Genomic DNA, 57,520 nt, shown 5'->3' on the forward strand with positions numbered 1-57,520 from the left:
CTGGTGCCCGACACCCCGCCGAGCGCGTTCGGGCGGCCCGCCCATGACGGGGTACGGATCGTTCACCCCGAGTCCCGGGAGACCTGCGCCCGCGCCGTCCTGGACGAGCACGGCCGGATCGCCAACCCCGAGGACGCGGTCGGCGAGATCGTCGACGTCGACGGCGCCGCCCGGTTCGAGGGCTACTACAAGAACCCCGAGGCAGACGCCGAGCGCGTCCGGCACGGGTGGTACTGGACCGGCGACCTCGGCTATCTCGACGAGGCCGGGTTCCTCTACTTCGCGGGACGGTCCGGCGACTGGATCCGGGTCGACTCCGAGAACATCTCCGCGCTGCTCACCCAGGACGTCCTGCGCCGCCACCCCAAGGTCCTGGACGCCGCCGCGTTCGGCGTACCGGACCCCAGGTCGGGCGACCAGGTGATGGCCGCCATGGAGATCCCCGAGGACGTCGCGTTCGACGAGCTCGGCCTGCCGGCCTTCCTCGCGGGCCAGGAGGACCTGGGCACCAAGGGCGCTCCCCGCTACGTCCGGGTGTCGCACGGACTGCCCACCACCGGCTCCGGCAAGCTCAGCAAGAAGCAGTTGCAGCTGAACGGCTGGCGTACCGAGGACCCCGTGTACCGCTGGGTAGGCCGGGGCGCCCCCGAGTACACGCTGATGACCGAGGACGACAAGGCGGCGCTGCGCGAGGAGTTCGCCACCAACGGCCGCCTGCGGTTCTTGCCATGAGCGCGCCTGCCATGACTGTGCTTGCCGTGAACGAGGGTCTCAGTCAGCACGGGCCGCGGTGGCCCATGCCTGATTCCCACGCCTCCCCGCTGGAAAAGAGAGAGGGCCTCCATGGATTTGCGTGAGTCCGCCGCGCACCGCGATCTGCGCGCGGAGCTGCGGGCCTATTTCGCGGGCCTGCTGCCTCCGGACGTCCGACGCCGCGTCGGTGAGCAGGGCGTGGGCGGTGACCGGTTCCGCGAGGTCGTCAAGATGCTCGGCGACGACGGCTGGCTCGGCTACGGCTGGCCGGTCGAGTTCGGCGGGCAGGGCCGTTCGATGGCCGACCAGTACGTGTTCTTCGACGAGGTGCAGCGGGCGGGCCTGCCGTTCCCGTTCGTCACCGTCAACACGGTCGGCCCGACGCTGATGAAGTACGGGACCGAGGAGCAGAAGCAGCGGTTCCTGCCGGGCATGCTGGCCGGCGACATCGTCTTCGCGATCGGCTACACCGAGCCCGCCGCCGGCACCGACCTGGCCTCGCTGCGGACCCGCGCGGTCCGGGACGGCGACCACTACGTCATCGACGGCAGCAAGATCTTCACCAGCGGCGCCAACACCGCCGACCACATCTGGCTGGCCTGCCGCACCGATCCGGACGCGCCCAAGCACAAGGGCATCTCGATCATCACGGTGCCGACCGACGCGCCGGGCTTCTCCTGGAGCCCGATCCCGACGGTCGGCGGGATGATCGTCACCTCCACGTACTACAGCGGCGTCCGGGTCCCCGCGGCCAACGTCATCGGCGACGTCGACGGCGGCTGGGGGCTGATCACCACCCAGCTGAACCACGAGCGGATCGGGCTGGCCGCGCTCGGCGGCCGGATGATCCGGCTGTGGGAGGACGTCGCGGCCTGGGCCCGCGAGAACGGCGTCATCGACCTGCCGTGGGTCCGGCAGGACCTGGCCCGTACCCACGCCAAGCTCGAGGCGATGCGGCTGCTGAACTGGCAGATGACCGCCGCCGTCGAGGCCGGGAACCTGTCCGGCGCGCAGGCGGGCGCCACCAAGACCTACGGCACCGAGACCCACATCGAGGTGCAGCGCGCTCTGACCGGCATCCTCGGCGCGGCCGGGCGGATCCGTCCCGAGTCGCCGGGCGCGGTGCTGTACGGGCAGATCGAGCAGCTGTCCCGGCAGGGCATCGTCAACACCTTCGGCGGCGGAGTCAACGAGGTGCTGCGCGACATGGTCGCCACCCAGGGCCTGGGCATGCCGCGATCGAGGCGCTCATGAGCACCCCCGAAGCCACCGCGGCGAGCATGGCCGGTTGGAACGAGGGTTCTGGAGCCGGTGACTACGAGAGCAGGCTGAAGGCCTTCGAGGGCCGCGAGCTCGTCGCGCCGCGTCCCGGCCAGGACCCGGTGAACGTGCCGATGATCCGGCACTGGGTCGAGGCGATGGACGACGGCAACCCCGTCTACCTGGACGACGAGGCGGCGCGGGCCACCGGCCGTGACGGCGTCGTGGCGCCCGCCTCGATGGTCCAGGCCTGGACCATGCGCGGGTACGCGGCGTCCGTCCGCCCCCAGGCCCCGCAGCCAGAGCCGAGCCAGCCGGGCCAGGCAGGGCAGTCGGGCCAGGCAGTGCAGTCGGGCCAGCCAGGGCAGGGCACGGGCGGCGGCGGGTTCGACGAGCTGGTCGCGCTGCTGGACGAGGGCGGCTACACCTCGGTCGTGGCCACGGACTCCGAGCTGGAGTTCCACCGGGAGCTCGTCCCGGGGGACCACATCAGCGTCCAGGAGGTCGTGGAGTCGATCTCCCCGGAGAAGAAGACCGGGCTGGGCACCGGGCGCTTCGTCACCACGGTGAAGACGTACCGCGACCAGGACGGCGAGATCGTCGCCACCCAGCACTGGCGCACGCTGCGCTTCCGTCCCAAGGAGGAGCCGAAGCCCAAGGCGCTGCGGCCGCGGCCGGCGATCAACCAGGACAACGCGTTCTGGTTCGAGGCGGCGCGCGAGCACCGCCTGGTGATCCAGCGCTGCACGGCGTGCGAGACGCCGCGGCACCCGCCGGGCCCCGCCTGCCCGCACTGCGGATCGTTCGAGTGGTACGCCGCCGAGTCCGGCGGCCACGGCCACGTCTACACGTACGTGGTCAACCACCATCCCCGCCATCCGGCCTTCGACTTCCCGCATGTCGTCGCGGTGGTCGAGCTGGCCGAAGGCACCCGCCTCATCACCAACCTGACCGGCATCAGGCCCGAGGAGGTCGAGATCGGCATGCCCGTCGTCCTGGACTGGCTGGACGCCGACCCCGAACTGTCCCTTCCGGTGTTCCGGCCGGCGACCCCGCAAGAGGAGCGCTGATGGACTTCACCCTTGGCGAGGAGCTGGAGGCGGTCCGCGACCTGGCCCGGCAGATCTTCACCGACCACACCGCCGCGACGCGGCTGCGCGAGGTGGAGCAGAGCCCGGACCGGGTCGACGAGACCCTGTGGCGCGACCTGGCCTCGGCCGGGCTGCTCGGCGTGGCGCTGCCGGAGGAGGCGGGCGGCTCGGGCCTCGGCGTCCCCGCGCTCGGCGTCCTGCTGGAGGAGCAGGGCCGCCATGTCGCGCCCGTACCGCTCTGGCCGACGCTCGTCGGCGCGCTGGCGCTGACCTCGTACGGTACGCCGCAGCAGCGCGAGGCCCTGCTGCCCGCGCTCGTGGACGGCTCGTCCCGGATCACCGTGGCGCTGGAGGAGTTCGGCCTGCAGGACCCGGATGAGCCCCACTGTGTTGCCAGACCAGACAGCGTTGCCAGACCAGAGAGCGTTGCCAGACCAGAGAGCGTTGCCAGACCAGAGAGCGTTGCCAGAGCAGAGAGCGTGGCCAAGCCTGACGGCGACGGCTGGCGGCTGACCGGCACCAAGGCCGCCGTCCCGACCCCGGCGGGGGCCGCGTACGTCCTGGTCTCCGCAAGCACCGAGTCTTCGACCACGGAATCCTCGGCCGCCGGAGCCGGCCGTCGGCTCTTCCTGGTGGAGGCCGGCGCCGAGGGCGTGAGCTGGGAGCGTACGGAGACCACCAGCCGCGACATGGCCGGCAACCTCACGCTCGAGAACGCGCCCGCCCAGGCGCTGCCCGGGGACGGAGCGCTCGCCGGAACGCTCGACCTGGCCCGGATGGCCCTGTCCGCCGTCCAGATCGGCGTGGCCGACGGAGCGTTGCAGCTGTCGGCCTCCTACCTGCGCGAGCGCGAGCAGTTCGGCCGCCCGCTGGGCTCGTTCCAGGCCGTCCTGCACCAGCTGGCCGACTGCTACATCGAGATCGAGGCCCTGAAGGTCTGCGTGTGGCGGGCGATCTCGTCCGTCGAGGCGGACGGATCGGCCGACTCCTCGGCCGTACTGGTCGCCAAGTGGTGGTCCGGCGAGGGCGGGCTGAACGTCGTCCACCGCGCCCAGCACCTGCACGGCGGCATCGGCGTGGACGTCGACTACCCGGTGCACCGCTTCTTCCTGTGGGGCAAGCAGATCTCCGGCACGCTCGGCGGCGCCTCGTCCGACCTCACCCGGCTGGGCGACCGGCTCGCGGAAGGGAAGGCCGCGTCATGACCCGCCCGGCCACCGCCCCCGCGGCCGTGTCTCCGGCCGCAGCCCCCGCGACCACGGTCGCCCCGACGCTCGCGTACGAGGACGTGAAGGTGGGGCAGGAGCTGCCCGAACTGAGCATCCCGCTGACCCGTACCCTCATCGTGGCCACGGCCCTGGCGAGCCGCGACTTCCAGGACGTCCACCACGATCCCGCGCTGGCCGGCGAGCGCGGCTCCAAGGACGTCTTCATGAACATCCTGACCACCAACGGGCTGGTCGACCGGTACGTCACCGGCTGGGCCGGGCCCGCCGCCGTGATCAAGAAGATCAAGATCCGGCTCGGCGCGCCCAACTACCCCGGCGACACGATGGTGCTGACCGGGACCGTCACCGCCACGGACGACGCCGGCCGCCGGGTCGAGATCGCGGTACGCGGCGTCAACGCGCTCGGCCCGCACGTGACCGGAACCGTGACCGTGCTCCTTCCGAGTGCACGGCATCCGCAAGAGGGGGAACTGTGAGCGGCGTGCTCCCAGGCGCCGCGGCGATCGCCGGCATCGGCGCCACCGAGTTCTCCAAGGAGTCCGGCCGCAGCGAGCTGCGGCTGGCCTGCGAGGCGGTCCTGGCCGCCATCACCGACGCCGGCCTCGAGCCGTCCGACGTGGACGGCATGGTGACGTTCACCGCCGACAGCAGCTCCGAGATCCACATCGCCCGCAACCTGGGCATCGGCGAGCTGAAGTTCTTCTCCCGGATCGGGCACGGCGGCGGCGCCGCCTGCGGCACCGTCCAGCAGGCCGCGATGGCCGTCGCCACCGGCATCGCCGACGTGGTCGTCTGCTACCGGGCGTTCAACGAGCGCTCGGGCACCCGGTACGGGCTCGGCCAGGCGGACCGGCCGATGGACGTCAGCGCCGACCGCGCCGCGTACTCCTGGATGACCCCGTACGGGCTGTCCACGCCCGCGCAGTGGGTGGGGATGTTCGCCCAGCGGTACCTGCACGAGTACAAGGCGACCACCGAGGACTTCGGACGGGTCGCCGTCGTGGACCGCAAGCACGCCGCGACCAACCCCGCCGCCTGGTTCTACCAGCGGCCGATCACGCTGGAAGAGCACCAGGCGTCCCGCTGGATCGCCGAGCCGCTGCGGCTGCTGGACTGCTGCCAGGAGAGCGACGGCGGCCAGGCCATCGTCGTGGTCTCCGCCGAGCGGGCCCGCGACCTGCCGCACCCGCCCGCGGTGATCTGGGGCGCGGCGCAGGGATCCGGCAACGACCAGCACATGATGACCAGCTACTACCGGTCGGAGATCAGCGGCATCCCCGAGATGGGGCTGGTCGGCAAGCAGTTGTACGCGCAGAGCGGCCTCACCCCGGCCGACATCGGCGCGGCCATCCTGTACGACCACTTCACCCCGCTGGTCCTTCCGCAGCTGGAAGAGCTGGGCTTCTGCGCCCGCGGCGAGGCGAAGGACTTCATCGCCGACGGGCATCTGGAGATCGGCGGGCGGCTGCCGTTCAACACCCACGGCGGCCAGCTCGGCGAGGCGTACATCCACGGCATGAACGGCGTCGCCGAGGGTGTCCGGCTGGTCCGCGGTACCTCGGTCAACCAGCCCGGCCAGATCGGGAGCGTGCTGGTCACCGCCGGTACGGGCGTGCCCACCAGCGGCCTCGTCCTGGGAGTCGACCGATGACCGACGCGAGCACGGGAACTCAGGCGAACACGGGGACTCAAGCGAACACGGGGGCCGAGGCGAGCATGGGGAACGCGGAGAGCGCGGGGGACTGGCGGGGCCGGGAGCTCGGCAGCCGGGCCGCCGGCTACGAGGACCGCGACGCGATCCTGTACGCGCTGGCGGTCGGGGCCAAGGCGGCCGACCTGGACCTGGTCTTCGAGGAGCGGCTGCGGGTCCTGCCCACCTTCGCCCTCACCCTGGCCCAGTGGGCCCCCGACGCCCTCGGCTCGGCGGGCGCGTTCGACATCACCACCGCCGTACACGGGTCCCAACGGCTGCGCGTGCGCAAGCCGCTGCCGATCGCGGGCGAGCTGGAGCTGTCGGCGAAGGTGTCGGAGGTCTGGGACAAGGGCCGTGCGGCGGTCTTCGAGGTCGCGGTCGAGTGCGAGTACTTCGAGGCCGTCTGGTCGCTGTTCGCCCCTGGCAGCGGCGGCTTCGGCGGTGACCGGGGCCCGTCGTCGCAGAAGCGTCCCGAGCGCGCGCCCGACCACTCGTTCACCGTGGAGACCTCGCCCGACCAGGCGGCCCTGTACCGGCTGCTGGGCGACCGCCACCACATGCACATCGATCCGGACGCCGCCAAGGCCGCCGGGATGCCCCGCCCGTTCATGCACGGGCTGTGCACACTGGCCGCGATCACGCTGCCGCTGGCGCGGGAGCTGGGCGCGCACCCGGCCGACCTGGTGGAGCTGGACGGCCGGTTCGCCTCCCCAGTCTTCCCGGGCGACCGGCTTGCCGTCACCGCATGGAACGACACGTCGTCGGGAGAAGGTGCGGATTCAGGAGAAGGCGCGGTCCTGTTCGAGGCCGCCACCGGAGACACCACGGTGATCTCCGGCGGCCGCGCTCGCTTCGCAGGCTGATCGGTACGGCCTGGCCGGCCGGGCTTGTGTCACGCACGGCCTGACCGGCCGGGCCTGTGTCACGCGGGGCCTGATCAGTCGCGGGTGACCATGTAGCGGGCCGGGATCTCGCCGCCTCCGTGGACGGCGAGGTCCGCGCCCGTCACGTACGACGACAGGTCGCCGGCCAGGAAGAGGCAGGCGTTCGCCACGTCCTGCGGGTCGGCCATCCGGTCCATCGGGATCAGGCCGGCGATCGTCGCGCCGCCGTCCTCCCCGTAGTTGTGGGCGGCGGCCTCGGTCAGGACCAGCCCGGTGGTGATGTGGTTGATCCGCACCTTGGGCGACCACTCCAGCGCCAGCGCCTTCGTGAATGCCAGCAGGCCTGCCTTGGCCGCGGTGTACGCGGCGGTGCCGGGCTGCGGGTCGACGGCCGAGACGCTGCCGATGTTGATGATCGACCCGCCCTCCGGCTGGGCCTGCATGATCTTGTTGGCGGGCTGCGCCACGTAGAACGGCGCCAGCAGGTTCAGCTGGACGATCCGCTCCACGAAGCGCGGCGAGACCGTCGCGGCGTCCGCGTCGGGCGAGCCGCCGGCGTTGTTGACCAGGACGTCCAGCCGGCCGCCCATCAGCTCCGCCGCCCCGTTCACCAGCTCGACCGCGGCGTTCGCGTCCCGGATGTCGGCGGACAGGAAACGCGCCGTACGGCCGTCCGCGCTCGGCGGCTTCTCCGGCTCGTTGCGGCCGCACACCACCACGTCGGCGCCGGCCCGCAGGAACGTCTCGGCGATCACCGCCCCGATGCCCTTGGTACCGCCGGTGACCAGCACCGCCCGTCCACTGAGGTCCACCACCGTGCTCAATTCTTCCCCTTCGATGACCGCGCAGGCCCGTACGGACACAGGCCTGTATGAATCACGGGCCCATGCGAACCACAGGCTCGCGCTAACCACAGGCCAGGCAATGTACGAACCACAACGCCGTACAGGATTACAGGTGGGCGGAGACCAGGGCTTGTTTCAGGTGCCTTGGCCACCGCGCAGATCGCGAAGCACAGGTTAGGACGGTACGCGCCGTTCCAGGCCTCGGGTACCGGTGACCGGGACGGGTCTTCCGGATGGCGGCGCGGGGGGCCACCATGGGGTGCCATGAGCGAGCAGGAGCTGACGATCCCGCGGGTGCTGGCCCGCGCCGCCGACGCCCGTCCGGACGCGGAGGCCGTCGTGGACGGCGACGTCCGGGTGACGTACGCGCAGCTGCGCGAGCGCGTGCGCGAGGTGGTCGCGGCGTTCACCGCCGCGGGGGTCGGGCCAGGTGACCGCATCGCGATCTGGGCGCCCAACGGCCTGGCGTGGATCGTGACCGCGATCGGCGCGGTGAGCGCCGGTGCGGCGCTGGTCCCGCTCAACACGCGCTACAAGGGCGAGGAGGCCCGCCGGCCGCTCACCAAGGCGCAGGCCAAGATCCTGTTCGTGGCGGACGGCTTCCTCGGCATCGACTATCCCGGGATGCTCGGGCTGGACGCCGGTACGGGCGCCGTCCCGGATCTGCCCGACCTCCAGGCCATCGTCACGTTCAACGGCGATGAGCGTCCTGGCGTGACGTCCTGGAAGAACTTCGTCGGCGCGGGCGCCGGTGTCTCGCGGGACGACACGGACGCCCGGATGGACGCCGTGGCCCCGGGCGACATCGCCGACATCCTGTTCACCTCGGGCAGTACGGGAGTCCCCAAGGGCGTCCTGTGCACGCACGAGCAGAACATCCGTACGTTCCTCGCCTGGGCCGGACGCACCGGGCTCGCCCAGGACGACCGGTACCTGATCGTCAATCCGATGTTCCACAGCTTCGGCTACAAGGCCGGCGTGCTGGCCTGCCTGCTGAAGGGCGCCACGATGGTGCTGCAGGACGTGTTCCAGGCCGACGAGACGCTGCGGCTGATCGAGGCCGAGAAGATCAACGTGCTGCCCGGCCCGCCGACGATCTACACCACGCTGCTGGAGGCCCCGAGCCGTACCGAGCGCGATCTGTCCTCGCTGCGGCTGGCGGTGACCGGCGCGGCCGACGTACCGATCGCGCTGGTCCGGCGGATGCGCGCGGAGCTGTTCCCGCAGGTCGTCACCGCGTACGGGCTGACCGAGGCGTCCGGCACGGTCACCGTCTGCGCCGTGGACGACGATGACGAGGTCATCTCCGGTACGTCCGGCCACGCCATCGACGACGTGGAGGTCGTGGTCGTGGACGGCAAGGGCGAGCCCGTCCCGGCGGGCACCGACGGCGAGATCCACGTACGCGGCTACAACGTGATGCGCGGCTACCTGGACGACCCGGCGGCCACCGCGGAGGCGCTCCGCGACGGCTGGCTGGTCACCGGCGACCGGGGCCGCCTGGACGAGCACGGCAACCTGACCATCACGGGCCGTACCAAGGAGATGTACGTCGTCGGCGGGTTCAACGTGTACCCGGCCGAGATCGAGGACGTCCTCGCCCGGCACGACGCCGTCGTGGAATCGGGCGTGACCGGGGTTCCGGACGAGCGGATGGGCGAGGTCGGCCGCGCGTACGTCCGCGTCCGCGCCGGCCGGCAGGTCACCGCCGACGAGCTGGTCGCCCACTGCCGGGAACGGCTGGCCAACTTCAAGGTCCCCCGGGAGATCGTCTTCGTGGACGACCTCCCGAAGAGCGCCGCAGGCAAGATCCGCCGAGCCGACCTGAAGAACCTCGCCTAAACGGTCGACGCCCGAACGATCGACGCCCGAACGGTTGACTCGTGGCGTGTTCGCCCTTGCAGAGGCCTGCAGGGGCGAACTCGCCACGAGTCAACGGAGTCCGGGGGCTAGGGCCTGTCTCACAGTGGCCTCAGCCACCGCGCGAGCGCGCTATCTGGCCGGTGAGGCAAAGCCGAAGGCGAGCCTCACCGGGCAGATCGCGAAGCGATGCCGCGCTCGCCCAAGAACCGGTCACGGTGCGAGCCGCTAGGCGAGCACCGTGGGCCGGGTCTTTAGAAACACCGCCTAGAGCGCGGCGATGACTCGGGCGCGGTGGTCGGCGGGGGAGCCCCACGCCGAGTGCAGCACCCGGGCCTTGCGGATCCACAGGGACGGGTCGTACTCGTCGGTGTAGCCGATCGCGCCGTGGACCTGCAGCGCGACCTTCGCGGTGGCGTACGAGGCGGCCGACGCCGCGACCTTGGCGGCCGACACGTCCCGGCGGAACTCGGGCGTCCCGTACGCGAGGGCGGCGCCGAACAGCAGCGGCCGGGCGAACTCCAGCTCCACCATCGCGCCCGCGAGATGGTGCTTGATCGCCTGGAACTCGCCGATCGGCCGGCCGAACTGCTTGCGCGTCTTGGCGTACTCGACCGAGACGTCCAGCAGCGCGCGGCCGAGGCCGGCCTGCTGGGCGGCGCACATCAGCACGCCGAGGTCGTACGCCGCGTCGATCGCCGCGCGAGCGTCGTCCCCGTCCGCCAGCGTCTTGCCCGGGGCCACCCGGAACAGCCGGCGTGCGGGGTCGAGCGAGTCGCAGACCGGCCGCTCGTCCGCGGCGGCCTCCTGTACGCCGCCGCCGCTCGCGATCAGCACCAGGTCGGCGGCGTCGCCGTCCAGCGCGTACGGGACGGACGGCGGCAGCGCGAGCGAGACCAGGGCCTCACCCTCGGCGATCTTGGGCAGCCAGCCGGCGGCAGCCGCGCCCCCGGCCCGTCCGAGCAGTTCGGCGGCGGCGAGCGTCTCCACGATCGGCCCGGGAACGGCGTGCCGCCCGAGCACCTCCATCGCGGTGACCAGCTCCACCGGCAGCGGACCGGCCCCGCCGTGCTCCTCCGGTACGGCCAGCGCGAACACCCCGGCCTCGGCGATCGACGACCACAGCGCCCGCCCGGGTGCCGTTTCGCCGCCGCCCCAGACGCGTACCGCCTCGGCGGTACCGGCCTCGGCCAGCAGCTTGTGCAGGGTCTCGCCGAACATCCGCTGCTCGGCGTCCAGAACGAACTTCACCGCGATCCCCTCGGCAGGCCGAGCAGCCGCTCGGCGATCACATTGAGCTGGATCTCGTTGGTGCCCGCGTAGATCGGGCCGGCCAGCGAGAAGACGTACCCCTCGAGCCAGGACGAGTCCAGTTCCCCGTCCGGGCCGAGCAGGTCCAGCGCGGTCTCGTGCAGCGACACGTCCAGCTCCGACCAGAACACCTTGTTGAGGCTGGCCTCGGCGCCGATGTCGTCGGTACGGGAGATGGTCTCGAAGCCCTTGAGCCGGTACGCGCGGGACTTGATCCAGGCGTCGGCGACCCGGTCGCGCAGGGCCGTGTCGGACGATTCTGTGTTGGAGAGAGCGGCGCGTTCGCGCCACAGGTCCACGAGCCGTTCGGTCGCCGCCGTGAAGCGGCCCGGGCTGCGCAACGTGAGGCCGCGCTCGTTGCCCGCCGTGGCCATCGCGACCCGCCAGCCCTGGCCGGCCTCGCCGATCACGTCGATGTCCGGGACGAACACGTCGTCCAGGAACAGCTCGGCGAACGCGGGCTTGCCGTCCAGCCGCCCGATCGGGCGTACGGTCACGCCGTCGGCGTTCAGCGGGAACATCAGGTACGTCAGGCCCTTGTGCCGTTCCGACGCCGGGTCCGAACGGAAGAGGCCGAAGCCGCGGTCGGCGAACGCCGCCCGGGAGCTCCAGGTCTTCTGGCCGTTCAGCAGCCAGCCGCCGTCGGTACGGGTCGCGGTCGCGCGCAGCGCCGCCAGGTCGCTGCCCGCGCCCGGCTCCGACCACGCCTGCGCCCAGATGACCTCACCGGCCGCCATCGGCGGCAGGATGCGTTCGAGCTGCTCGGGAGTGCCGTGCTCGAGCAGCGTCGGGGCCAGCAGGTTGATGCCGTTCTGGCTGACCCGCCCGGGGGCCTCGGCGGCGTAGTACTCCTCCTCGAAGACCAGCCACTGCAGCGGGGACGCGCCGCGCCCGCCGTACTGCTCCGGCCACGACACCACCGAAAGCCGGGCCTCGCCCAGCGCCCGCTCCCAGTCCCGGTGCGCCGCGAAGCCCTCTTCGGTCTCCAGCGACGGCAGCGGCTCGGCGGGCACATGCTCGCGCAGCCACGCCCGTACCTCGGCGCGCAGCTCCTGCTCCGCCGCCCCGAACTCAAGATCCATCATCTGCCGCCTTCTCGTGTGCCGCTTTCCCGGTATCGCTTTTCCCAGGTGCCGCTGTTCTCGGTGCTGCCGTCTCCGTGCTGGCTTTACCCGTGGGCTTCTCGGTACCGGCCTTCTCCGTGCTGGCCGTCTCCGTGCTGGACTTCGCTGTGCTGGTTTTCTCGGTGCTGGTTTTCTTGGTCATGGCCTTCTCGGCCGCGGCCTTCATCGACTTGGGGCCGAGCCCGGCCAGCGCGTCGGCGCCCACCTCGGCGTTGTGGGCGTGCGCGACATGATGCAGTCCGAACACCGAGTCCATGCCCGCGTGCATGCCCTGCAGATCCTCGGCCTGGTTGACGGCCTTCTTGGTGAGTGCGAGGCCGAGGCGGGGCATCGCGGCGATCCGTTCGGCCATGGCCAGGGTCTCCGCCTCCAGCGACTCGCGCGGAACGACCCGGTTGACCCACCCCAGCTCGTACGCGCGGGAGGCGGCCATCCGGTCCCCGGTGTAGAGGAACTCCTTGGCGATGCGCGGCGGCATCACCCACGGGTGCGCGAAGTACTCGACGCCCGGGATGCCCATCCGTACGACCGGATCGGCGAAGAACGCGTCCTCGGACGCCACGATCAGGTCGCAGACCCAGGCGAGCATCAGCCCGCCCGCGATGCACGCGCCCTGGACCGAGGCCACCATCGGCTTGGGGATCTCCCGCCAGCGGCGGCACATCCCGAGGTAGACCTCCGACTCGCGCGCGAACCGGCTCTCGGCGCCCGTCTTGCCGACGTGGTCCCACCACAGCCCGGCCTTGCGGGGGAAGGTGCGGTCGGCGTCTCGTTCGGGAGTCCCGATGTCGTGCCCGGCGGAGAAGTGCTCGCCCGCCCCGGCGAGCACGATCACCTTGACCTCGTCGTCCTCGGCGGCCTGGTAGAACGCCTCGTCGAGGGCATAGGTCATCGCGGAGTTCTGCGCGTTGCGGTAGTCGGGCCGGTTCATCGTGACCACCGCGACGGGTCCCCGCCGCTCGTAGCGGACGACCATGCGATCTCCCTTCTTTCTAACAACTGTTTGGTAGAGTAACCGAGCCGGCCCGATGCCGGACCGATCGGGTCCCGCCCACCGGACCCCGACCGCCCACCGGACTTGAACGTCCACTGGACTTGAACGCCTACCGGGTGCCAAGCCCCACCGGACACCCGCGCCCACGGAACACCACAGCCCCTCCGGACCCTGGACCCATCGGACACCGCGGCCCCACCAGGCCCCACCAGGCTTCACCGCCTCTCGGGCGTGACCGTCCCGCCGGGCGCCGGCGCATCGCGGGCCGTCCGACATCGGCCCGCTTTCCCGGCCAGTGGGATTGGATGCGGCGGCTCGGGCGGAGGCTCCGTAGCGTCGTGGGCATGCTGACCGAGGAACGGCGCCGAGAAGCCGCCGACCGTCTGTGGGCCGCGGAGCTGGAGCGGCGGCCGATCTCCCCGCTCATCGAGAGCTACCCGGGCATCGACGTCGTCGACGCGTACGAGATCCAGCTGCTCAACATCCGGCGCAGGCTGGCCGCGGGCGGCGCGGTCAAGGGCCACAAGGTCGGGCTGTCGTCCAAGGCCATGCAGCAGATGATGGGCGTGGACGAACCCGACTACGGCCACCTGCTCGCCGACATGGAGCTGAGCGAGGACGAGCCGGTGCTCGCGAGCGCCTACTGCCGGCCCCGGGTCGAAGTCGAGGTCGGCTTCGTGCTGGGCGCCGACCTGCCGGGCGAGGAGTGCACCGAGGCCGATGTCCTGGCCGCCACCGAACGGGTCGTACCGTCGCTGGAACTGATCGACAGCCGGATCGCCGACTGGCGGATCAAGCTGGCGGACACGATCGCCGACAACGCGTCGTCGGCCGGGTTCGTGATCGGCGCGGGCGTCCCGCCCGCCGGACTCGATCTCACCGCGATCGACGCCACGCTCTACCGCGGCGGCGAGACCGTGGTCTCCGGCCGATCCGACGCGGTCCTGGGCGACCCCGTCATCGCCGTCGCCTGGCTGGCCCGCAAGGTCGCCTCGTTCGGTGTCCGGCTGCGCGCCGGGAACGTGGTGCTGCCGGGCTCGTGCACCCGCGCGATCGACGTGGCGGCCGGGGAGACCTACACCGCCGAGTTCACCGGCCTCGGCTCGGTCTCTCTGTCGTTCAAGTAGCACCGTCGTTCAAGTAGCACTGTCGATCGAGTAGCGCTGCGCTGTCGTTCAAGTAGCACCCGTGCTTCAAGTGGCGCTGCCTTAGAGCAAGCTCCTGACCTCAAGTGAATCCCTGGGAGTGACCATGGCGGTGACCGCCGCGATCGTCGGGCCGGGCAACATCGGCACCGACCTGCTGTACAAGCTGATGCGCAGCGAACGCATCGAACCCCGCTACATGGTGGGCGTGGACCCCGAGAGCGAGGGCCTCGCCCGTGCCGCCGGGCTCGGCCTGGAGGTCAGCCACGAGGGCATCGACTGGCTGCTGTCGCGTCCCGAGAAGCCGGACCTCGTGTTCGAGGCCACCTCGGCGTACGTGCACCGCGCCGCCGCGCCCCGCTACCGCGAGGCAGGCATCCGGGCGATCGACCTGACCCCGGCCGCCGTCGGCCCCGCCGTGGTGCCGCCCGCCAACCTGCGCGAGCACCTGGACGCCGACAACGTCAACCTCATCACCTGCGGCGGCCAGGCCACGATCCCGATGGTGTACGCGGTCTCGCGGGTCGTCCCGGTCCAGTACGCCGAGATCGTCGCGTCCGTCGCCTCGGACTCCGCCGGACCCGGTACGCGTGCCAACATCGACGAGTTCACCCGTACCACCGCCAAGGGCATCGAGACCATCGGCGGGGCCACGCGCGGCAAGGCCATCATCATCCTGAACCCGGCCGACCCGCCCGTGATCATGAAGGACACGGTGTTCTGCTCCATTCCGGAGGACGCCGACCAGGACAAGATCCTGCAGTCGATCAAGGACGTGACCGCCGACGTCGCCGGCTACGTGCCCGGCTACCGGCTGCGCGCCGAGCCGCAGTTCGAGGAGGCCTCCGCCGTCAACGGCGGGATGGCCAGGGTCGCCATCTTCCTGGAGGTCGAGGGAGCGGGCGACTTCCTGCCCCCGTACTCCGGGAACCTCGACATCATGACCGCCGCCGCCACCAGGGTCGGCGAAGTCCTCGCCGAGCGGATCGAGCAGGGGGAAAGCTGACATGACCGACATTCAGAAGCCGTACGCCGAGAAGCCGTACTCCGACACGCTCGACATCCGCGTCACCGACTCCTCGCTCCGCGACGGCTCGCACGCCAAGCGCCACCAGTTCACGCTGGACCACGTCACCTCCGTCGTGGCCGCGCTGGACGATGCCGGGGTCCCGGTCATCGAGGTCACCCACGGCGACGGCCTGGGCGGCTCCTCGTTCACCTACGGGTTCTCGCACACCGACGAGCAGGAGCTGATCAAGGCCGCGGTCAAGACCGCCACCCGGGCCAAGATCGCGTTCCTGATGCTGCCCGGCGTCGGGGTCAAGGACGACATCCGCGAGGCCGCCGACAACGGCGCGTCCGTCTGCCGGATCGCCACCCACTGCACCGAGGCCGACGTCTCGATCCAGCACTTCGGCCTGGCCCGCGAGCTGGGCCTGGAGACCGTGGGCTTCCTGATGATGTCCCACTCCCAGCCGCCCGAGGCCCTCGCCAAGCAGGCCCGGATCATGGCCGACGCCGGCTGCCAGTGCGTGTACGTCGTCGACTCGGCCGGCGCGCTGATCCTGGAGGACACCTCCGACCGCATCTCCGCCCTGGTCACCGAACTGGGCGACGACGCGCAGGTCGGCTTCCACGGCCACGAGAACCTCGGCCTCGGCATCGCCAACAGCATCGCCGCCGTCCGCGCGGGCGCCCTCCAGATCGACGGCTCCGTCCGTCGCCTGGGCGCCGGCGCGGGCAACACCCCGGTCGAGGCGTTCGTCGCGGTCTGCGACAAGCTCGGCATCCGTACCGGCGTGGACGTCTTCAAGATCGTCGATGCCGCCGAGGACGTGGTCCGCCCGGTGATGGACACCGAGTGCCTGCTCGGCCGGATGGAGATCATGATGGGGTACGCCGGGGTCTACTCCAGCTTCCTCAAGCACGCCGCCCGCCACGCCGAGCGCTACGGCGTCTCCGGAGCGGAGATCCTCGTCCGCGCCGGCGAGCGCAAGCTCATCGGCGGCCAGGAGGACCAGCTCATCGACATCGCCCTGGAACTCGCCGCCGGCAAGTAACCCGCCACAGGCGGGTGACTCGCTTCAGGCGAGAGACTCGCTGACCGTCCGGTACGACCCGTCCTCCCAGAGGGCGGGTCGTACCGGCGTTATGGGCCCAAGTCGTCACCATGGGGGCAGCGCGATTATTCGCGTAGGCCGTACGTTCACCGATGCAGGGGCGTTCTTCAGCACGGTGTTCTTCAGCAGGACGTTCTTCAGCCAGGGCTGTACCGGTCGTCCTTGATACGGCTGGCCAGGACCTTCCAGCCCGCGGCGGGAAGGAGCAGCACGGGACCGTCCGGATCCTTCGAGTCCCGTACCCCCACCCCAACAACGAACCCGGCCACCTCGACGCAGTCGCCGCCCTCTGCTCCACTGTGGCTGCTCTTGCGTCACCGCGTGGTGGGGTCGTCCGTCATCGTTCCTCCAGCACCGACTCGATGAGCTGGCGGGACGCTTTCACCGGAAGTGCGTGCCCGCGTAGCGACTCGTACCGTATGGCACAGTCCGCTACGGAACGAGCGTCCTGGATCAGATTCCCTTGTCCAGCCGCCTCGATGTAGGCCACATCCGGCTCGTCGGCGAATCCCAGGAGAGTGAAGCTGCCGGAGAGCGCGACATAGTCCAGTGGCTGAGAGTCGAGTGGCTGAGAGTCGAAGGGGTTATCGCCGAACGCGACGGCACCGAGCAGGTTTCCGATGATGCCGTACGAGGTTATGAGCGGTCGTGGATCGCTTCGACGCGCTCGCTGGACGGCGGCCGGTATGTGAAGGGCTGGTTGAACGCCGAGGACGCGGCCGTGTGGGACGGCACCTTGGGGCCGTTGGCCCTAGGCGTGGTCGCGGGGGGCGTTCGGCCGGACGGCGACCGGGAGTTGGTGGGGAACAACCGCCTCGCCGATGCCGACCGGCGCGCGCGGTCCCTGCTGTTCTGGTCGCACGCCAACCTGTACGGAATCATCGAGATCGGCATGGAAGCGCGCCTGGACCTCGGCGTCGGCCTCGCCGCCTGACGGCGCCGACGACGATGTGTGGGTGAAGGGGCCGGCGGCCTGGCGTCATGGGGCGGAAATGCGGCGGCCGGTATCTCGCCGCCACTGCGGGCGGCGCCCGCAGTGGCGTGCTCGACGGCATGGGGCAGGAATGCGAGCCGGGAGCCCGTCCCGCTGTGGGTGGAGAAGGCCGGGTGTACGTGCCAGGCGCCAGGATTTGCCGCATGTAGTTGTAACAACTATAGTTACGACTGAACCGAGGGGCAGGGGCGGTCGAGGGGCAAGGGGGTGAAGTCCGACGTGAGCGCCAACAGCAGACTGACCATCGCTGCGCACACCCTGACATGGATCGGGCTGTATCAGCGGCGTGGTCACGAGGTCGCCACCTCCGAGCAGATCGCGACGAGCGTCAACACCAACCCGGTGGTGATCCGCCGCCTGCTGGCCGAGTTGAGCAAGGCCGGCCTGGCCGTTTCACGGCGGGGGGCGGGGGCCGGCTGGATGCTCGCGCGGGACCTGGCGGCGATCACACTGCTCGACGTCTACCAGGCGATCGAACCGGGACCGCTCTTCGCCCTGCATCGCGCGACACCGGACCCCGAGTGCGTCGTGGGCCACGGCATCGGGCCGGCGATGACCGCCGTGTATGACGATGTGGAGGCCGCCCTGCGCAGGGAGCTGGCCAAGACCACGCTGGAAGACGTGCTGCGGGACGTCATGAAAGTCGACTGACCTCGGACCGGCGACTTCCCTGATCGGAGGGGATCGCGTTCCGCACATCATTGATGTAACCAAGTTGGTTACATCAAATGAAAAGGCAAGCGAAAAGGCAAGCGAAAAGACAGGGGCAAGGACGATGGCAACAGATACTCAGACCTCGCGGACCGTGGCCGAGAAGTTCGTGGAGCGGCTCGGCCGGCAGGATCCCGACGGCATCCAGGAACTGTTCGCCGAGGAGATCGACTGGTACGTCCCCGGCCGTGCCGCGCTGACCTGGACCGGGCGCCGTACCCGCCGGGAGGAGGTCGCGCCGTACTTCACCACGATGTGGCCGCACTTCGCGCCCGGCAGGAGCAAGGTGGCGCTGGAGCGCGTCATCGTCAACGGTGGTGACGTGGTGCTGCTGGCGGCCTGGACGCACACCGTCGTGGCTACTGGGAAGGAGTTCACCACACCGGCGGCCATACACCTGATGGTCGAGGACAACCGGATCGTCCGCATGCACCTGTATGAGGACACGCTGACCGTCGATAAGGCGTTCAACGCCGATTGAGTGGAGAGTGCTCATATGCCCCGGTTGGAGGACCGGCCAGGGTGATCGGTGTTGAGGGAGACCGGTGTTGAGGGGACCGGTATTGAGGGAGCAGGCCGGGGTGGGCCGGGACTAGCGGCTGGTCCGGTGGCCTCGTAGTGGGCCTTCCAGCGGTGGTGGGCGCGCTACACCGAGCAGCCGCGTTGTAGGACCTGCAGAGGGAATGGGTTCCGCGTCAAGCCGGGGTCAGGCCGGGGTGAGGATGCAGAACTCGTTGCCCTCCGGGTCGGCGAGGCACGTCCACGGGACGTCGCCCTGGTCGAAGTCGATGTCGGTGGCGCCGAGAGTCCGCAGGCGGGCCGCCTCCGCCTCCCGATCGTCACCGCGGTACGGCCGGAGGTCGAGATGGATGCGCGGCCGAGTCGTCCGGTCCCACACGGTCTTCACGTCGGGAGTGCGGACGAACTCGAGATACGGCCCGACGCCCTTGGCCGAGCGCAGCAGTGCGCGATCTTCGGTGGCCTCGTGCAGGGTCCAGTCCATCGCCTCGTCCCAGAACCGGGCCATGGCCTGCGGATCGGCGCAGTCGACCACCACGGCGGCGATCGGTCCGGTGTCCCGGTACGTCGATCGGGGCTCCAGCACGCAGAACTCGTTGCCCTCCGGGTCGGCCAGGACCGTCCACGGGACGTCGCCCTGGCCTACGTCGGCGGGCGTTGCGCCGAGTTCCCGCAGGCGCGCGACCAGGTCCGCCTGGTGGGCGGCGGAGGTCGTGGCGAGATCGATGCGCACGTGGTTCTTCGCCGTCTTGGGCTGCGGGTCGGCGATGATGTCGATGCAGACGGCGGCGGCGTCCGGGTAGACGAAGCCCTCGGGCTCGAGGTTGGTCACGCCGGGTCCCTCGCTGTCGATAGCCCAGCCGAGCGCCTCAGCCCAGAACCGGCCGAGCGCCGAGTCATCCCGAGCCTTCATATGGATCTGAACAAGTCGCGTCGCCATGGCGCCGATCCTAATCAGAGGGTGGCCGTGCAGGTTCGCTCCGGGGTACCACTCAAGATCGCGAAGCCCTGGCTCCGGGAAGGGCGGGGCAAAGGAGAGCCACTGGACGGGCCTGGCTAGTAGTCGCAGTAGCCGGGCGGGCAGGTGGCTCGTACATGTCTCTTCTGCGCGCTCGTCACCACGGCGGGGGAGAGGATGCGCGGGCAGATGGTCCTGCATCTGCCACCACTCCAGCGTGAAGTCGTGCTCGTCCACCGCGGTCATGTCGCGCACAGGAGTGAGTACAAGCGGCCAGTCCGCGGGGTCGTCGGAGCCGTTGACGTCCTCGGACCTGCGCCCCACCGGACTCCCCGAAGGTGCGAACTCAGTCACCTTCACCATCGACGGCCGCACCGGCTGGGTCCTGGCGACCTACGACCGCTGCACCGAGGGCAAGACCGGCTGCTCGCTCCACCACCCGCTCCTGACCACCACCACCGACGCCGGCGCCACCTGGCACCTCCCTCCGAACCTGGACCCAACCCTTGAACTGACGACCCGGCCGGTCGCAGCCGGGCACGGCGACCGGGCACTAGGCTTTTCTTGATCATGGACATTGAGGACGAATTGGCGAGCGCGACCTTGGAGCACCTCTTCGCACTGTGGCTGCCCCGATGGCGCTTGGAACTCGTCACCAGCGAGGTTCCGCCGGAGGAGATCGCCCCGGCGGCGTTCTCCGGGCCGCATGGGCTACGCCATCCGGTGAGCATCGAGCGGTTCGGCATCGAAGACCCCGACGAAACGTCCGACGGCCACCTGCACGCCTCATGGGGGATGCCGACCGAGGGCGCGGAACGGGCCTACGAGTTCCTCATCGGGACCCTGGAGGCCGGGCCCGCCGAGCTCGACCGGCGCGGCCGGGCGCTCGCCGGATACGTCGCCGGTGATCTGTCCGCGCAGTGCTCGGAGCTGTTGCGGATCACCGTCGCCGCCGAACCGGACGGTCCCGTGCTGAACGACGAGCTCCACCTGGTGACCCGTGCTTGGAAGACCACGTGCCGACTCTCCCTGACGCCCGCTTCGGCGCGCGTCCCCGCCGACGCCGACGCCGACGCCGGGCACAGGATCGCCTGCGTCACCGCCCTGCTGAGCGACTTCCTGAGGACCAACAACACCGACGAGGTCCGGTTCGAGGTGACCTTCGGAACCCATGACGTCGACCTGGACGTCGCCGACCCCGAGGCCGCCTTCCGCGCGGGTTGGGCCGACGATCACTGGCTGATCGCCGAAGAGGGCGACGACGACGTCCTCTGGCCGCTGGACTCCCTGGAGGCCGCCCTGGCCGAGTCCGAACGGAACCTGGTCGAGGCGGCCCGGGCCGGAACCCTGCTCTGGGAGTTCGACGACACCACACCCGAGATCCCGGGCGACGAGCTGGTCTCCTGGCTCGCCCGCGACCTCTACGGGACGATCGTCACCGGGATCGGTGGCGTTCCCCTGCTCGCCTACGCCAAGAACTTCCCGCTCGACGAGGTCTTGTGGGGCGAGGGGAACTCATGCCTGCTCCTGGTGGGCCCGGCGCGGACGGCGCTCATCTACGTCCATTGAGCGACGCGTCGCGGCCGGGATTCTTGCCGACTAAAGGCCCGCCGCCACGGACAGACCACGGGGATGGATCGTCAAGCGCCCGGGGTTCTCTCCGGGCGTTCTCATCACGCGGGATCGCGAATTTCGTTGTCCGCTGATCACCAGTCGGGTGGCCGCCCACCACCAAGCCGATGGTCAGGCACCACCGCTCACAGTGGCCACCCACCACCAGAAACAAGACCGCTCATCAATTCGGCCCTGGTTCGGTGACCTCATTACGGAGGGTCATTGATATGGGGTCCTGGTCACCGTGGGTTCAGTTGGTCTGTGCCGGGCCGGTGGGGAGACCTGCGGAAATGCTGGAAGACATGCGTTCTGCCGTGCTGGTGGTGAATGATCACCTGCACACCGGTTCCGTTCTCTAGGGGTTTTGGCATGTCTTCGTGGGCCCAGCGGCTCGAAACGGCGGTCGCCATCTGGCGGCAGCAGGGCGATCTGGACGGCGCCGCGGCGGCGTTGCGCGAGATCGTGGTCTCCGGCGACGACGCGATCGTTCCGGAGGCCTCGCACGCGCTCGCTCTGGTGCTGGCCGAGGGCGGTGATCTCGAAGGGGCGCGGGCGGCGCACGGGTCGGTGATCGGCACTGGGCATCCGGAGTTCGCGCAGCGTTCCGCGATCGCGCTGGGCATGCTGCTGGCCGACGCGGAGGAGTGGGCGCTGTCCTGCCGGCCGCTGCGGATCGCGGCCGCGGGCGCCGACCCGCAGATCGCGGCGATGGCCGATATGTCGCTGGTTCACACGTTGCGCAGGCTGGGCGATCTGGCCGGTGCGGAGGAGGCCAGGGAGCGGGTTCGGCGGGGTGCCGACGCCAATATCGCCGAGCTCGCCGAGCAACTCGGTGAGGCGCGGTGGCCGGAGGACGGCGGGGCGCGCGAGCGGGAGGCGTGGGATGTGTACGAGTCGATCCTCGGCCTGCTCGATGAGGACGGGGACCTGGCGAATGGCGGGGACGGCGCGGGAGATGGAACGGCGGACGGCGGGACCGTTCTGAGGGTGCTGAACGCGATGCTCGCGCACGGCATGCCGGATCTGTGTACCCAGGCGGCGCTGCGGCTCTACCCGATCTATGCCGGACGCGGCGAGTTCGGCGAGTGCCGCCGGGTCATGGAGCATGCGATCGCGGTCGGGGATCCGGCGGAACGGGGGCCGGCCGAGAAGCTGCTCGCGGCCGCGCTGTTCGATCTGGGCGAGCAGGCCGAAGCCCGGGACGCGTACCGGAGGGCCGCCGAGGATCATCGGCCCGAGATCCGGCTGGACGCGCTCCTGCAGGAGTCCAAGCTCACCCGCGAGCTCGGGGACGAGGAGGGCGCTCGGAGGATCCTGTGGCGGGTGGTCGATTCGGGGCACCCGTCGTTCGTGCTGGAGGCACGGGCCTGCCTGGGGCAGGTCTACTCCGAGGCGGGCGAGGTCGAGGAGGCCGTCGCCTGCTGGCGGGTCGTCCTGGGTGCGGAGTCGGAGTTCCACGGGGTGGCCGTGGGTTTCCTCGAGATGCTGCTGCACGGGTTGCCGGACGGCGATCCGCGCCGGGCCGAGGTCTCCGGATCGCTGGCCGAGGCCGCCGGTCTGGACGACCCGGACGTGTCGTTCCGGGCGCAGCGGGCGCTCGCGCAGGCCGAGCTGGCCGTACGCGGGCCGAACGAGGAGCTGGAGCAGGCGGTCGACGACTGCGATGCCGCGCTGGAACGGCTGCGCGAGGGCGATACCGGGCGGGCTCGGACGCTGCTGCGCGGGGTGATCGACACGGGGCTGGGCACCGATATCGGCGACCAGGCCGCCCGTGCCGCGATCATGCTGGCCACGCTCGAGATCGGCGCGGGGGATCGTGATCAGGCCGAGGAGCTGCTGGAGTACGTCGCGGACGGCGAGGACTTCGGCAACGGTTTCGCCGCCGCTTTCCAGCGGCACCTGATCGGCCTGGGGGAGCCGCCGCATCCGGTGCTCATCGGCTTGATCGACTACCAGCGGCTCGGGCGGGAGATCGGTGTCGCCCGGTACGAGGAGGCCGCGCGGCGTTCCGATCCGGCGGTGTCCGCGCTGGCCACGAGCGTGCTGGGGCAGACGTACGTGTCGCTCGGGGCGCCCCGTTCCCGGGGTGTCGAGTTCTTCGATGAGGCCGCGGCGGCCGGTGAGCCGCTGGCGCTCTCGCATGCCGCGGTGCTGTCGTGGATCGTCCGGCCCGAAAGCGTCCAGCCCGGGGACGAGGGCGACGCGGTGGTCGCGCTGCTTCGCCGTGCGTACGCGGACGGTGAGCCGGCGCTGGCCCCCTGGGTGGCGCAGGCCCTCGGCGCGGCGCTGGAGGACCGTGACCCGGACGGGGCGCTGGCCGCGTACGAGGCCGTCTCCGCTTCCGGGCATCCGGGCCTGGCCGTTCAGGCGGAGGCGGAAATGATCAGAATCCTGGAAGGGCGCCGTGACCTGGCCGGAGCGGCCTCGGTGCACGAACGGATCATCGCTCGGGAGGACGGGGCTCGGGCGGGCGTCGCTCGGGAGGACGAGGCTTGGGGCGACAGCGCTCGGGAGGTTGGGGCTCGCGGCGAGCGGGCCGGTGGGGATGTGCTGCGGGCTGCGCGTAGTGCGTGGCTGCTGGGATTCACTCGGGTGCGCATGGACGACTTCGAGGCCGCGCGCGCCGCGTTCGCGCGGGTCCCCGAGGATCTACCCGAGTTGGCCGAGCAGGGCGTGCTCGCACGGCGGTTGCTGGACGGTGACTTCGACGGAGCCGCGCAGACCCTCGCCGCCGTACGGGAGCACAGCCTGCTGATGACGACCGAGCTTCTGCTTGAGGCGGCGCACGCCTGGCAGCGTGCGGGGGAGAACGCGGCCGCCGATGCCGCGCTTTCCATGGCGGTCGCGAACGGTCACCCCGGCAGCACCCAGAAGGCCGCGCTCTTCCTCGGTGTGCTGCGCGACGACGCGGGCGACCTCGCGGGTGCCGCGGAGGCGTTGGCGCGTACGGCGAGCGGCGATGACGGATACCTGGCCATGCGGGGTGCCAAGGCGCTCGGTGAGGTCCGTTCCAGGCTCGGTGACATGGACGGCGCCGCCGCCGCGTACCGGCAGGCGATGGAGGCCACCGACCCCGACGATGACGCCTACGCCGAACTCCTGCAGCATGTGGTCGAGGCCCTCGTGGCGGCCGGACGCGTGCCCGAGGCGCGGGAGGCACAGGTCGAGGTGAGCGGCGAAGGCCCGCACGTGGACGTGCTCATCGGCATGACCCTGCAGGAGAACGGCGATCTGGACGCCGCCGCCGCGCTTTACCGGCAGGCGATCGCGAACGAGCCGAAGGAAGCCGGGCCTCTGGAGCAGAGCGCCGTCTTCGCGGCCGAGGCGGCGGGCAGGGCGTGCGTCATGCTGGCCCGGATCTCGGCGGACCGGGGCGAGGTGGCAGAGGCGATCGGCCTCGGCAGGCACGCTCTCGTCTGCTTTGAACGGCTCGTGGAGGCGGGCGACGAGGACGCCGAGGGGCTCATCGAGACCGCCTCGTACGAACTCGGCGGCTACCTGGCCGGGGCGGGAGACGAGGACGGTGCCCGTGAGGCGTACGAGCGCGCAGCCCGGTCGACCAACCTGGCCATCCGCGTACCGGCGAGGGAGTTCCTGGGTACGGCCGGCCTGTACGAACGGGCCCTGGTCAAGCTGCACGAGGGCGAGCGGACGATCGCTCTGGAGTTGTTCGCTGAGGAGTACGGATCGCCGCTTCTGGCTGAGATGCGCGTCGCGCTGTTCGACGAGGAGCCCGCGGCGGCGCGGTCGCTGCTCGAACGCGCGGTGCGTACCGGCCATGCGGACCGTGCGGCGGAGATGGCCTCTGAGGGCGCCGTGCAATGGCTCCGCAGGGGGATCGACGGCGCCCGCGACCTGTACGAGGCGGTCCTGGAGCACGGGACGCCGGAGCAGGTGGCCGTGATCTGCGACGACTTCGGCTACTGGTACGAGCAGCTGGACGAGATCGCCGCCGCGACCGAGGCGCTGGAACGCGGCGCCGCCGCCGACCATCCGGCCGCGCTGGCCTGCCTGCGTCGCCTGGTCGAGTTGCTGGAGTCCCAGGAAGATACGGACGGCCAGGAGGATGGGGACGGCCAGCAAGATGCGGACGGCTGGAGGGGTGGGGGCGGGCAGGCTGGTCTGGAGCTTGCCGCTCGCCGTGCCGCCGCAAGCGGTGACCCCGAGACCGTCGGCGTCGGTGCTTGGGCCCTCGCGGACTTGGCCAAGCGCCGGGGAGACCTTGCGGAGGCCAAGGCTCAATACCGGGTGGCGCTGGAGAACGCTCGCGCGGAGAACGTCCCCAACATCCGGGGGCTTCTCGGCATGACGCTGCACGAGATGGGCGAGACAGCCGCCGCGTACCAGGAGCTGGAGGCCGTACTCGCAGCCGACCACCACGGCATGGCGCTGCTGGCGGGCAATCAGCTGGGCGTCTGGCTGGCGAACGACGGATCCCTCGCGGGCGCCGCCGAGGCCTTCGGTGCCGCCGCGGTCGCCGGATACCGCCATCCGGAGCCGAACGAGCGCGATGACCACCACCATCAGAACGCGCTGAACAACCTCGCGGCCATCGCTTCCGAGTGCGATGAGGCGGGCGATGCCGCCGTGGCCGTACGCGCCCTGCATCTCGCTGCGGCGGGCGGAGCACCCGTCGACGCCGCCGCCATCGCCAAGGAGTACGCGGATGCCGCCGTGGAGAACGGCGACCTGGACGCCGCACGCGCCTACTACAAGGGCGCCGCCGCCTTCCCGCCCGGCAACCCCGAAATGCTGGCCGAACTGGCCGGAATCCTCGCCGGCAACGGCCGTACCGACGAGGCCCGCGCGCTGCTGGAACCCCTCGTTTCCTCCGACGACGCGAACGTGCGCCTCGCGGCCACCACCCGCCTGCTCCCCTTGCTCAAGAAGGCGGGCGAGGACGACCACGTTCTAGAGGTCGCCACCCGCGCCGCAGGCGGAGCCGCTTCGACTGAGGACGGTGGCGCCGCGCAGCCTGCCACTGGGGCCGCGCCCCATGACGACGGTGGTGCCTTGGAGCCTGCCGCCGGTGCCACGTCCGATGCGGACCGAGGTGCGTTGAAGGGTGATGAGCTTGCACCCGACTCACAGGGGACTGCGATCGGCGATCCCGCCTCGTACGGTGCCCTGCGCAGCCTGGCCCAGGAGCGGTACGAGCAGGACGATCTCGACGGGGCCGTGACCGCCGCCGAGCGGGCCGTGGCGACCGGTGATCCCGCGACCGTGGCCCACGGGTACCGGGTTCTGGGCACCGTACAGCTGGAGCGCGAGGACCTGGACGGAGCGGTACAGGCCTTCCGAGACGGGCTGTCGGCCGCCGAGCGGATCGACCCGCAGGGACCGGACGCCCACCTGGCGCTCGCTCATCAGCTGCGGCTCGGCCTGTCCCGCACGCTGCAGGAGCTGGGGGACGACGAGGGCGCCATCGCGGAAGCGCGGCGGGTACGCGATGAGGCACCCGACCTGACGATTGCCGCGAAGGCCGGCAGCCATCTCGGCAACATCATGTATCTCGGTGGTGACCGTGCCGGTGCCGTGGAGGCGTTCGGCCCGGTCGCGATGCTGCCGGCGGACGAGGGGACGCGGCTCGCGGAGATCGTCTCCACCGCCGCGAACAACGTGATCGCGCTCGCGATCGAGGCGGGCGCCGACGGTGACCGTACGACCGCCGTACGCGGCATGGCCTTCGGAGCGGAGGCGGGATTCGGTGCCGACGCCGTGGACGTGGCCCTGCTCGTCGCCCGCCAGGTCGTCGAGGGGGACGAGACGGCGGTACGTGCCTTCCTCGAGTTCCTGATCGGGGTCGATCCCGCTCATGACGGCGTTCTCCGTGCGGCCCTGGCCGATCTGGAGGGGGAAGAGGCAGCGCCGGAAGCCGTAGAGCCCGGAGACGCAGGGGCGGAAGACTCGAAGCCTGGAGACGCGGATTCGGAAGGTGCCGGGAATACGGGCGGGATCTCCCCGGAGCTGATGGCGATTCTCGAGGAGCACGGTGAGGACGACGACGCTGGCGACAGTGACGAGTCCCTGCTCTGGATGATGCGGAACCAGTCCGGCAAGCCCACTGCGGGGGCGGCGGGGCGGCAGCTCATCCGTACCGCGCGCGGGATCGCCGGCTTCGACCCCGTACGGGCGCGCCGGATCCTCGAGATGGTGGTCGAGTACGGCGATATGGCGGAGGTCGCCACCGCTTATGACGACATCGGCGACGTGTTCAACTACGAGCTGAACGACATGGACGCCGCGGTCGAGGCGTACCGCAAGGGCAGCGAGGTCGACGATCCGGCCGCGCTGGTGCCGTTGCGCAGCCTGCTGCTGGCGTTGCTCAAGGTGGACGACTACGACGGTGTCGCCGAGCATGCCCAGCGGGCGGTGACCAGCGGCGATCCGGAGACCGTGGCGGTCGGCTACTGGCTGTGGGGCGACTCGCGGAGGCTGCGCGACGACAGTGACGCCGCCAAGCGGCTGTACCGGCAGGGCATCGAGGCCGGGCACGAGGGTGTCACCCCGCGGATCCGCGTCGACCTGGCCCGTACGCTGCGCGCCCGGGGCGAGAACGACGAGGCGTCTGCCGAGCTCAGGCGAGTCTTCGAGGACGAGCACAGCGCCAAGGACGAGCACAGCGCCAAGGACGAGCACAGCGCCAAGGACGAGCAGAGCGATGGGGACGAGCGGGTCGGCGTGGACGCTGATGTCCGTGCGGGTGCGCAGAGCTTGCTGGGGCAGTGGGCGTTCGAGGACGGCGATCTGGCGGCGGCGGCCGAGGCATTCGGTCAGGTGGCCGCGATGGAGCAGGACGAGGACGAGGACGGCGCGCTGGCCGAACTGGTCGAGATGGCCATGAACAACGTCGTGGTCATCGCCGGCAACGCGTACTCCGAGGGGCTGCACGCGGTGGCCGTACGGGCGCTGACGCTGCTGGCCCGGGCGGGCGAGGCGGGGATGGCGCTGGAGATCGTGGAGAAGCGCGCCACCGAGCTGACCGAGGCGGGTGACCGGGCGGCGGCGATGCTGTACATCGACGGCAGTGTGCGGTTCTTCTCCGTTCCCGAGCCCAAGCTGGAGATCGAACTGGCCGACCTGTACGTCTCGGCGGGCGAGCCGGCCAGGGCGCGCGAGATCTTCGAGCGGCTGGCGCGGCATTCCGACGCGGGGGTGCGGCTGGTCGCGAACGGCCGGCTGGTCCCGCTCCTGAGCCGCAACGGCGGCGACGGCGCTATGCGGCCGGACGGCACGGCGTTGGACGGTCCGGCGTCGGACGGTCTGCCGTCGGACGGTGCGGCGCTGGAAGATGTCGCGCGGCAGATGGCCGCCGACTCGGAGGAGAGCGGGCTCGGTACGGGTGCGCAGGCGCTGCTCGGCAGCATGCTCGGCATGGTGCAGAGCGAGCGAGGTGACAGCGAGGGCGCGCTGCGTACGTTGCGTACCGCGGCGGAATCCGGTGAGCCGGCCGCGCTGTGGGCGCTCGGGGACGCGCTGGTGGACGCGGGCGAGGACAAGGAGGCCCGTGAGGTCCTGGCCCGCGTGTGCGGCGAGGAGACCGTGATGGGCCGGCATGCCAGGGTCACGCTGGGCCGGACGTACCACCGGGAGGATCCGATCCGGGCCCGCGAGCTGTACCTGGCCGCGATCGACGCTCCCGGTGAGCCGAGCGAACTGGCCGTGGAGCTGGCCAAGATGTACCTCGGCTCGCTGGGCAAGGACGCCCGGGACTGGCCGGAGGCGCTGCGCTGGTACCAGGCGGTGATCGACTCCGGCGCGGGCGAGCAGGGCCCGATGGCCGCCGCGCATCTGGGCGAGCTGGCGTACTGGCTGGGCGACCGCGACAACGCGGTGCGCTACTACGAGCTCTGCCTGGCCATCGGGACGGAGAACGCCGAGCTGCTGGGCGAGTCCTCGTACCGGCTCGGCGAGATCCGGTACGGCGAGGGCGATCTCGACCTGGCCGCGAAGCATCTGCGCGAGGCGATCGGGTCCGGTCACGAGGGCTTCGCCGAGCAGGCGCGCGTGCTGCTCGCCAAGCTCGGCGAATCCGCCTGAGCCCGGCGGGGCCGTCGCTCGTACGGGGGAGCGCGGAGATCGCCTGCGACGGCGATGTCCGCGCCCCCCGTCCGGACGAGGATCGTCGGCATGACAACGAACCCGTCCAAGGCAGCGCATCCGAACAAGGCCACCGACCCGATCAAGGCCACTGACCCCGTCGAGGTGACGGACCCGTCCAAGACGACGGACCCGTCCAAGACGAAGAACCCGGTCAAGACGGCACGGTTCGCTCTCGTCGCCGCGCCTCTGCTGACCGTCGCGTACGGCGGGATCCGTGCTCTGGACGGGATCGACGGCACTCGCGGTCCCGGGCTCGCGTGGACCACCGGGCATCTGGCCTTCGTCGCCGCGCTGATCCTGTTCGTACCCGCCCTGCTGGAGATGCGGAGAGTGGCGGGACGCGGTGCGTTCGCCACGGTGACCGCCGGCGCCGGGATCGTCGGGGCGGCGCTCGGCCTCGCGCAGTTCGTGATCGACATCGTGGCCGGGCTGCTGGCCTCCGGGCACGCGGACATGCAGCGGATGGTCGGCGAAGCCCAGGAGGTCGCGGGCGTGGAACTCGCCGTCTACGCCGTCGGCCCCGCGCTCTTCTACGTCGCTCTCAGCATGCTGGCCGTCCATCTCGCCGCCGTGCGGGCCGTGCCCGTGTGGATGCCGGTGGCCGTGTTCCTGGGGGCCGTCGTCCCGCTGGTCTCGCATGACCTGCTCCCGGTCGGCGGCCTGCTGATGCTCGGCGGGTTCGTACCGCTGCTGCGCTCCGCTGCGCCGGTCCCCGCGCGGGCCATGGCGTGACAGCATGGGCGACTGTGAGCGCTTTGCCGGGGATCGTCACCTTCCGCCGCTGGGTCCGCTCGCCGTGGTCGGACCTGCCGCTCGCGCTGGCCACCGCGCTCGTTCAGGTCTGGCCGCTGCTGGCGACCCTGCCTGAGGACGGTGTCCCCTGGCACTGGTGGGGCTACGTGTCCGCCGCCGGATCGGCGCTGCCGCTGATGGCACGGCGGCTCGCCCCGGTACCCGTACTGCTGATGAGCCTCACCTTCGGCGCCATGTACGACCTGGCCGATCATGTCGCCGGGCAGCCGCTCTGGTACGGCGCGTTCATCGCCTTCTACACCGTCGCGGCGCACTCCGGCCGCCGGACACGCGTGGCTGCGCTCGCCGTGTACGCGGTCGGCGGGCTGGCCACGGTCGGGTCCGCCGACACCGCGCTGCGCGGGGTGGTGCTGTGCGTGACCGCGTACGCGCTGGGGCGGGCCGCCGCCGGGTCCCGTGATCGTACGACCGTCCTGGAGGAACGCGCGGTACGGCTGGAGAACGAGCGCCTGCTGGAGTCCGAGCGGGCCGCCGAACGCGAGCGTGCCCGGATCGCCCGCGACATGCACGACGTCCTGGCGCACGCGGTCAGCCTCATGGTGGTGCAGGCGGAGTCCGGCCCGGTGATCGTGCACCGCGATCCGGACCGGGCGGCGGCCATCTTCGACAACGTCGCCACCACCGGCCGGGACGCCATGGACCAGCTGCGGCGGATGCTCGGCGTGCTCAGAGAAGGGGCCGACGGGCGGGAAGGCATCGGTCGGGGAGAGAGCATCGGTGGGGGAGAGAGCATCGGCGGGCGGGAGGAGAGGGGCGGGCGCGAGTGGATCGGTGGGCGGGCGCCCGGTCTGCGCGTACCGCAGCCGACACTCGACGATCTCCCCACGCTGGCCGCGCAGGTCGCCGGTGCCGGGCTGGAAGTGTCGTGCGAGACCGAGGGCGAGCCTCGTCCGCTGCCGCCCGACTGCGGGGTCGCCGCGTACCGGATCGCGCAGGAGGCACTCACCAACGTGGTCAAGCACGCGGGTGCCTGCCGGGTCGAGGTACGGCTTCGCTGGCGGGACGAGGACGTGGTGATCGAGATCGTGGACGACGGGCGCGGCACGTCGGCTGGTGTGGCGGCGGGCGTGGGAGCAGGCCTGGAGGTCCGCGCCGGTGGGCGGCCATCCTCCGCCGGCGGGCTGCCCTCCGGGGGCCATGGGCTGATCGGCATCCGGGAACGCGCCTCCGCCTGCGGTGGTACCGCCTCCGCCGGACCAGGTCCGGACGGCCTGGGCTTCCAGGTACGGGCGTCGCTGCCGCTGAGCGGTGCCTCGTGACGGTCCGGGTCGTGGTCGCCGACGATCAGGAGCTGGTACGGGCCGGGTTCGCGCTGATCCTGGACGTGCAGCCGGACATCGAGGTCGTCGCCGAGGCCAATGACGGGTTCCAGGCGGTCGCGGCGGTCCGCGAGCATCGTCCGGACGTGGCGCTGCTCGACATCCGGATGCCGGGCATGGACGGCATCGAGGCCGCCCGGATCGTGTGCGCCGAGACGGACTGCAAGGTCGTCATGCTGACCACCTTCGATCTCGACGACTACGTTTTCGACGCGCTGCGGGCGGGGGCGAGCGGGTTCCTGCTCAAGGACGTGCGCCGCGACGATCTCGTCCATGCGGTACGGGTCGTCGCGAGCGGCGACTCCCTGCTGGCGCCGTCGGTGACGCGGCGGCTGGTCGAGGCGTTCGCGGCGGGCGCCGCCCCCGCACCGCTGCGGCCTGGACGGCTGGACGTGCTGACCGTCCGCGAGCGTGAGGTACTGCGGATGATCGCCGAAGGGCTGTCCAACGCGGAGATCGCCGAGGCCATGGTGGTCAGCGGGCACACGGTGAAGACGCATGTCAGCAACGTGCTGTCCAAGCTCGGGCTGCGCGACCGGGTCCAGGCCGTCATCGCCGCGTACGAGACCGGCCTCGCCGTCCCCGGAACGCGCCCGCACTCGTAGTGGCGGATGTAGTGGTCGGTGGATGACAGGGCCGGCCTGTGACCGGACAGCCAGTGTCAGGGCAGCCGGTGCCAGGGCAGCCAGTGTCAGCGCAGGCGGCGTCAGGGGAGCCGGTGTCAGGACAGGCGATGTCAGGGCAGGCGGAAGGTGTGGCGCTTGCCGTAGTCGCGGTCCAGGGCTACGTGGACGATCCGGTGGTTCAGCTCGTACACCGTCGACCAGCGGGTGTGTGGCTGCGCCACCTTGGACAGCAGGCCCATCGCCTGGTCGGGGTCGAGGCTTCCTCCGGTGTCCCGCATCCGCTTCGCGATGGCCGAGTAGCGGTCATCGGCGCGCTTGACGTCCTCGCCGGCCCCGGTCAGCACGAAGTTGACCATGTTGTGCCAGTCGCCCGCGCCGGGGATCACGCGCACCCGGCCGTCGACGAACTCCACGGCCGCCGACCGTCCGGTCGCGTCCGCGATCAGGTAGTGCAGCGCGGGCTCGCCCGGATCGAACTCGACGTTGTAGCGGCCGAACACGGCGATCGCCTCGTCGACCGTACGGGCCTGGTCGAGCACGAGCCGCAGGATGCGCACGGTGCCGACCACGGGATTGCCCGCCGTCCGCGGCGGCTCGGCGCCGGGAATCTGTGCCATTCCGACGGCCAGGCCGTGCCTGTTCATGCCGTCGAACGGCAGCGCCGCCGCGTTCAGCAGCTTGCGCCGCAGCGCCGGATCCGTCATCACCCGGCCGGCGTCCGCGCGGGTGATTCCCAGGTACGAGATATCGACGAGCGAAATCGAATCCCGGGTGGTCAGCACCATCGCCGGATTGGCGGTCCAGTCGAAATTGCGTCCGAACAGCGGTCCGCGCGGTCCCTTGGCGGCCACGAAAAGCGAGCACGCCAGAGGAGCGTCCGTACGTGGCGCGACGGCGACCGGGCGGAGTGCGTCGTACGGCGCGTACAGGGTCATCGCCAGCAGCGGATGCCCTGGATCGACCACGCGCAACGTGTCGAGGCTGCGCCGTTCCTCGGCCGTGAGCGCGCCGGCCGTGAGCGCGCCGGCCGTGGGCGCGCCGGTCGTGAGCGCGTCACCGCTCGGCGAGGGCCACCGCCACAGGACCACGGACACCGTGACGAGAATCGCGGCGCACACGGCACCGATCCGCCACCACCGATTACGGCTCATGCTCTGGCTTAACACCGGAAATCAGTTCCCGCAAGACGGATATTCGGTTGCTTGCCGCATATCGGCATTGCCACCCTTGCGGGACCGTACGAAAGGGAAACCGATGTCCACACTGCGCGTGACCGCCGAGCGGCTGACCATCCACCCGCACGACAACGCCGATGCGCTGGAACTGGCCCAGGTCGGTCTCTACCGTGCGGTCGTCGGGAAGGGGCAGTTCCGTACCGGTGACTGGGCCCTGTACATCCCGGAGGGCGCGCAGCTACCGGACGAGTTGATCGCCGAGCTCGGCCTGACCGGCAAGCTCGCGGGCTCCAAGAAGAACCGCATCAAGGCCGTACGGCTGCGCGGCGAGCTGTCCCAGGGCGTCGTCTGCCTTCCCGCTGCCGTACGGGACGTGGACCTGGCGACCGCGGGCGACCGCGACTTCGCCGGCGAGCTCGGTGTGACCAAGTGGATCCCGCCGATCCCCGTGAGCATGTCCGGCGACGTGGTCTCCGCTCCGGATCTCCTCAAATGGATCGAGATCGAGGACATCAAGCGCTATCCGGGCATCTTCGAGGCCGGCGAGCCGGTGGTCGCCACCGAGAAGATCCACGGCACGGCCTGCCTCTACTCCCTCGTGCTCGACGGAGACGGGAGCGGCGGGGACGGGAGCGGCGGCGAGGGGGACGGCGGAGAGAAGGACGGCGAAGAGTTCGTGTCGTCCAAGGGCTTCGGCTCCAGGAACATGGCCCTGGTGCACAATCCCCAGAACCTCTACTGGCGCGCGATCGAGTCGTACGGCGTCGCGGACGCCGCCCGCCGTATCGCGGAGATGTTCGGCGCCGGACGGGTCGGCGTGTTCGGTGAGGTCTTCGGACGCGGCGTCCAGGACCTCTCGTACGGCGCCAACGGGACCAGCGAGCAGCTCGGCTACGCCGTCTTCGACATCAAGGTCGCGGTCGGCGTGGACCCGCCGCGCTGGCTGAACCCCGACGAGCTCACCGAGGTGCTCGACAAGACCGGCCTGCCCGCCGTCCCCGTCCTGTACGAGGGCCCGTACGACGAGGCGGCCCTGATCGAGCTGGCCAGCGGTCGCGAGACGGTGTCCGGTACGGCCGAGCACCTGCGCGAGGGGCTGGTCGTACGTTCCGCCGACGGCCGGTACAGCCCGGTGACCGCGGGCCGCGCGATCGCCAAGTTCGTCTCGCCCGCCTACCTCACCCGCAAGGGCGGGACCGAATACGAGTAGGGCGAACACGCCACGAGTCAACGGGGAGGGCGCCGTCCGGGAGCCGGTGAACGTATGTGGTCGGCGCACTCGTGACACGCGGGCGTGACCGTACGGTCATCGGGTAGGCCTCGATACGGTTGGACTTTCAACTGTTTGGGGTGGCGTGATGGTCGACGTGGCCGCGGTCGAGGCGGAACGGGAACGGCTGAAGCAGGCATATCTCCGGGCGGAGCGACCGGCGAGCTCCGCCCGGGGCCTGCATCACATGGCGCTGCTGTCCTCGGACGTCGAGCGGACGATCCGGTTCTACCAGGAGTTGCTGGAGTTCCCGCTGACGGAGATCTTCGAGAACCGCGACTACCAGGGCTCCAACCACTTCTTCTTCGATATCGGCAACGGCAACCTGCTGGCCTTCTTCGACTTCCCCGGACTGGACCTCGGCCCGTACACGGAGGTCCTCGGCGGCCTGCACCACGTGGCGATCTCGGTGGAGCCCGTCCAGTGGGAACGGCTGCGCGCCAAGCTGGACGCGGCGGACGTGCCGTACCTGTTGGAGAGCGACGTTTCGCTCTACTTCCGCGACCCCGACGGTGCCCGGCTCGAACTGCTCGCCGACCCGCTCGGCGAGATGTACGGCGACCGGGTCGGCTGAGTCCCGGGGACGGAAGGCTCTGGGCTTGAACGCGCTCAGCGGTCGAAAGGGGTCGGCGGTCCTGAGGGCTCAGGGCTCGAAGAGGACGCTGAGCATGGAACGTGCCGCGTCGGCGGGTGAGTCGCCGATGTCGTCGGGGAGCGCGCCGCTGAGCCACAGTTCGGCGAAGCCGTGGACGACCGACCAGGCGGCGATCTCGATCGTCCGGGCTCGTTCCGGATCGCCGGAGACCGTTCGCGCTCCCCTCGCCAGGATGGCCCCCGCGGCGTCTCTGCAGGCGATGACCTCGGCGTCGTCGGCCCGGTAGAGCGCGGGCCTGAACATCACCTCGAAGTAGCCGCGCTGGTCGGTGGCGAAGCGCACGTATGACGTTCCGACCTCCAGGAAGTCGTCGCCGCCCGCTGCGAGCGCGTCGGCGAAGAGCCGGTAGCCCTCCGCCGCGACGGCGGTGAGCAGCCCTGCCTTGTCGCCGAAGTGATGCGCGGGCGCGGCATGCGAGACGCCCGCCCGCCGGGCCAGTTCCCGCAGGCTCCAGGTCGCCGTGCCCGATTCGGTGATCGCCTCGACGGCCGCGTCGATGATGACGCGCCGCAGGTTGCCGTGGTGATAGCCGCCCGTACCGATCGCTCTCGCCTCCCGCATCGTCCCGCTCGCTGGGCCGCTCACTGTGTGCCGATCACAGTGTGCTGGTCACTGTGCCGCCCGCTTCCGATGGCTCGGATCTTACCATTGACAAGTTTGCCTGAGGGGGAGCAGTCTAGGCACTGTCAAGATTCCATCCTTGAAGGAACCGAGTCCTTGAAGGAACCGAGAGGAACCGCCATGCCGACCCTGCCCTGGTTCACCGTCCGAGACCCGGAGCCCGGTGCCGAATCCGTGATCATGGCGTCGCGCTTCGAGGTGCGCTCGCTGCGCCACGTGCCGTCCTTCTTCATCGCGTCGATGCGCCTGCTGCGCCAGGCCCGTGGCGCGTCCGGTGCGATCGGCGTCTCGCTCAGGGCCCAGCCGTTCCGGCGGACGTTCTGGACGCTCTCCGCCTGGACCGACAAGGCCGCCCTGTACGCGTACGCGGGCACCGAGCCGCACAAGTCCACGATGGTCCGCCAGCGCTCCGTGATGCGTGACTCCACCTTCGTCTTCTGGACGGTCCCCGCCGGCGATCTCCCCATCGACTGGGACGAGGCCGAACGACGAATCGCCGCGCAGCAGGCCGTTCAGCAGCGGGAACAGAGGGCCGGTCAGCGGGACGGCCGGCAGGGGAAGGGGCCGGCCGTGGCGGCGTGATGGGTGTGTTCAAGGCCATATGAGGGAAACTGACCGATCGGCCAGACTTGACCGTTCGGTCAGTTAGCGTGGATGTCATGGCACGCAACAGGCGGGGACAGATCCTGGACATCGCGGCGGGGCTGTTCGTCGTGACCGGGTTCAAGGGCACCTCGCTGCAGGACATCGCGGACGGCGTGGGGTGCTCGAAGGCGTCCCTGCTGTACCACTTCGCGAGCAAGGACCAGATCCTCACCGAGCTGCTGACCCCGGCGGCCGGGGAGCTCGGCGTGCTGAACGCGCGGCTGTCCGGGCTGGACGACCGCGAGGCCGTCCATGCGGCCGTCGAGGGGTTCGTCGACCTCGTGCTGCGGTTCCGGCGCGAGGTCAAGATCCTCTACGACGACATCGAGCAGATGCTGCGGCATCCCGCGCTGGGCGATGTGCAGGAGACGATCGAGCGCCTGATCGAGGCGCTCGCCGGCCGTTCGCCCGATCCGGCCGCCCGCGTGGCCGCGCTGCTGGTGCTCGGCGGCATCCCGGTGGCCTGCGCCAAGCAGGCCGAGATGCCCGACGAAGAGTTGCGCGCCGTCCTCGTCCGCAGTGCGCTGCGGACCCTCGACCACTGAAGGACCCTGTTCTCCCATGGCCACACTGCTCTATCGGCTCGGCCGCGCCTCGTTCCGCCATCGGCGGTTGGTGCTCGCCCTGTGGATCGCCCTTCTGGCGGCCTTGGGCGGGTCCGCCGCGGCGTTCATGGGGCCGACGGCCAGCGACTTCAGCATCCCGGGGACCGAGTCCCAGCGCGCTCTCGACACCCTCGGCAAGCAGTTCCCGCAGGCTTCGGGGGCGACCGGCACGATCGTGGTCGCCGTTCCCGAGGGGGAGGCGCTGGCCTCTCCGGACAACCGCGCCGCCGTCCAGGCTCTCGCCAAGGAGGCCTCCGGGCTGCCCGGCGTGATGGGCGCGGTCGATCCGTTCCAGGCGGGCTCCGTCTCCGAGGACGGCCGGCACGCGCTCGTCCAGGTGCAGTTCACCGAGTCCGCCGACGAGATCACCGAAACGCAGCGGACCGCGTACGAGAACTCCGGCAAGACCGCCGAGGCGGCCGGACTCCAGGTCGAGCACGGCGGCGAGGTGCTGTCGAGCGAGCCGGAGATGGGCAGCACCGAGGCCATCGGCGTCGCCGTCGCGGCGGTGGTCCTGATCATCACGTTCGGTTCCCTGGTCGCCGCCGGGATGACGCTGCTGACCGCGCTGGTCGGGGTCGGCGCCGGGATGGCCGGGCTGTACGCGATGAGCGGCATGGTCGAGCTGACCAGTACCGCTCCCGTTCTGGCGCTCATGCTCGGACTGGCCGTGGGCATCGACTACTCGCTGTTCATCGGCTCCCGGCACCGGCAGAACCTGATGGACGGGCTCGAACCGGAAGAGGCCGCGGCGCGGGCCGTGGGCACCGCTGGGTCGGCCGTCGTCTTCGCGGGCGCCACGGTCGTGATCGCCCTGGCCGGGCTCGCCGTGGTCGGTATCCCGTTCCTGACGGTGATGGGCCTGGCCGCCTCGGCCACGGTCGCGGTCGCGGTGCTCGTGGCCATCACGCTGCAGCCCGCCCTGCTCGGCTTCGCCGGACGGCGGGTGCTGCCGCGCGGCCGGCGCGGTGAGGGGGCCAAGGGTGCTGGGGGCAAGGGTGCCGGTGGCGGCAAGGGTGCCGGTGGCGGCAAGCCCGCCGGTAGGGCTCGGCATGAGCGGCCCGCGTTCGGCTTCCGCTGGGCGTACATCGTCACCCGGTACCGCGTGCCGTTCATCCTGGCCGGGGTCGCCGTCCTGGGCGCGCTGGCACTGCCGGCCGCGAACATGCACCTGGCGCTGCCCGACGCCGGTACGTCGGCGGAGGGGACGGCGCAGCGCGAGGCGTACGACCTCACCACCGAGGGCTTCGGCCCCGGATTCAACGGGCGGCTGGCCGCCGTCGTCACCGGCGACTCCAAGGAGGCCACGGCACAGGCGACGCAGCAGGCGCTCGGCGCGATCAAGGGCACCGAGGGCGTGGTCACCGTCGCGCCGCCGCAGTTCAACGCCTCGGGAACGACGGCGCTCCTGGGCATCATCCCGGCCACCGGACCGTCCGACCCGGCCACCGAGACGCTCATCCACGACGTCCGCGACAACGTCCAGGGGATCGGCGGGGGCGAGACCGGCGGCGTCGCGCTGACCGGGCAGACCGCGGTCGGGGTGGACGTCTCGGAGAAGCTCGCCGACGCGCTGCCGGTCTATCTGCTGCTCGTCGTCGGGCTGTCGGTGCTGCTGCTGATGCTGGTCTTCCGCTCGATCCTGGTCCCGATCAAGGCCGCGCTCGGCTTCCTGCTCACCGTGGGCGCCACGTTCGGGATCACGGTCGCCGTCTTCCAGAAGGGGCATCTGGCCGGGCTGCTGGGCGTGGACACGCCGGGCCCGCTGGTCAGCTTCCTGCCCATCCTGATGATCGGCATCCTGTTCGGGCTGGCGATGGACTACCAGGTCTTCCTGGTCTCCCGGATGCGCGAGGACTTCACGCACGGCGACACGGCCCGGCAGGCGACGATCTCCGGGATGGGACACGGTGCCCGGGTGGTCACCGCCGCCGCGCTGATCATGATCGCGGTCTTCGGCGGCTTCGTGCTGATGGACGACCCGATCATCAAGTCGATGGGCTTCGCGCTGGCGATCGGCGTCGCGATCGACGCGTTCGTGGTCCGGATGACGATCGTCCCGGCCGTGATGTCGCTGCTGGACCACCGCGCCTGGTGGCTGCCACGATGGCTCGGGCGCGCGCTGCCCAACATCGACATCGAGGGGGAGGGGCTGCGCGAGCACCTCGACGAGGAGCCGAAGGTTCCCGCCCGCGTTTGATCAGCCTGTGCTTCACCCGCCCATGTTCGACCAGCCCGTGTTCGACGAGAGGTAGGCCATGTCGCAACCGCGTCCCCCAGGGCTCGACTCACCGCTCGTACCCAAGATCCTCAAGTACGCCTCGCGGCTGAACGTCGAGGTCTACCGGATCACCGACGGCCGGATCGGCGGCAAGTGGCGGATCGGCAGCGCCTTCCCCAAGGGCGTGCCGGTCTGCCTGCTCACCACCACCGGCCGCAAGACCGGGCAGCGCCGCACGCAGCCGCTGCTGTTCCTGCCGGACGGTGACCGGGTGGTCCTGATCGCCTCGCAAGGGGGCCTGCCCAAGCACCCGATGTGGTACCTCAACCTCACCGCCGATCCGAACGTGCTGGTGCGGGTACGCGGGGACCTGCGCCGGATGCGCGCTCGTACGGCCACTCCCGCCGAGCGCGAGGCGCTGTGGCCCCGCTTCGCGGACCTCTACGCCGACATCGACCGCTACCAGTCATGGGCCGGCCGCGAGATTCCACTAGTGATCTGCGAGCCCGTCCGCTGACCTCGTTGACTCGTGGCGTGTTCGCCTCTGGCGTCGCCTGTGGAGGCGACCACGCCACGAGTCAACGTGGGGCTAGATGAGGCTGAGCGTGTCGAGGTCGCGTACGGCGGCGCAGGAGCGGGCCGCCATGGCGAGGAACATCCGGTCACCGCGTTCGGTCGGCGTGCCGTACACGCAGCCGAGGACGGTGATCAGCGGTCCCTGTACGGCACCGAAGCGGTAGTCGTCGACGCATTCGGCGAGGTCGTAGCCGGTGACGCCGTGGCGGAGCAGGGCGGCGTGGTAAGTCTCGACCAGCGAGTGCTCGTGGGCGGCGCGCTGGTCGGGGTCCAGGCTCGTCCCGAGGAAGAACGCCAGGTCGCGGACGGGATGACCGAGGCTGAGGGTCTGCCAGTCCACGGCGGTGACGCCGGTACGGGGCGATGCCGGGAAGATCAGGTTGTCCAGCCGGTAGTCACCGTGGACGAGACCGAACCGTTCGGGGCGACCCAGCACCCAAGGGCCTACGGCCTCCGCGACCTCGTGCAGGGTGCGGACGTCACTCTCATGGAGCTCGCCCGCGAACCGTTCGGTGAACGTCTCGACGGCCGGTCCGAAGACCTCGGCCAGGGCGCCGGCGTCGTCCGGCCCGATCGCGTTGAGCCAGGGCAGGTCGAGGAGCGTGGGGTCGGACCAGCGGGGACCGTGCAGGCCGGCGAGGTTGGTCACGGCGTCGGCGGCCTGATGGGGCGTGCATCCGGCGAGCTGGTCGCCCGGCGTGGCGGGGGACAGGTCGTCCAGGAGCAGGACGAAGGTGGCGTGGTCGTCGGAGATGGCGCTGTAGTGGCAGTGCGGCGTCCGGACGGCCACGGTGGAGGCCAGGTCCCGGTAGAAGGAGACCTCCGCGTGGTAGGCGGGGGCGAGGAAGGCGCGCGCGGCGACGTCCTCGGTGGGCAGCTTGGCGATGAGGGTGCGCGGGCCGACCTCGCCCGTGTCCAGGTGGAGGCGGTAGCAGGTACCGATCTGGCCGGCGCCGATCCGTTCCCGCTCGACCGCCTTCACCGGCGTTCCGAGCGCCTCGCTCAGCCATTCGGGGGTGAGCTCGGCGGCGTCTCCGATCGTCATCGGGCCCGCCCCGGGTTGAGGACGGCCGTGCCGCCGGCCGGGTTCCGTTCGGCGATGCCGGGTGGCCTGATCTCGCGGTACGCGGTGACGACCGGTTCGACCTCGGCCGGGGTGACGCCGTGCAGGATGACGCCGTCCGCGCCCTGCTGGAACTGGCCGGCCACGTGCTGGGCGCAGCGGGCCGGATCGCCGGTCGCGGCGGCGGCGAGCCATTCGTCCGGCAGCAGTCCGGCCACGTGCTCCAGTTGGGCCTTCGTTCCGATCGCGTCGAACGCGCCGGGGAAGCCGGAGACCAGGTCGTCGGCGCGGAACCGGGCCAGCGCCGCCGGGTCCCAGCCGTTGACCCGTACCAGCAGGTCGCCGTACCCCTGCAGGTAGGTGGCCAGCCGCCCGACCAGCTTGCGCAGCCGTGCCTCCTCGTCGAGATGGTCGCCGACGGTGGCCAGCACCGACCACACCCGTACCGACGCCGGGTCGCGCCCCGCCTTGTCGGCGCCGCGCCGTACGGCGGCCACCGAACGGTGCAGGGTCTCGTCGGTGAAGAAGGTGTGCAGGACGACGCCGTCGGCGACCGACCCGGCGAACTCCAGCGTGCGCTCGCCCATCGCGGTCAGCAGGATCGGGATGTCCTCGTCGAACGCGGCGTCCTGGTTGAGGTACGGGAAGTCGCCCGCCGGGCCGTGGTGGTCGATCACCGCTTCGCCGCGCCAGAGCCGGCGCATGATCCCGATGAAGTCCTCCAGCTGCGCCGCCGTGACCCGGGGCAGCCCCATGACGTCGAAGAGCATGTCGAAGCCGCGGCCGAGGCCGAGCGCGAACCGTCCCTCGGTGAGCCGGTGCATCGTGGTGGCGAACGTCGCGGTGAGCAGCGGATGCCGGGTGTTGTGGTTGGTGGCGGCGGTGGCGATGCCGATCCGCTCGCTGACCGCGCCGGCCGCGCCCGACAGCGTCGCGGCCTCCTTGGTGGTGAAGCGTTCCGACAGGAACACCGCGCCCAGGCCCAGGCGCTCGCCGTCGCGGACCTGGCCGAGGAGATCGCGGGGAGTGCCGGAGTGCCCGGCCAGTCCGTAGAAGCCCAGCTCGGGCAGATCGTCCATGGAGCCCAGCATTCTGAATGCCGATGCCCGCCCGCAAGGGGTGCGGGCGGGCAATTTGGACAGGTGTCCGGTCGGCTGTCTATGTCGGTGTATGCAGGGCGCCGGTGTTACCTGGCGAGGCCGCCGTGCTGGTGGCCGGTGCCGGTCGCGGTGCCAGCGGTGGCCTTGGTGGTGGCGGGTGCGTCCGCGCCGGGGAGGTCGCGGCTGTAGGCGTACGTGAGCGTCGTGAATCCGATGGCGCCCATGTTGGCCTGCAGGGCCTTCTCGTTGATGTTGGACAGGTCGTCGCAGGCCTGGTGGTAGCAGGGGTCGTACGGCGCGCCTGCGGTCCCGCCGAACAGTGCGGCCTCCGCCTCGGTCTTGATCCCTTCGGCGCCGGTGAACAGGCCGCCGGCCGGGATGCCGACCGCGATGAACGGGCCGTAGTCGGAGCGGCCGGTGAAGTCCGTGCCGACATGGCCGAGCTTCAGCGTGTCGAAGTAGCGCTCGAAGGTCTTCTCGATGTGGTCCGATCCGGGCGGGCCGGCCGGGGCGCCGGTGGCGTCGGAGTCGTCGCCGTCATAGATCCCGAACATGTGGTTCGGGGAGGCGACCATGTCGTAGTTCAGGTAGAGGCCGATCCGGTCGCGCTCGGTCTCCGGCAGCGTGGCGACGTAGTGCTCGGAGCCCAGCAGGCTCAGCTCCTCGGCGCCCCACCAGGCGAAGCGCAGCTTGTTCTTGGGCGGCAGCTTGGCGATCTGGACGGCGACCTCCAGCAGCGCGGCGCTGCCCGAGCCGTTGTCGTTGATGCCGGGCCCGGCGAGCACGGCGTCGAGGTGGGCGCCGCTCATGACGACCTTGTCGGCGCGGCCCTTCTTGGACTCGGCCAGGACGTTCCAGGTGGTCCGGACCTCGCTGGCGGTGTCGGTCCTCATCCGTACGGTCGTGCCCGCGGGGGAGGCCAGGTCGTTGCCGGTCGCGAAGCTCGCGCCGAGGACCGGGATCGTGAAGGGCCGGTTGAGCGTCCCGACGAACGCGTCGGTACGGCCCTCCTGGCCCTCGTTGAAGATGATCGCGCCGGTCGCGCCCGCGGCCTGGGCGTTGGCGGCCTTGACCTCGAAGTCGCAGGTACCGCGCTGGAGCAGCGCGATGTTGCCGGCGGTGAACCCGGCGAAGTCGGTGGCCTCGCAGCCGCTGCTGGAGCCGGGCGCCGGCGACGGCGGCAGCGTGAGGTCCACGCCCTGGACCGTCCCGGTGACCTCGCCGGACCCCGAGTAGGTCATGGTGGCGAAGTCGCCGAGCGTGCTGCCGTCCGGCGGGGTCGGCTCGTACGTCGTGGCGTCCGGCGCGGTCTGCTGGAGCTCGGACGTCGCGTTCTCCTGGAAGAACGGGAACTGGAACGGCTGGATCGTGACGTTGTAGCCGGCCGCCTTGAGCTTGCCGGCGACGTAGTCCTTGGACGCGGCGTAGCCGGGGGTCCCCGAGGCGCGCGTCCCGCCGTTGGCGTCGGCGATCTTCTGGAACGCCTGCAGATGCCGCATGGCGTTCGGTGCCTTGATGGACTTGAGCGCTTGCTGCTGCCGTCCGGTGTCCGGGTCGGCGCCGGCCGGCGAGGCGAGTGCTAAGGGGAGGGCGAGTGCCGTGGCCGCTGTGGCGGCACGGAACAGGCCCCGGTGGGTCGGTCTCATGGTCGACTCCTCCGTGGGGGGATTGCGAAAGGAAGCTAGCCATCCCCCGGGGGCGAAAGAAAGCCCGCCAGCGAGGCCGATACCGGCCCGTGTCCATACGGCTGGGATCAGCCCGTGTGGATCAGGGGGGAGCGGGGTGAAGGGCTGCGCCGGGGCTCGTCTCAGCGCAGGTAGGCGACGATCGCGTCGATCAGGCCCTCGCGCGCGTCGCCGAGATCGGTGAACGAGGTCAGCCGGGACTGGTCGTACAGGCCCTGGACCGCACCCGGGACGAAGCTGCGGACCCGGCGCAGCTTCTCGGGGGAGACGTCGATGCCCTCGAAGAGGGTCTCCCATTCGCGCGTCCAGGTGGCGTCGCCCTGCCGGAGCATCGCCGCCGTCTTGGGGAACAGCCCCTCCAGCGACTCGCGGTCGCGGGGCAGGGCCAGCCGGAGGTTCTGGACGGCCTGGGCGGCCGGGGCGTCGAAGGCGTGGAACAGCGCGTCGATGATCGCGGCGATCCGGCGGCGGGGCGAGGCGGGCTCCTGCTTGGAACGGTCGAACAGCGACGCGCTGTGCTTCAGGCAATGCTCCAGAACGGCGGCCCACACGCCGTCGACGTCCCCGAACTGGTGCTGGATGGTGCCCCAGGTGAGCCCCGCGTCCTGGGCGATCCGGTTGGCGCTGGCCGCGTCCGGGCCGCCCGTGGCCAGGCGCTCGACCGCCGCGGCGAGGAAGCGCCTGCGTGTCTCCAGGCCCCGCTTGTTCAGCCGGGTCCCTTGCGCGCTGTATTCCAACGGAGCGAATCCCTCGGGTGATGGCAACTCAGGTGATGGCCGGTCGAATGTTGGCGAGTCTGGGGTGGCGATGCAGGTGGTGGCGATGCAGGTGGTGACGACTCGGGTGGCGACTCGGGTGGTGGCGGCGCGGCGCCGGTTCAGCCTGCCAGTTCCTCTTCCAGCCAGGTCTTGCCCCGGGTACGGGCGGCGAGGCGTGCGCCGCCGAGCAGGACCGTCCGCCGTGCGGCCGCGGCCTCGACGGCGGCGACCGCGTCGGAACCGGCGTCCTCCAGGAACCGGCACACGATCTCGCCCGCCGCGTCCTGGGCCCAGCCGCCCACGATCCGGCCGTCCCACCAGAGCGTGGGGCCGACGTTGCCCATCCGGTCGAACAGCCGCGGGCCGTGGTCGCCGAGGAACCATTCGCGGTGCTGCCAGCCCATCGGCGTCGAGTCCAGCGCCGGGAGCAGCGCCGCCCACGGCTCCGCCTCCGGTACGGGCTCCAGATCGTCGGCGAGGGCGATGCCGTCCACGCCGTCGAGATCCACTTCGGCGGGCTTCAGTTCGGTGAGGACGCGCTTGGTCTGGGTCTTGGTCCAGCCGGTCCACCAGCGCAGGTCGTCGGCCGTGGCCGGGCCGTACGCGTGCAGCCAGCGGCGGGCCAGCTCCACCTCGGCGGCTTCGGTCGCCCAGCCGTCCAGGCCGTCCGGGCACCACAGCTCAAGCGGCGACCAGCGGTACTGGTGCGAGGCCCACGAGCCGCGGGGCCTGCCTCGTACGGCCCGTCCCTGCGCGGCGAGCAGGAGCAGGACCCGGCTGGAGACGTTCTGCCGCCCCTCGTACTTTTTGCCCTTGGAGAGCACCAGCTCCGTCCCCAGGTAGGGATCGGCGGCGGCCAGCTCGGCCGCCGTCGCCTCGCCGCGCGCGGCCAGCTCCCGGACCCCGGCGGCCTCGGCCGCGTCCAGCCAGGCCTCGGGATCGGTGCCGCCGACGCCGGCCTCGACGAGCATCCCGATCATCTTGCGGCGCTCCCGCGCGGCCACCCCGCGCGAGCACGCGGCCTGGATGACCGGCGCGATGTCGAGCGAGGTGACGAACACGGTACGGCGCATGGCCAGCAGCCGGATCAGCGTCCGGTCGTCGTAGAGGGCGCGCTCGACGGTACCGAGGTCCCCGTCCGTCATCCTGGCGAGCGTGCTCAGATAGACCGAGGACGGATCGGTGCTGTGCACCGCCACCAGCGAGCGTGCCACCTCGATCGGATCACCCGCCGCCGTCCCGGGCGCCAGCCGGTGCCGTACCCCGAGCCTGGACCGTCGTTCCGCTACCCCGAACCGCCGCACATTGCCTCCCGGCGGCCAGCGTATTACCAAGGGGCCCAAGTGTTACCAAAGTGCCCGAGTATTACCAAAGTGCCCGATACGAGTCAGCGGCCGGAAGCGCTCAGGCGCCGGGACGGGGCGGGCGTCCGGGCCGGGCCGCCCAGCCTTGGTCGCCCGTGTCGTCGGTACGTTCAGCCTCGCTGACACCCTCCTCGTCGGGCGGCAGCGTGTCGGGATGGTTGGAGCGCACACCGGGCACGCCCGTACCACTGACGGGCGTATCGGTGGTCGCCTCGGTGTCCTCTTCCTCGGAACCGCGATCTTTCATGGCCGGCTCATACCCGCGCAGCGTGCCCGTACCCCGGACGGTCGAGGGGGCGGGAGACCGCCATCGTCAGAGGCCGGGGGCGCGGACGCGGCGGTGGCGTATCCGGTCGAGCCAGCTCAGGACGGGCGTGGACGTCAGGCCGTGCAGGCAGACCGAGCCGAGCACGGTGAACGCGACCACGGCCCACAGTTCGGCCGGATCGACCCCGAAATCGGCCTGGCCGAGGGCGTAGGCGAGATAGAACAGCGAGCCGATCCCGCGTACTCCGAAGAAGGCGATCGCGCGCCGTTCCCGATGATCGGCCAGGCCCCGGTACAGCGAGGCCCACGCGACCACGGGCCGGATCACGACCAGCAGAAGCACGCCGACCGCGGCGCCCTGCCAGGTGAGCGCGGCCAGCCCGCCGGTCGCGACGAAGCCGCCCAGGAGCAGCAGCAGCCAGGCCGTGAACAGCCGCTCGACCTGCTCGACGAAGCCGTGCAGGACGCTGTGGTACCCGTGGGAACGTTCCGCCGCGCGGATGGCGCAGGCCGTGGCGAACACCGCGACGAACCCGTACCCGTGCGCCATCTCGGCGATCCCGTACGAGAGCAGCGTCGCGGCGAGGGCGACGAAGCCCTCGTTCCGCTCGGCCAGGCGCAGCGGTGGCCGGTCGGAGCCGAAGAACAGCCGTCCCAGTGCCCAGCCCACCGCGAGGCCGACGGCGACGCCCGCGGCGATGGCGTAGAAGAAGTCGACCGCGATCCACGTGATGAGCCCGCCGGTGCCCGCCAGCGCGATCGCCGCGTACACGAACGGGAACGCCAGCCCGTCGTTCAGGCCCGCCTCCGAGGTGAGCGAGAACCGCACCTCGTCGTCATCGTGCTCGGGGTCGTCGGTGGGCTCGCCCACCCGCACGTCGGACGCCAGCACCGGATCGGTGGGCGCCAGTGCCGCTCCCAGCAGCAGCGCCGCGGCCAGCGGCCAGGCCAGCAAGGTGTACGCCGCGCCGGCGGCCAGCAGCGTCGTCAGCGGAAGCACGATCGCCAGCAGCCGCGCGGTACTCGACCAGGTGCGCAGGCCGAACGGGCGATTCAGTGCCAGCCCGGCACCCATCAGCGAGACGATCAGGGTGATCTCGGTGAGGTGCTCCAGCTCCTCGCGCTGCCCGAGGGGATCGGGCGCGGGCAGCTCCACCGGCAGCGGCAGCGCGTACAGCAGCAGCCCGCCGGCCAGGAAGAGCACCGGCAGCGACACCGGCAGCCGGTCGATCAGTGCGGGGAGCGCCGCCGCGAGCAGTGCGGCGGCGCCCGCGATCACGAAGACAAGATCGATATCCCCCACGGGTGATCCGCTGCCCGCTGAGTCACTCTAAAAACTGCGTCACGAGAAACCCGCTCACTCGCAACCACGGAACTCGCTAGTCGATGACCGGGTGGTGGCAGGCGATCCAGTGGTCGGGCCTGTTGTCGGACGCGCCCTGCGAGGGAAAGAGCGGGCGCATCAGGGGTTCCTCGGTGGCGCAGCGGTCGTCGGCCCGGGGGCAGCGGGTACGGAAGCGGCAGCCGCTCGGCGGGGCGATCGGGGAGGGCGGCTCGCCGCCCATCCGGTCCTCCTCCTCGGCGGTGAGCTTGAGCGGGCCCTTCGGGATCGACGACAGCAGGGCGCGGGTGTACGGGTGCGCGGGGTTCTCGACCAGTTCCGCGCTCGGAGCCAGCTCGCAGGTCTTGCCCAGGTACATGACCAGAACGCGGTCGCTGATGTTCTTGATGACCGCGAGGTCGTGGGCGATGAAGACGAGCGTGAGCCCGTACCGCTCCTTGAGGTCCTCCAGCAGGTTGAGGATCTGTGCCTGGACGGACACGTCCAGCGCCGACACCGGCTCGTCGCAGATGACGACCTCGGGTTCCAGGGCCAGCGCGCGGGCGATGCTGATCCGCTGGCACTGGCCGCCGGAGAACTCGTGCGGGCGGCGGTCGGCGGCGGTGGACGGGTCGAGGCCGACGGCTTCCAGGGCCTCGTCGATCCGGTCGACCTCGCCGTTCAGCGTGCCCCAGACGCGCGGGCCCTCGGCGACGATGTCGCGGACCCGGCGGCGCGGGTTGAGCGACGAGATCGGGTCCTGGAAGATCATCTGAAGCCGCTGCCGGGTCCGTCGGAGGGCCTCGCCGTTCAGCGCGGTCAGCTCCACCCCGTTCAGCCGGATCGAACCGGAGGCCGGTGGTGGCAGCTGCATGATCGCGCGGGCGGCGGACGACTTGCCGCAGCCGGACTCGCCGACGATGCCGAGCGTCTCGCCCTTGGCCACGTCGAAGCTGATGCCCGAGACCGCGTGCACCGTACGGCGCCGCCCGGCCGGGAACGTGACCGTCAGGTCCTCGACCCGCAGGACCTCCTCGCCGTCGCGCAGATGCGCGGTTCCACTACCCGCCATGCGGGACGCTCCCTTCCAGCTGGGCCGGCTCGGCCGTGTCGGCCGGGTACCAGCAGGCGAACGAGCGGCCTGTCGCCTCGTCGGTCACGAGCGGTGGTTCCTCGGTCCTGCAGCGGTCCTGCGCGAACGGGCAGCGCGGGTTGAACCGGCAGCCCGCCGGCGGGGCGGCCAGGTCCGGCGGGCGGCCGTCGATGACCTCCAGCCGGGTGTGGCTCGGCGTGGACAGCACGGGCGCCGCCCGCAGCAGCGCCTCGGTGTAGCGCATCCGGGGCGCGGCGAACAGCGCGTCGGCCGGTCCGCGCTCGACCACCTTGCCCGCGTACATGACGATCACCTCGTCGGCATGGTCGGCGACCACCGCCAGGTCATGGCTGACCAGGATCATCGCCATGTCCCGCTCGTCCCGCTGCCGGTGCAGCAGCTTGAGGATCTGCTTCTGTACGGTCACGTCCAGTGCCGTGGTGGGCTCGTCCGCGAACAGCACCTCGGGATCGCACGACAGCGCCATCGCGATCGTGATCCGCTGCCGCATCCCGCCCGACAGCTGGTGCGGGTAGCCGCGCAGCACCCGGCGCGGCTCGGGGATGCCGACCGAGGCGAGCAGGCTCTCGGCCTTCTCGTACGCCTCGTTCCGGCTCATCTCGAGGTGCACCCGCAGCGGCTCGGTGACCTGGGTGCCGATGGTACGGACCGGGTTGAGCGCGGTCATCGGGTCCTGGAAGACGGCGGCCATCCGGGTGCCGAGGACCTCGCGCATGCCCTCGGGGCCCACGTCGGTGAGGTCCCGGCCGTCCAGGTGGATCCGTCCGGACCGTTCGACGCCGGCGGCGGGCAGCAGGCCGAGGATGGACCGGATCAGCATCGACTTCCCGCTGCCCGACTCGCCGACGATGGCGAGGGTACGGCCGCGTTCGAGGGTGAACGAGACGCCGTCGACGGCCCGTACGAGGCCCCGTTCCGTACGGAAGCCGGTCTGGGCGTCGATCACCTCGAGCAGCGGCGCCGGTCCCTCGCGCGGGGTGACCGGGACGGTGTCGGCTGGGGTGGTTTTGGCTGGCACGGGCTCGGCTGGCACGGTTTCGGCCGCGGCCTTCTCTGCCTTCTCCGCCTTGGCGGTCGCGGCGGTCGCGGCGGCGCGCTGGGCGCGGCGGGTACGGCGGGACGGCTCCAGCCCGCTCTGCCGGTAGCTGGTGAGCTCCTGCAGCCGGTCGCCGACGAGGTTGAACGCCAGCACGGTCAGGAACATCACGGCGGACGGGCCCAGCACGGTGTGCATGGCCGTGTCCATCGTGCTGCGACCCTCGTTGATCATGCCGCCCCAGGTGGGCGTGGGGGCCTGTACCGAGAGGCCGAGGAACGCCAGGCTGCCCTCGGCCACCACGATCACGGCCATGATCGTGAACGCGTAGGAGAGGGCGGGCATCACCACGTTCGGGCTGATCTCCCGCCACATCACGGTGCCGCCGCGTGCGCCCAGCGCCCGGGCGGCGGTGACGAACTCGCGCTGCGCGAACGACAGCGTCACGCTGCGGATCAGCCGTACCCAGGCCGGGACGCCGAGCAGGCCCAGCACCAGCAGGATGTTGCGGACACCGGCACCGGCGAACGCCACCACCGCCAGCGCGAAGACCAGCGCGGGGAAGGCCAGCACGATGTCGTTGGCCGTCATGATGACCCGGTCGACCCGCCCGCGCCGGTAGCCCGCGAGCAGCCCGAGCGGCCCGCCGATCAGCAGTCCGAGCAGGGTCGCGCCGATGCCCACGCCCAGCGACACCCGGGCGCCGTGCACGACCCGGCTGAGCATGTCCCGGCCGAGGCCGTCGGTGCCCAGCGGATGGCTGAGGCTGGGCCCCGTCTTGGGCTCGCCGGACAGCGTCGCGTCGTAGTGCGGCATCGGCAGCACGTCGGCGGTCAGCGCCGCACCGATCACCAGCACGATCCACAGCACCGCGAGCCGGAAGCCCCAGCCGAGCTTCCTGGGCTTTCCGCGCTTCCCGCGCCGCTTGGGCGCATCCGCCGGTACTTTCTCGGCCGATTCCGCGGAGGCCACCACGTCGGTCGATTCTGTGCTGGCCGGCTCTGGGTTGGCTGGCATGGCGGCGGCCGGTACGTCTCGTTCAGGAGGCATGGCGGATCCTCGGGTCGAGGGCACCGTAGAGCAGGTCGATGCCGAAGTTGACCAGGACGTAGCCGACCGCGACCACCAGGACCCCGCCCTGGACCACCAGGTAGTCGCGGGACAGGATCGCCTCGACGATGAGGCGGCCCACGCCGGGCAGGCCGAACAGCGTTTCGGTGATGACCGCTCCTCCGATCAGTGCTCCGAGGTTGAGCCCCACGATGGTCACCAGCGAGATCGCCGACGGGCGCAGGGCGTGCCGCCACAGGATGCGGCGCGGTGACAGGCCGCGGGCGCGGGCCAGCGTGATGTAGTCCTCCTGGAGCGTCGTGATCATGTCGGAGCGCAGCAGCCGGGCGTACACCGCGAGCTGGCCGGCGGCGAGCGTCACCGCGGGCAGCAGCATCGACCGCAGGTTCTCCAGCGGGGCGGTGCTGAACGGCGTGTACCCGGTGGCGGGCAGCAGCGGCCACTTGACCGCGAAGATCATGATCAGCACCACGCCGGACACGAACACCGGGGTGGACAGCAGCCCGAAGCTCACGGTGGTGAGCGTCCGGTCCAGCAGCCCGCCCGCCCGGCGCGCCGCCGCCACTCCGGCGGGCACCGCCAGCCCGAGCGAGATCACCTGGGACAGCAGCAGCAGTTCCAGGGTGACCGGCAGCCGGCCGGCCAGGGACTCCGAGACCGGGAAGCTGGAGATGTAGGAGGTACCGAGATCACCGGTGACCGCCCCGCCCAGCCAGTCGAGGTAGCGGCTGAGGAACGGGTCGTTCAGCCCCAGCTCGTCCCGGACCTGCGCCAGCGCCGCCTGGTCGCCCCCGTACCCCAGGATCTGGGTGGCGGGGTCGCCGGGCAGCAGGGTGATCATCCAGAACGCGAGCACGGTGACCACGAGCAGGACGAAGAGCAGCTGCGCGCCGCGGCGCAGCGTGACCATGAGCATCCGCGGCTACCTGCTGATCCAGATGTGGTCGAACTTGTGCGTGGTCGTCCCGACGAGCGGCTTGCCCATCGACCCGTCCGGCAGTTCGTACTGCTTCAGGCCCTTGACGGTCCCCTTGGCGATCACCGAGCTGGTGGTCAGGTGGTCGACCCAGATGAACGGCAGCAGCTCGCGCAGCCGCTTCTGCACGGTCGCGTACGCCGTCTTGCGCGCCGCCTCGTCGCCCGTCCGCCGGCCCGCGTCCAGTGCCGCGCTGAGCTGGTCGTCCTTGATCCGGCTCATGTTGATCGAGATCGATCCGACCGGCTGGGCGAACCGGGAGTGCAGCCAGGAGTACTCGCCGTCGGGATCGGCCGAGTTGAACTGGGTCCAGACGATCGCGCCGTAGTTGCCGGTGATCGCGCGCTGGATCAGGTCGGCCTGGTCGGCCTGCCGGATGCTGATCTCCATCCCGGCCTTGTTCCACATGTCCTGCACCAGCTCGGCGTTCTGCATCGAGGACTGGTCGGGCACGGTCATCAGCTCGACCTTGATCGGGCCCTTGTCCTTCTCGTACTCGCTGACCAGGGCCTTGGCCTGGTTCAGGTCGAACGCGGGATAGCCGCCGGGGCTGTACCACTTGGAGTCGGGCGACCAGGGTCCGTCGGCCGGCTTGGTCAGGCCCGAGCGCAGCGTCTTGATGAACGCGTCGCGGTCGGTCGCGTGCGCCATCGCCTTGCGGACCCGGATGTCGTCCAGCGGGGCCTTCGCGGTGTTGAGCATGAAGGCCAGCTCGGGCACCGACATGCCGGTGGCCCGGTGCACCTGGTACGTGCCCTGCTCGGCGAGCTTGCTGAACTTCACGATGTCGTTGTCGCGCTGCGTCGCCATGGCGGTCAGCCCGCCCGACTCCAGCGTCTGCGCCCGGGTCTGGAAGTCCGGCAGGATGCGGAACTCGATCTGGTCGAGGTACGGCAGGCCCTGGCGCCAGTACTTGGGGTTCTTCTTGACGATGAAGCGGTTGTCCGGCGTGTAGCTCTGGAACACGAACGGCCCGGTGCCCACCGGCGTCCGGCTGGCGCCCGCCGGGTCGGCCAGCGACGACTTCGGAATGATCAACCCGATCTGGCTGGTCAGCGTGTTCGGGAAGCTCATCCAGGGCTGGCTGAGATGGACCTGGACGGTGCTCTCGTCCAGGACCTCGATGCCCCGCACCGGGGCCAGCACCGCCGCGGTGAGCGCCGACGCCTTCTGCGCGTCCAGGTTGGCCTTGACGACCTCGGCGGTCAGCTGCTCACCGTTGGAGAACGTGACGCCCTTGCGGACCTTGATCGTCCACTGCGAGCCGTTCTCGGCCGGCTTGATCGACTCGGCGAGCATCGGCCGCCACTGGCCGCTGCCGTCGACCGTGGTCAGGCCCTCGATGATGGTGCCGGCCATGGTGTAGGTCTGCGGCGCGTACGAGTCCTTGTTCGGGTTGAAGCCGTTGGCGTCGGCGCCGATGCCGTACACCAGCTTCCCGCCCGGTACGGGCTTGCCCTCCGGGCCGTTGGCCGGACCGGTGGCCGTCCCTCCGCCCGAGCCGGAACAGGCCGCCGTGAGCAGCACCGCGCACGTTCCGATTGCCATCAGGGGCAGCGCGGACCTCCGCCGCCCCCTCGCTGTCGTGAATGTCACGTGCGCCCCTCTCGGCAGTGCCCCGCCAGGTCATGACCAGGTCGATCGTCACAGGGTGATCGCCACAGTGCTCGTCACAGAGTGATCAGAGTCACGATTTTCGGCGATAGTACTATCGGCGAACCCGGAAGGGAATGCCTTGACTGCACCTGGTTCGTCCCATATAAGTGCGGAGATCCCCTACCGGTAGGCTTATCGCCGAACCATCGAGCGGCGGGCCGAGCATCGAGCAGCGGGACTGCGCAGGGATCGCGCAGTGAGATCGAGTAGAGGGATCGAGCAGGGGGGCGGATGCCAGACGTGACGATGAGCCGGCGCGAGGCCAAGGACCTGACCAGGCGCCGGCTGCTCGCCTCGGCCCTGCGGATCCTCGACACCGAGGGTGAGGCAGGGCTCTCCACCGGCAATGTCTGCCGCAACGCGGGCATCGCCCAGTCCACGTTCTACGTGCACTTCCGCAACATGCAGGACCTGCTGGAGGATCTCGGCGAGGAGGCCCGCCGCCGGACGGGCCCGGTCGTCCGCGAGGCCAGGCGGCGTTCCAGCGCCGCCCCGCACAGCGCCGAACGGCTCCGCGAGGCGTTCCGCGTCCCCCTGGAGATGATGTGCGGGCATCCCGAGTTCTTCAGGCTGAGCGTGCGTGCCCGCTTCGACCGCGCCTCCCCGCTCGGTGACGCCGCCCGCCGCCGGGCCGCCGAGACCCGGGACCAGATGGTCGAGGACCTCGCCGCCGCCGGGCTGACCGCCGAGACCCCGTCCCAGAAGGCCCGCCTGGAGATGGTCGCCGACGGCGTCACCGCCCTGACCGAGGCGATGGCCGTCGGCCACCTCGAAGGCCGCTACCCCGACCTCGAGGAGTGCGTCGACACCCTCGTCACCTTTTTCGCCGGCATCCGCCAGCAGCTCCTCGCCGACCGCCACGAGTCAACGTGCCGGGCGCGCCGGTGCGGGCCCTCGCGGGCCGGAAGCGGCCGTGTGTGAGCGTGCCGGAACGGTCCGTTGAGGGGAGGTGTGGTCAGCGCGGCGACTAAAATCCGGGGGCCATCGCCGAAGGCGCGCAGGCCGGAGGATTTCCCAGTACGAGGGCCTCGGTACGGGACCGGCGGCGCGATGGCCCCGCGTTGTCGCTGTGGAGGATCGTTCCCGTGAAGGTCAGCGTGATCATGCCGGTCTACGACTGCCGGCCCAGCCTGGAACGTGCGCTCCGGTCGGTGTCCGCGCAGAGCATCGGCGTGGACGCGCTGGAGGTCGTCGCGGTCGATGACGGCTCCACCGACGGCAGCGGGGAGGAGCTGGACCGGTGGGCGGCGCGGTGGCCGTGGCTGCGGGTCGTTCACCAGCCCAATTCGGGCGGGCCAGGCGGGCCGCGGAACACCGGGCTGGAGCACGCCACCGGCGAGTACGTCTTCTTCCTCGACGCCGACGACTACCTGGGCGACGAGGCGCTGGAACGCATGTGCGCGATGGCCGACGCCAACGGCACCGACGTGGTGATCGGCCGGTACGTGGGCATCGGGCGCAAGGCGCCGCGGTTCGAGCGCGACGTCGCGCGGACGACCGTGCTCGCGGCGGACCCGCCGGTGTACGACTCGCTGTCGGTGCTGAAGCTGTTCCGGCGGTCCCTGATCGACCGGCTGGAGCTGCGGTTCCCCGCCGGGCTGCTGGCGTACGAGGACCAACTGTTCGCGGCGCGGGCCTACTTCGGCGCCGACGGGATCTCGGTGGTGGGGGAGTACGACTGCTACTACTGGGTCGATCGTGAGGACGGCACCAGCGTCCTGCAGCAGGGCGGCCCGACGGCCGGCCCGCATTTCGCGTGCATCGCCGAGCTGATGCGGTACATCGCGGAGCAGGTGCCGCCGGGACCCGACCGCGACCGGCTGATGGCCCGGCATTTCCTGAACGAGATCTTCTCCCGGTTCGGGCGGCGCTACCCGGGCCTGGACGCGGCGGAGCAGGCCGCGACGCGGGACGGGGCCCGGCCGCTGTTCGAGCAATGGTGGACGCCCGGGGTGGCCGAGCGGTTCGGCGCCAGGGGGCGGCTGATCGTCCACTGCGTGACCGAGGGTCTGGACGATCTGCTCGCGCGAGTCGTCGCGTGCGGGATGGACGGCCCTCCGCCCGAGGTATTGGTCGAAGGGGCGCGGGTCTTCCAGCTCTATCCCGGGTTCCGGGACGCCCTGCCCGGCACGGCCGTGCCGGACGAGCAGGTGCCAGATGAGCATGTGCCCGACGAGAACTACGAGATCACGCACCGGGTGCGGCAGCGGCGCCGGCTGGACACGGTGGAGTGGCGGGGGGATCGGCTGCGGGTCCGCGGGCACGCCTCCCTGACCGAGATCGGCGAGCGGGACCAGTCCGCTGAGCTGGTCCTGCGCGAGCGCGACGGCGCGATGGAGTTCCGGGTGCCGTTCCAAGCGGAGACCATGGACGGGGCGTTCTGCGACAGGGCGTCCGGCGACGCGGAGCTTCCGTGCATGGTCGCCGACATCGATCTCGCGGGCGGCGGCCCGCTGCCGGCCGGACGCTGGGACATCGTCGCCGTGACGAAGGCCGGCGACCTCACCCGTGAGGGGCCGCTGTCCCCGGCTGCCGAGGTCGAGCCGCCTGGTTCCCGCATTCTCCCGGTCAAGAGCGGTGCCCCTTATGTGACGCCCTACTTCACCCGTGGTCGCGGTGTGCTCGCGCTGCACTGCGGCGGGCTGGAAGGCCACCCCGCACCGGTCACCACGTTCGCGGCGGCGCTGGTCGAAGGCCCGGCCCTGGAGCTGACCCTGGAACCGCGGGCCGCGGTGCCCGCCGAGATCGCGATCACCGCGGTGCTGCGGAGGCGCGGCGCCGAGACGGTGACCGTGACGCCGCTGCGGACGCGGCATACGGACGAGGGCGTGCGGGCCACCGGCCGGATCCCGCTCAAGGGCCTGGCGCCCGGCCGCTGGGACGTGTCGTACGGGATCGCGGCCGGCGGTTCGGCCGACGAGCGGCGGCTGCCGGCCCCGGCGCGGCCGCCCGTTCCCGGGTACGGGATCGAGCCGTACGTGACGGAGAAGGGCAACCTCTCGCTGGTGGTCAGTCCGCGCCGGCGGCTTCCGTGGCGCCGCCGCGCCCAAGGGTGACCTGCTCGCCGTGACGTTCCCCCAGGCAGATGCGGAAAAGGGTCAGTAGCTCGGCGACGTCGCCGCCGTAGCGTTCGGAGGCGATGAGCTCGCCGATCGCCGCGAGGTCCTCCGGAACGGTGCCGGCGAGCGGGCGTTGGAGCAGGAGCCCGGCGGGGTCGAGGTACGGCCCGTGCACCTCGATACACGTCCGGTCGCCGAACGCCACATGCTCGCCCGATGGCGTCGACCAGATGTGGTGGGCGTCCAGCTTGCCGACGACCGGTGGGTCGGTCCGTTCGAGCGTCGATGGGTCCAGGTAGACCGGCCGTCCCTCGCACACGGCGATGCGGTCGTTCGCGGGAAGGGCGGTGATCCACCGGCCCAGGACGGGAAACCGAAACGGCGCCGTGCGTTCGAGGGTCAGCGAGGCGCCGTCGAGGCGCCAGGCGGCGACACGGTACGAGTCGTCCACGGTGATGATCCGGTGCGGGGACGCGAAGGCGAACATGCGGAAGTCGGTGGTGCCGCCTCGGTGCGTCCGGGGGAGGCCGTGCGTTCGGGCCAGGACCCGTCCCGCGCCGGCGTCCAGCACGGCGAGGTCGCGGTCGCCGATGGCGATCAGCCCGCTCTCCGGCTCCACGGCGAACGAGAACGCCCACGGCCGCTTCAGCCCGAGGTCCTCGGTGCGGGCATGGAACGCGGGGCCACTGTGCGAGGGGACCCCGTGCGAGGGGACGCCGTACGGCGGCGAGAACAGATGGACGCCACCGAAGCTCGTGGCCACCACCCCGTTCGGCGCGAGTCTGACGGCACCGACCTGGCCGCCGAGGTCGAAGTCGTAGAAGCGCTCGCGCTCTCCTCCGGCATACCGCACCAGCGAGCCGGTCGTGCTGCCGGCGATCGCGATGATGTCGTCGCCCGTGTGCACGGCTTCCCGCCATGAACTGTCGCCCACCCCGCCCCTGCCGCCCTCGTACGTTGCGACGACCCGTCCCTCCGGCAGGGCGAACTCGATGAGGTGGTGGCACATGCGGCCGCCGGGCACGCTGTGTCCGAAGACGGCCAGGCGGCTACCGTCCGGGGAGAGCGCGCAGCCCTCGATCTGCTCGAGTCCGGTGTTCAGCCGGATGGGATCGCGCCGGTTCAGCGACTCCAGTGCGGCGACGGCCGGCTCCGGCTCCATGCGCCGCAGCCGGTCGAACACCGCGCCCGCGTCGCCCGAGGGCCGCCACTCCTCGATCAGGTGAACGGCCGCGATCGCCTCCACCAGCGGGAGGTCGCGCGCCAGCCGCCACAGCTCAGGCCACGCGCCGCCGGCGGCCAGCCCGCCGGCCAGG

At 71.1% G+C, this 57,520-nt stretch carries 48 protein-coding genes and 1 pseudogene (2 of these 49 running past the window's edge); 28 read left to right on the forward strand and 21 right to left on the reverse strand.

The window, feature by feature from the left end:
* The 7 genes from ACH34Q_RS33415 to ACH34Q_RS33445 all read left to right on the forward strand — a co-directional run.
* Positions 1–732: the final stretch of an AMP-binding protein gene (locus ACH34Q_RS33415; protein ID WP_395987121.1), read on the forward strand. Its footprint begins 936 nt before the window's first position; the window shows 732 of its 1,668 coding nt (coding positions 937–1,668); its start codon lies off the left edge, out of view; it ends in the stop codon at positions 730–732.
* Positions 733–843: 111 nt separating this feature from the next.
* A complete protein-coding gene (locus ACH34Q_RS33420) occupies positions 844–2,007 on the forward strand; it encodes an acyl-CoA dehydrogenase family protein (RefSeq protein ID WP_395987122.1) in 1,164 nt (387 codons plus the stop codon).
* Entirely contained in the window at positions 2,004–3,083 is a 1,080-nt protein-coding gene (locus ACH34Q_RS33425; RefSeq protein WP_395987123.1) for a bifunctional MaoC family dehydratase N-terminal/OB-fold nucleic acid binding domain-containing protein, read from the forward strand. The genes ACH34Q_RS33420 and ACH34Q_RS33425 overlap by 4 nt, the downstream gene beginning before the upstream one ends.
* A complete protein-coding gene (locus ACH34Q_RS33430; RefSeq protein WP_395987124.1) occupies positions 3,083–4,309 on the forward strand; it encodes an acyl-CoA dehydrogenase family protein in 1,227 nt (408 codons plus the stop codon). The genes ACH34Q_RS33425 and ACH34Q_RS33430 overlap by 1 nt, the downstream gene beginning before the upstream one ends.
* On the forward strand, positions 4,306–4,809 hold the full coding sequence (locus tag ACH34Q_RS33435) for a MaoC family dehydratase (RefSeq protein ID WP_395987125.1): 504 nt from the start codon (positions 4,306–4,308) through the stop codon (positions 4,807–4,809). The genes ACH34Q_RS33430 and ACH34Q_RS33435 overlap by 4 nt, the downstream gene beginning before the upstream one ends.
* A complete protein-coding gene (locus tag ACH34Q_RS33440) occupies positions 4,806–5,984 on the forward strand; it encodes a lipid-transfer protein (protein WP_395987126.1) in 1,179 nt (392 codons plus the stop codon). Before ACH34Q_RS33435 ends, ACH34Q_RS33440 begins: the two co-directional genes overlap by 4 nt.
* 65 nt (positions 5,985–6,049) lie before the next feature.
* Entirely contained in the window at positions 6,050–6,889 is an 840-nt protein-coding gene (locus ACH34Q_RS33445; RefSeq protein ID WP_395987127.1) for a MaoC/PaaZ C-terminal domain-containing protein, read from the forward strand.
* A 74-nt stretch (positions 6,890–6,963) separates the two neighbouring features.
* Here the strand turns inward: ACH34Q_RS33445 and ACH34Q_RS33450 are convergent, their stop codons facing one another.
* On the reverse strand, positions 6,964–7,725 hold the full coding sequence (locus ACH34Q_RS33450; RefSeq protein ID WP_395987197.1) for an SDR family oxidoreductase: 762 nt from the start codon (positions 7,723–7,725) through the stop codon (positions 6,964–6,966).
* A gap of 294 nt (positions 7,726–8,019) precedes the next feature.
* Between ACH34Q_RS33450 and ACH34Q_RS33455 the strand changes: the two genes are divergently transcribed.
* Positions 8,020–9,597: a FadD3 family acyl-CoA ligase gene (locus ACH34Q_RS33455; protein ID WP_395987128.1), complete on the forward strand. Its 1,578-nt coding sequence runs from the start codon at positions 8,020–8,022 to the stop codon at positions 9,595–9,597.
* Positions 9,598–9,882: 285 nt separating this feature from the next.
* Here ACH34Q_RS33455 and ACH34Q_RS33460 read toward each other — a convergent pair whose 3' ends face one another.
* Genes ACH34Q_RS33460 through ACH34Q_RS33470 form a run of 3 tightly spaced genes read right to left on the reverse strand, consistent with a single transcriptional unit; the run spans position 9,883 to position 13,026 of the window.
* Positions 9,883–10,866, reverse strand: coding sequence for an acyl-CoA dehydrogenase family protein (locus ACH34Q_RS33460; protein ID WP_395987129.1), 984 nt, complete (start codon positions 10,864–10,866; stop codon positions 9,883–9,885).
* The gene (locus ACH34Q_RS33465) at positions 10,863–12,008 is read right to left on the reverse strand and encodes an acyl-CoA dehydrogenase family protein (protein WP_395987198.1); all 1,146 of its coding nucleotides are present in this window, start codon (positions 12,006–12,008) and stop codon (positions 10,863–10,865) included. Before ACH34Q_RS33465 ends, ACH34Q_RS33460 begins: the two co-directional genes overlap by 4 nt.
* Positions 11,998–13,026: an enoyl-CoA hydratase gene (locus tag ACH34Q_RS33470; protein WP_395987130.1), complete on the reverse strand. Its 1,029-nt coding sequence runs from the start codon at positions 13,024–13,026 to the stop codon at positions 11,998–12,000. The genes ACH34Q_RS33465 and ACH34Q_RS33470 overlap by 11 nt, the downstream gene beginning before the upstream one ends.
* Positions 13,027–13,388: 362 nt before the next feature.
* On the opposite strand from ACH34Q_RS33470, the gene ACH34Q_RS33475 reads away from it, so the two are divergent.
* The 3 genes from ACH34Q_RS33475 to dmpG all read left to right on the forward strand — a co-directional run bounded on the left by ACH34Q_RS33475 (position 13,389) and on the right by dmpG (position 16,249).
* Positions 13,389–14,171, forward strand: a complete 783-nt coding sequence (locus ACH34Q_RS33475; protein WP_395987131.1) for a 2-keto-4-pentenoate hydratase — start codon at positions 13,389–13,391, stop codon at positions 14,169–14,171.
* Positions 14,172–14,289: 118 nt separating this feature from the next.
* Positions 14,290–15,195 carry an acetaldehyde dehydrogenase (acetylating) gene (locus tag ACH34Q_RS33480; protein WP_395987132.1) on the forward strand — a complete coding sequence of 302 codons (906 nt, stop codon included), beginning with the start codon at positions 14,290–14,292 and terminating at the stop codon, positions 15,193–15,195.
* A gap of 1 nt (position 15,196) precedes the next feature.
* Positions 15,197–16,249: a 4-hydroxy-2-oxovalerate aldolase gene (dmpG, locus tag ACH34Q_RS33485; RefSeq protein ID WP_395987133.1), complete on the forward strand. Its 1,053-nt coding sequence runs from the start codon at positions 15,197–15,199 to the stop codon at positions 16,247–16,249.
* 197 nt (positions 16,250–16,446) lie between these two features.
* Here the strand turns inward: dmpG and ACH34Q_RS33490 are convergent.
* Together ACH34Q_RS33490 and ACH34Q_RS33495 are read right to left on the reverse strand one after the other, a co-directional pair.
* Positions 16,447–16,611 (reverse strand): annotated as a pseudogene (locus ACH34Q_RS33490) (DUF397 domain-containing protein); the annotation flags it as partial.
* A gap of 35 nt (positions 16,612–16,646) precedes the next feature.
* Entirely contained in the window at positions 16,647–16,799 is a 153-nt protein-coding gene (locus ACH34Q_RS33495; protein WP_395987134.1) for a hypothetical protein, read from the reverse strand.
* Here ACH34Q_RS33495 and ACH34Q_RS33500 point away from each other — a divergent pair.
* The 3 genes from ACH34Q_RS33500 (at position 16,773) to ACH34Q_RS33510 (ending at position 18,495) form a co-directional block, all read left to right on the forward strand.
* Positions 16,773–17,243, forward strand: a complete 471-nt coding sequence (locus ACH34Q_RS33500) for a hypothetical protein (protein ID WP_395987135.1) — start codon at positions 16,773–16,775, stop codon at positions 17,241–17,243. The two genes, ACH34Q_RS33495 and ACH34Q_RS33500, sit on opposite strands and share 27 nt — an antisense overlap.
* Positions 17,244–17,522: 279 nt before the next feature.
* A complete protein-coding gene (locus ACH34Q_RS33505) occupies positions 17,523–17,954 on the forward strand; it encodes an Rrf2 family transcriptional regulator (protein ID WP_395987199.1) in 432 nt (143 codons plus the stop codon).
* Positions 17,955–18,078: 124 nt separating this feature from the next.
* Complete coding sequence (locus ACH34Q_RS33510; protein ID WP_395987136.1) at positions 18,079–18,495, forward strand: nuclear transport factor 2 family protein; 417 nt, start codon at positions 18,079–18,081, stop codon at positions 18,493–18,495.
* Between the two features lie 225 nt (positions 18,496–18,720).
* Here the strand turns inward: ACH34Q_RS33510 and ACH34Q_RS33515 are convergent, their stop codons facing one another.
* Positions 18,721–19,473 carry a VOC family protein gene (locus ACH34Q_RS33515; protein ID WP_395987137.1) on the reverse strand — a complete coding sequence of 251 codons (753 nt, stop codon included), beginning with the start codon at positions 19,471–19,473 and terminating at the stop codon, positions 18,721–18,723.
* A gap of 316 nt (positions 19,474–19,789) precedes the next feature.
* Here ACH34Q_RS33515 and ACH34Q_RS33520 point away from each other — a divergent pair, with 316 nt between their 5' ends.
* The 6 genes from ACH34Q_RS33520 (at position 19,790) to ACH34Q_RS33545 (ending at position 31,945) form a co-directional block, all read left to right on the forward strand.
* On the forward strand, positions 19,790–20,059 hold the full coding sequence (locus tag ACH34Q_RS33520; RefSeq protein WP_395987138.1) for a hypothetical protein: 270 nt from the start codon (positions 19,790–19,792) through the stop codon (positions 20,057–20,059).
* A gap of 2 nt (positions 20,060–20,061) precedes the next feature.
* Complete coding sequence (locus tag ACH34Q_RS33525) at positions 20,062–21,060, forward strand: hypothetical protein (RefSeq protein ID WP_395987139.1); 999 nt, start codon at positions 20,062–20,064, stop codon at positions 21,058–21,060.
* A gap of 414 nt (positions 21,061–21,474) precedes the next feature.
* Positions 21,475–29,145 carry a tetratricopeptide repeat protein gene (locus ACH34Q_RS33530; RefSeq protein WP_395987140.1) on the forward strand — a complete coding sequence of 2,557 codons (7,671 nt, stop codon included), beginning with the start codon at positions 21,475–21,477 and terminating at the stop codon, positions 29,143–29,145.
* 90 nt (positions 29,146–29,235) lie between these two features.
* Complete coding sequence (locus tag ACH34Q_RS33535) at positions 29,236–29,940, forward strand: hypothetical protein (protein WP_395987141.1); 705 nt, start codon at positions 29,236–29,238, stop codon at positions 29,938–29,940.
* A gap of 14 nt (positions 29,941–29,954) precedes the next feature.
* Positions 29,955–31,280 (forward strand): sensor histidine kinase, encoded by a 1,326-nt coding sequence (locus tag ACH34Q_RS33540; RefSeq protein WP_395987142.1) that lies wholly within the window; start codon positions 29,955–29,957, stop codon positions 31,278–31,280.
* Complete coding sequence (locus tag ACH34Q_RS33545; protein ID WP_395987143.1) at positions 31,277–31,945, forward strand: response regulator; 669 nt, start codon at positions 31,277–31,279, stop codon at positions 31,943–31,945. Before ACH34Q_RS33540 ends, ACH34Q_RS33545 begins: the two co-directional genes overlap by 4 nt.
* A 131-nt stretch (positions 31,946–32,076) precedes the next feature.
* Here the strand turns inward: ACH34Q_RS33545 and ACH34Q_RS33550 are convergent, their stop codons facing one another.
* Entirely contained in the window at positions 32,077–33,117 is a 1,041-nt protein-coding gene (locus ACH34Q_RS33550; protein ID WP_395987144.1) for a carcinine hydrolase/isopenicillin-N N-acyltransferase family protein, read from the reverse strand.
* Positions 33,118–33,220: 103 nt separating this feature from the next.
* Between ACH34Q_RS33550 and ACH34Q_RS33555 the strand changes: the two genes are divergently transcribed.
* The gene (locus tag ACH34Q_RS33555) at positions 33,221–34,351 is read left to right on the forward strand and encodes an RNA ligase (ATP) (RefSeq protein ID WP_395987145.1); all 1,131 of its coding nucleotides are present in this window, start codon (positions 33,221–33,223) and stop codon (positions 34,349–34,351) included.
* Positions 34,352–34,499: 148 nt separating this feature from the next.
* On the forward strand, positions 34,500–34,985 hold the full coding sequence (locus ACH34Q_RS33560) for a VOC family protein (RefSeq protein WP_395987146.1): 486 nt from the start codon (positions 34,500–34,502) through the stop codon (positions 34,983–34,985).
* 69 nt (positions 34,986–35,054) lie between these two features.
* Here ACH34Q_RS33560 and ACH34Q_RS33565 read toward each other — a convergent pair whose 3' ends face one another.
* Positions 35,055–35,627, reverse strand: coding sequence for a TetR/AcrR family transcriptional regulator (locus tag ACH34Q_RS33565; RefSeq protein WP_395987147.1), 573 nt, complete (start codon positions 35,625–35,627; stop codon positions 35,055–35,057).
* A 180-nt stretch (positions 35,628–35,807) separates the two neighbouring features.
* Here ACH34Q_RS33565 and ACH34Q_RS33570 point away from each other — a divergent pair, with 180 nt between their 5' ends.
* The 4 genes from ACH34Q_RS33570 (at position 35,808) to ACH34Q_RS33585 (ending at position 39,675) form a co-directional block, all read left to right on the forward strand.
* Positions 35,808–36,269, forward strand: a complete 462-nt coding sequence (locus ACH34Q_RS33570) for a DUF3291 domain-containing protein (RefSeq protein WP_395987148.1) — start codon at positions 35,808–35,810, stop codon at positions 36,267–36,269.
* Between the two features lie 77 nt (positions 36,270–36,346).
* Entirely contained in the window at positions 36,347–36,877 is a 531-nt protein-coding gene (locus ACH34Q_RS33575; RefSeq protein ID WP_395987149.1) for a TetR/AcrR family transcriptional regulator, read from the forward strand.
* A gap of 16 nt (positions 36,878–36,893) precedes the next feature.
* Complete coding sequence (locus ACH34Q_RS33580; protein WP_395987150.1) at positions 36,894–39,137, forward strand: MMPL family transporter; 2,244 nt, start codon at positions 36,894–36,896, stop codon at positions 39,135–39,137.
* A 58-nt stretch (positions 39,138–39,195) separates the two neighbouring features.
* Positions 39,196–39,675: a nitroreductase family deazaflavin-dependent oxidoreductase gene (locus ACH34Q_RS33585; RefSeq protein WP_395987151.1), complete on the forward strand. Its 480-nt coding sequence runs from the start codon at positions 39,196–39,198 to the stop codon at positions 39,673–39,675.
* Positions 39,676–39,747: 72 nt separating this feature from the next.
* Here the strand turns inward: ACH34Q_RS33585 and ACH34Q_RS33590 are convergent, their stop codons facing one another.
* From ACH34Q_RS33590 to ACH34Q_RS33640, 11 genes are all read right to left on the reverse strand, one after another.
* On the reverse strand, positions 39,748–40,779 hold the full coding sequence (locus ACH34Q_RS33590; RefSeq protein WP_395987152.1) for a phosphotransferase family protein: 1,032 nt from the start codon (positions 40,777–40,779) through the stop codon (positions 39,748–39,750).
* The gene (locus ACH34Q_RS33595; protein WP_395987153.1) at positions 40,776–41,876 is read right to left on the reverse strand and encodes a TIGR03857 family LLM class F420-dependent oxidoreductase; all 1,101 of its coding nucleotides are present in this window, start codon (positions 41,874–41,876) and stop codon (positions 40,776–40,778) included. The genes ACH34Q_RS33590 and ACH34Q_RS33595 overlap by 4 nt, the downstream gene beginning before the upstream one ends.
* Before the next feature lie 107 nt (positions 41,877–41,983).
* The gene (locus ACH34Q_RS33600; protein ID WP_395987154.1) at positions 41,984–43,543 is read right to left on the reverse strand and encodes a M28 family metallopeptidase; all 1,560 of its coding nucleotides are present in this window, start codon (positions 43,541–43,543) and stop codon (positions 41,984–41,986) included.
* A gap of 161 nt (positions 43,544–43,704) precedes the next feature.
* Complete coding sequence (locus ACH34Q_RS33605; RefSeq protein ID WP_395987155.1) at positions 43,705–44,319, reverse strand: TetR/AcrR family transcriptional regulator; 615 nt, start codon at positions 44,317–44,319, stop codon at positions 43,705–43,707.
* Positions 44,320–44,459: 140 nt separating this feature from the next.
* On the reverse strand, positions 44,460–45,644 hold the full coding sequence (locus tag ACH34Q_RS33610) for a winged helix DNA-binding domain-containing protein (protein WP_395987156.1): 1,185 nt from the start codon (positions 45,642–45,644) through the stop codon (positions 44,460–44,462).
* Between the two features lie 100 nt (positions 45,645–45,744).
* Positions 45,745–45,951 carry a hypothetical protein gene (locus ACH34Q_RS33615; RefSeq protein WP_395987157.1) on the reverse strand — a complete coding sequence of 69 codons (207 nt, stop codon included), beginning with the start codon at positions 45,949–45,951 and terminating at the stop codon, positions 45,745–45,747.
* 66 nt (positions 45,952–46,017) lie between these two features.
* Positions 46,018–47,274 (reverse strand): cation:proton antiporter, encoded by a 1,257-nt coding sequence (locus tag ACH34Q_RS33620; protein WP_395987158.1) that lies wholly within the window; start codon positions 47,272–47,274, stop codon positions 46,018–46,020.
* Between the two features lie 76 nt (positions 47,275–47,350).
* Positions 47,351–48,364, reverse strand: a complete 1,014-nt coding sequence (locus tag ACH34Q_RS33625; protein ID WP_395987159.1) for an ABC transporter ATP-binding protein — start codon at positions 48,362–48,364, stop codon at positions 47,351–47,353.
* The gene (locus ACH34Q_RS33630) at positions 48,354–50,492 is read right to left on the reverse strand and encodes a dipeptide/oligopeptide/nickel ABC transporter permease/ATP-binding protein (RefSeq protein ID WP_395987160.1); all 2,139 of its coding nucleotides are present in this window, start codon (positions 50,490–50,492) and stop codon (positions 48,354–48,356) included. The genes ACH34Q_RS33625 and ACH34Q_RS33630 overlap by 11 nt, the downstream gene beginning before the upstream one ends.
* Positions 50,482–51,429, reverse strand: a complete 948-nt coding sequence (locus ACH34Q_RS33635; protein ID WP_395987161.1) for an ABC transporter permease — start codon at positions 51,427–51,429, stop codon at positions 50,482–50,484. Before ACH34Q_RS33635 ends, ACH34Q_RS33630 begins: the two co-directional genes overlap by 11 nt.
* A gap of 6 nt (positions 51,430–51,435) precedes the next feature.
* Positions 51,436–53,037: an ABC transporter substrate-binding protein gene (locus ACH34Q_RS33640; protein WP_395987162.1), complete on the reverse strand. Its 1,602-nt coding sequence runs from the start codon at positions 53,035–53,037 to the stop codon at positions 51,436–51,438.
* Positions 53,038–53,376: 339 nt separating this feature from the next.
* On the opposite strand from ACH34Q_RS33640, the gene ACH34Q_RS33645 reads away from it, so the two are divergent.
* Both ACH34Q_RS33645 and ACH34Q_RS33650 read left to right on the forward strand, forming a co-directional pair.
* On the forward strand, positions 53,377–54,066 hold the full coding sequence (locus ACH34Q_RS33645; protein ID WP_395987163.1) for a TetR/AcrR family transcriptional regulator: 690 nt from the start codon (positions 53,377–53,379) through the stop codon (positions 54,064–54,066).
* 164 nt (positions 54,067–54,230) lie between these two features.
* Positions 54,231–56,201 (forward strand): glycosyltransferase family 2 protein, encoded by a 1,971-nt coding sequence (locus ACH34Q_RS33650; protein WP_395987164.1) that lies wholly within the window; start codon positions 54,231–54,233, stop codon positions 56,199–56,201.
* On the opposite strand, the gene ACH34Q_RS33655 is transcribed toward ACH34Q_RS33650, so the two are convergent.
* Positions 56,155–57,520: the 3' portion of a hypothetical protein gene (locus ACH34Q_RS33655; RefSeq protein WP_395987165.1), read on the reverse strand. 1,007 nt of this gene lie beyond the right edge of the window; 1,366 of the gene's 2,373 nt are visible here — the last part of the coding sequence; its start codon lies beyond the right edge, outside the window — the gene reads right to left on this strand; the stop codon is at positions 56,155–56,157. The genes ACH34Q_RS33650 and ACH34Q_RS33655 overlap by 47 nt on opposite strands.

The organism is Actinomadura sp. 9N407, from assembly GCF_044326315.1.
In the GTDB taxonomy this organism is placed as follows: domain Bacteria; phylum Actinomycetota; class Actinomycetes; order Streptosporangiales; family Streptosporangiaceae; genus Spirillospora.

Bases quoted from the DNA above. Each gene is read 5' to 3' on its own strand.
- ACH34Q_RS33420 (WP_395987122.1), top strand. From the start codon at position 844: ATGGATTTGCGTGAGTCCGCCGCGCACCGCGATCTGCGCGCGGAGCTG.
- ACH34Q_RS33425 (WP_395987123.1), top strand. From the start codon at position 2,004: ATGAGCACCCCCGAAGCCACCGCGGCGAGCATGGCCGGTTGGAACGAG.
- ACH34Q_RS33430 (WP_395987124.1), top strand. From the start codon at position 3,083: ATGGACTTCACCCTTGGCGAGGAGCTGGAGGCGGTCCGCGACCTGGCC.
- ACH34Q_RS33435 (WP_395987125.1), top strand. From the start codon at position 4,306: ATGACCCGCCCGGCCACCGCCCCCGCGGCCGTGTCTCCGGCCGCAGCC.
- ACH34Q_RS33445 (WP_395987127.1), top strand. From the start codon at position 6,050: ATGGGGAACGCGGAGAGCGCGGGGGACTGGCGGGGCCGGGAGCTCGGC.
- ACH34Q_RS33455 (WP_395987128.1), top strand. From the start codon at position 8,020: ATGAGCGAGCAGGAGCTGACGATCCCGCGGGTGCTGGCCCGCGCCGCC.
- ACH34Q_RS33465 (WP_395987198.1), bottom strand. From the start codon at position 12,008: ATGGATCTTGAGTTCGGGGCGGCGGAGCAGGAGCTGCGCGCCGAGGTA.
- ACH34Q_RS33470 (WP_395987130.1), bottom strand. From the start codon at position 13,026: ATGGTCGTCCGCTACGAGCGGCGGGGACCCGTCGCGGTGGTCACGATG.
- ACH34Q_RS33475 (WP_395987131.1), top strand. From the start codon at position 13,389: ATGCTGACCGAGGAACGGCGCCGAGAAGCCGCCGACCGTCTGTGGGCC.
- dmpG (WP_395987133.1), top strand. From the start codon at position 15,197: ATGACCGACATTCAGAAGCCGTACGCCGAGAAGCCGTACTCCGACACG.
- ACH34Q_RS33510 (WP_395987136.1), top strand. From the start codon at position 18,079: ATGGCAACAGATACTCAGACCTCGCGGACCGTGGCCGAGAAGTTCGTG.
- ACH34Q_RS33515 (WP_395987137.1), bottom strand. From the start codon at position 19,473: ATGGCGACGCGACTTGTTCAGATCCATATGAAGGCTCGGGATGACTCG.
- ACH34Q_RS33525 (WP_395987139.1), top strand. From the start codon at position 20,062: ATGGACATTGAGGACGAATTGGCGAGCGCGACCTTGGAGCACCTCTTC.
- ACH34Q_RS33530 (WP_395987140.1), top strand. From the start codon at position 21,475: ATGTCTTCGTGGGCCCAGCGGCTCGAAACGGCGGTCGCCATCTGGCGG.
- ACH34Q_RS33535 (WP_395987141.1), top strand. From the start codon at position 29,236: ATGACAACGAACCCGTCCAAGGCAGCGCATCCGAACAAGGCCACCGAC.
- ACH34Q_RS33550 (WP_395987144.1), bottom strand. From the start codon at position 33,117: ATGAGCCGTAATCGGTGGTGGCGGATCGGTGCCGTGTGCGCCGCGATT.
- ACH34Q_RS33555 (WP_395987145.1), top strand. From the start codon at position 33,221: ATGTCCACACTGCGCGTGACCGCCGAGCGGCTGACCATCCACCCGCAC.
- ACH34Q_RS33560 (WP_395987146.1), top strand. From the start codon at position 34,500: ATGGTCGACGTGGCCGCGGTCGAGGCGGAACGGGAACGGCTGAAGCAG.
- ACH34Q_RS33565 (WP_395987147.1), bottom strand. From the start codon at position 35,627: ATGCGGGAGGCGAGAGCGATCGGTACGGGCGGCTATCACCACGGCAAC.
- ACH34Q_RS33570 (WP_395987148.1), top strand. From the start codon at position 35,808: ATGCCGACCCTGCCCTGGTTCACCGTCCGAGACCCGGAGCCCGGTGCC.
- ACH34Q_RS33575 (WP_395987149.1), top strand. From the start codon at position 36,347: ATGGCACGCAACAGGCGGGGACAGATCCTGGACATCGCGGCGGGGCTG.
- ACH34Q_RS33580 (WP_395987150.1), top strand. From the start codon at position 36,894: ATGGCCACACTGCTCTATCGGCTCGGCCGCGCCTCGTTCCGCCATCGG.
- ACH34Q_RS33585 (WP_395987151.1), top strand. From the start codon at position 39,196: ATGTCGCAACCGCGTCCCCCAGGGCTCGACTCACCGCTCGTACCCAAG.
- ACH34Q_RS33590 (WP_395987152.1), bottom strand. From the start codon at position 40,779: ATGACGATCGGAGACGCCGCCGAGCTCACCCCCGAATGGCTGAGCGAG.
- ACH34Q_RS33595 (WP_395987153.1), bottom strand. From the start codon at position 41,876: ATGGACGATCTGCCCGAGCTGGGCTTCTACGGACTGGCCGGGCACTCC.
- ACH34Q_RS33600 (WP_395987154.1), bottom strand. From the start codon at position 43,543: ATGAGACCGACCCACCGGGGCCTGTTCCGTGCCGCCACAGCGGCCACG.
- ACH34Q_RS33615 (WP_395987157.1), bottom strand. From the start codon at position 45,951: ATGAAAGATCGCGGTTCCGAGGAAGAGGACACCGAGGCGACCACCGAT.
- ACH34Q_RS33625 (WP_395987159.1), bottom strand. From the start codon at position 48,364: ATGGCGGGTAGTGGAACCGCGCATCTGCGCGACGGCGAGGAGGTCCTG.
- ACH34Q_RS33630 (WP_395987160.1), bottom strand. From the start codon at position 50,492: ATGCCTCCTGAACGAGACGTACCGGCCGCCGCCATGCCAGCCAACCCA.
- ACH34Q_RS33635 (WP_395987161.1), bottom strand. From the start codon at position 51,429: ATGCTCATGGTCACGCTGCGCCGCGGCGCGCAGCTGCTCTTCGTCCTG.
- ACH34Q_RS33640 (WP_395987162.1), bottom strand. From the start codon at position 53,037: ATGGCAATCGGAACGTGCGCGGTGCTGCTCACGGCGGCCTGTTCCGGC.
- ACH34Q_RS33645 (WP_395987163.1), top strand. From the start codon at position 53,377: ATGCCAGACGTGACGATGAGCCGGCGCGAGGCCAAGGACCTGACCAGG.